General features: G+C 34.4%; 55 protein-coding genes (1 of these 55 running past the window's edge). 42 read left to right on the top strand and 13 right to left on the bottom strand.

Annotation, left to right across the window (positions count from 1 at the left end; all coding sequences use genetic code 11):
- The 5 genes from BMY18_RS18185 to BMY18_RS18165 all read left to right on the top strand — a co-directional run.
- On the top strand, positions 1–187 hold the end of the coding sequence (locus BMY18_RS18185) for an HAD-IA family hydrolase (protein ID WP_092457148.1). It extends 1,745 nt beyond the left edge of the window; the window shows 187 of its 1,932 coding nt (coding positions 1,746–1,932); the start codon falls outside the window, past its left edge; it ends in the stop codon at positions 185–187.
- Positions 184–1,158, top strand: a complete 975-nt coding sequence (locus tag BMY18_RS18180) for a hypothetical protein (protein ID WP_092457145.1) — start codon at positions 184–186, stop codon at positions 1,156–1,158. Before BMY18_RS18185 ends, BMY18_RS18180 begins: the two co-directional genes overlap by 4 nt.
- 56 nt (positions 1,159–1,214) lie before the next feature.
- Positions 1,215–1,382, top strand: a complete 168-nt coding sequence (locus BMY18_RS21730) for a sugar phosphate nucleotidyltransferase (protein ID WP_242941071.1) — start codon at positions 1,215–1,217, stop codon at positions 1,380–1,382.
- Between the two features lie 36 nt (positions 1,383–1,418).
- Positions 1,419–1,991: an acyltransferase gene (locus BMY18_RS18170; RefSeq protein WP_092457140.1), complete on the top strand. Its 573-nt coding sequence runs from the start codon at positions 1,419–1,421 to the stop codon at positions 1,989–1,991.
- A gap of 981 nt (positions 1,992–2,972) precedes the next feature.
- A complete protein-coding gene (locus BMY18_RS18165) occupies positions 2,973–4,127 on the top strand; it encodes a glycosyltransferase family 4 protein (RefSeq protein WP_242941070.1) in 1,155 nt (384 codons plus the stop codon).
- A gap of 170 nt (positions 4,128–4,297) precedes the next feature.
- Here BMY18_RS18165 and BMY18_RS18160 read toward each other — a convergent pair whose 3' ends face one another.
- A complete protein-coding gene (locus tag BMY18_RS18160) occupies positions 4,298–6,082 on the bottom strand; it encodes a methyl-accepting chemotaxis protein (protein WP_170841484.1) in 1,785 nt (594 codons plus the stop codon).
- Between the two features lie 366 nt (positions 6,083–6,448).
- On the opposite strand from BMY18_RS18160, the gene BMY18_RS18155 reads away from it, so the two are divergent.
- A complete protein-coding gene (locus BMY18_RS18155; RefSeq protein ID WP_092457135.1) occupies positions 6,449–7,120 on the top strand; it encodes a class D sortase in 672 nt (223 codons plus the stop codon).
- 70 nt (positions 7,121–7,190) lie between these two features.
- Here BMY18_RS18155 and BMY18_RS18150 read toward each other — a convergent pair whose 3' ends face one another.
- The 3 genes from BMY18_RS18150 to BMY18_RS18140 are packed head-to-tail and all read right to left on the bottom strand — an operon-like array spanning position 7,191 to position 9,315.
- Complete coding sequence (locus tag BMY18_RS18150) at positions 7,191–8,045, bottom strand: hypothetical protein (RefSeq protein ID WP_092457132.1); 855 nt, start codon at positions 8,043–8,045, stop codon at positions 7,191–7,193.
- 43 nt (positions 8,046–8,088) lie between these two features.
- Positions 8,089–8,712, bottom strand: a complete 624-nt coding sequence (locus tag BMY18_RS18145) for a class D sortase (RefSeq protein ID WP_242941069.1) — start codon at positions 8,710–8,712, stop codon at positions 8,089–8,091.
- 45 nt (positions 8,713–8,757) lie between these two features.
- Positions 8,758–9,315, bottom strand: coding sequence for a hypothetical protein (locus BMY18_RS18140; protein ID WP_092457126.1), 558 nt, complete (start codon positions 9,313–9,315; stop codon positions 8,758–8,760).
- Positions 9,316–9,889: 574 nt separating this feature from the next.
- Between BMY18_RS18140 and BMY18_RS18135 the strand changes: the two genes are divergently transcribed.
- The 18 genes from BMY18_RS18135 to ilvD all read left to right on the top strand — a co-directional run bounded on the left by BMY18_RS18135 (position 9,890) and on the right by ilvD (position 29,825).
- Positions 9,890–10,651, top strand: a complete 762-nt coding sequence (locus BMY18_RS18135) for a transporter substrate-binding domain-containing protein (protein WP_092457124.1) — start codon at positions 9,890–9,892, stop codon at positions 10,649–10,651.
- Positions 10,652–10,772: 121 nt separating this feature from the next.
- Positions 10,773–11,732 carry an amino acid ABC transporter permease gene (locus BMY18_RS21450; RefSeq protein WP_242941068.1) on the top strand — a complete coding sequence of 320 codons (960 nt, stop codon included), beginning with the start codon at positions 10,773–10,775 and terminating at the stop codon, positions 11,730–11,732.
- 18 nt (positions 11,733–11,750) lie between these two features.
- Positions 11,751–12,509 carry an amino acid ABC transporter ATP-binding protein gene (locus BMY18_RS18125; protein ID WP_092457182.1) on the top strand — a complete coding sequence of 253 codons (759 nt, stop codon included), beginning with the start codon at positions 11,751–11,753 and terminating at the stop codon, positions 12,507–12,509.
- 380 nt (positions 12,510–12,889) lie between these two features.
- Positions 12,890–13,684 carry an ABC transporter ATP-binding protein gene (locus BMY18_RS18120; RefSeq protein WP_170841488.1) on the top strand — a complete coding sequence of 265 codons (795 nt, stop codon included), beginning with the start codon at positions 12,890–12,892 and terminating at the stop codon, positions 13,682–13,684.
- Entirely contained in the window at positions 13,668–14,411 is a 744-nt protein-coding gene (locus BMY18_RS18115; RefSeq protein WP_092457119.1) for an ABC transporter permease, read from the top strand. Before BMY18_RS18120 ends, BMY18_RS18115 begins: the two co-directional genes overlap by 17 nt.
- 38 nt (positions 14,412–14,449) lie before the next feature.
- On the top strand, positions 14,450–15,292 hold the full coding sequence (locus tag BMY18_RS18110) for a MerR family transcriptional regulator (RefSeq protein WP_092457116.1): 843 nt from the start codon (positions 14,450–14,452) through the stop codon (positions 15,290–15,292).
- A gap of 225 nt (positions 15,293–15,517) precedes the next feature.
- Positions 15,518–16,237, top strand: a complete 720-nt coding sequence (locus BMY18_RS18105; protein WP_170841483.1) for a PadR family transcriptional regulator — start codon at positions 15,518–15,520, stop codon at positions 16,235–16,237.
- Between the two features lie 157 nt (positions 16,238–16,394).
- Entirely contained in the window at positions 16,395–17,147 is a 753-nt protein-coding gene (locus tag BMY18_RS18100) for an ABC transporter ATP-binding protein (RefSeq protein WP_092457109.1), read from the top strand.
- A 2-nt stretch (positions 17,148–17,149) separates the two neighbouring features.
- A complete protein-coding gene (locus BMY18_RS18095) occupies positions 17,150–17,986 on the top strand; it encodes an ABC transporter permease (protein WP_092457106.1) in 837 nt (278 codons plus the stop codon).
- Positions 17,958–18,797 (top strand): ABC transporter permease, encoded by an 840-nt coding sequence (locus tag BMY18_RS18090; RefSeq protein WP_092457104.1) that lies wholly within the window; start codon positions 17,958–17,960, stop codon positions 18,795–18,797. The genes BMY18_RS18095 and BMY18_RS18090 overlap by 29 nt, the downstream gene beginning before the upstream one ends.
- 212 nt (positions 18,798–19,009) lie before the next feature.
- Entirely contained in the window at positions 19,010–20,821 is a 1,812-nt protein-coding gene (locus BMY18_RS18085; RefSeq protein ID WP_139197330.1) for a cache domain-containing sensor histidine kinase, read from the top strand.
- 16 nt (positions 20,822–20,837) lie between these two features.
- Positions 20,838–21,593 (top strand): response regulator transcription factor, encoded by a 756-nt coding sequence (locus tag BMY18_RS18080; RefSeq protein WP_170841482.1) that lies wholly within the window; start codon positions 20,838–20,840, stop codon positions 21,591–21,593.
- Between the two features lie 250 nt (positions 21,594–21,843).
- A complete protein-coding gene (locus tag BMY18_RS18075; RefSeq protein ID WP_092457095.1) occupies positions 21,844–23,112 on the top strand; it encodes an ABC transporter substrate-binding protein in 1,269 nt (422 codons plus the stop codon).
- A gap of 167 nt (positions 23,113–23,279) precedes the next feature.
- Positions 23,280–24,179, top strand: coding sequence for a carbohydrate ABC transporter permease (locus tag BMY18_RS18070; protein WP_092457092.1), 900 nt, complete (start codon positions 23,280–23,282; stop codon positions 24,177–24,179).
- Position 24,180: 1 nt separating this feature from the next.
- Entirely contained in the window at positions 24,181–25,050 is an 870-nt protein-coding gene (locus BMY18_RS18065) for a carbohydrate ABC transporter permease (RefSeq protein WP_092457089.1), read from the top strand.
- A gap of 84 nt (positions 25,051–25,134) precedes the next feature.
- A complete protein-coding gene (gene yicI / locus BMY18_RS18060) occupies positions 25,135–27,426 on the top strand; it encodes an alpha-xylosidase (RefSeq protein ID WP_092457086.1) in 2,292 nt (763 codons plus the stop codon).
- Between the two features lie 41 nt (positions 27,427–27,467).
- The gene (locus tag BMY18_RS18055; RefSeq protein ID WP_092457083.1) at positions 27,468–27,767 is read left to right on the top strand and encodes a hypothetical protein; all 300 of its coding nucleotides are present in this window, start codon (positions 27,468–27,470) and stop codon (positions 27,765–27,767) included.
- Between the two features lie 336 nt (positions 27,768–28,103).
- Positions 28,104–29,825, top strand: coding sequence for a dihydroxy-acid dehydratase (gene ilvD, locus BMY18_RS18050; protein ID WP_092457080.1), 1,722 nt, complete (start codon positions 28,104–28,106; stop codon positions 29,823–29,825).
- Between the two features lie 114 nt (positions 29,826–29,939).
- Here ilvD and BMY18_RS18045 read toward each other — a convergent pair whose 3' ends face one another.
- The 3 genes from BMY18_RS18045 to BMY18_RS18035 all read right to left on the bottom strand — a co-directional run bounded on the left by BMY18_RS18045 (position 29,940) and on the right by BMY18_RS18035 (position 34,084).
- Positions 29,940–31,673: an NADH-dependent [FeFe] hydrogenase, group A6 gene (locus BMY18_RS18045; protein WP_408645408.1), complete on the bottom strand. Its 1,734-nt coding sequence runs from the start codon at positions 31,671–31,673 to the stop codon at positions 29,940–29,942.
- 23 nt (positions 31,674–31,696) lie between these two features.
- A complete protein-coding gene (locus BMY18_RS18040; protein WP_334292373.1) occupies positions 31,697–33,526 on the bottom strand; it encodes an NADH-quinone oxidoreductase subunit NuoF in 1,830 nt (609 codons plus the stop codon).
- Positions 33,527–33,604: 78 nt separating this feature from the next.
- Entirely contained in the window at positions 33,605–34,084 is a 480-nt protein-coding gene (locus tag BMY18_RS18035) for an NADH-quinone oxidoreductase subunit NuoE family protein (RefSeq protein WP_092457071.1), read from the bottom strand.
- 337 nt (positions 34,085–34,421) lie between these two features.
- Between BMY18_RS18035 and BMY18_RS18030 the strand changes: the two genes are divergently transcribed.
- From BMY18_RS18030 to BMY18_RS18000, 7 genes are all read left to right on the top strand, one after another.
- On the top strand, positions 34,422–34,901 hold the full coding sequence (locus tag BMY18_RS18030) for a glutathione peroxidase (RefSeq protein WP_092457068.1): 480 nt from the start codon (positions 34,422–34,424) through the stop codon (positions 34,899–34,901).
- 97 nt (positions 34,902–34,998) lie between these two features.
- A complete protein-coding gene (gene trxA, locus BMY18_RS18025) occupies positions 34,999–35,313 on the top strand; it encodes a thioredoxin (RefSeq protein ID WP_092457064.1) in 315 nt (104 codons plus the stop codon).
- 20 nt (positions 35,314–35,333) lie between these two features.
- Positions 35,334–36,236, top strand: a complete 903-nt coding sequence (gene trxB, locus BMY18_RS18020; protein WP_092457060.1) for a thioredoxin-disulfide reductase — start codon at positions 35,334–35,336, stop codon at positions 36,234–36,236.
- 39 nt (positions 36,237–36,275) lie between these two features.
- Positions 36,276–36,719, top strand: a complete 444-nt coding sequence (locus BMY18_RS18015; RefSeq protein ID WP_092457056.1) for a MarR family winged helix-turn-helix transcriptional regulator — start codon at positions 36,276–36,278, stop codon at positions 36,717–36,719.
- Positions 36,720–36,865: 146 nt separating this feature from the next.
- Positions 36,866–37,522: a cobalamin B12-binding domain-containing protein gene (locus BMY18_RS18010; protein WP_170841481.1), complete on the top strand. Its 657-nt coding sequence runs from the start codon at positions 36,866–36,868 to the stop codon at positions 37,520–37,522.
- Positions 37,519–38,685, top strand: a complete 1,167-nt coding sequence (locus tag BMY18_RS18005) for an ABC transporter permease (protein ID WP_092457048.1) — start codon at positions 37,519–37,521, stop codon at positions 38,683–38,685. The genes BMY18_RS18010 and BMY18_RS18005 overlap by 4 nt, the downstream gene beginning before the upstream one ends.
- 11 nt (positions 38,686–38,696) lie before the next feature.
- A complete protein-coding gene (locus BMY18_RS18000; RefSeq protein WP_092457043.1) occupies positions 38,697–39,383 on the top strand; it encodes an ABC transporter ATP-binding protein in 687 nt (228 codons plus the stop codon).
- Between the two features lie 113 nt (positions 39,384–39,496).
- Here BMY18_RS18000 and BMY18_RS17995 read toward each other — a convergent pair whose 3' ends face one another.
- Both BMY18_RS17995 and BMY18_RS17990 read right to left on the bottom strand, forming a co-directional pair.
- Positions 39,497–39,709, bottom strand: a complete 213-nt coding sequence (locus BMY18_RS17995; RefSeq protein ID WP_092457040.1) for a helix-turn-helix domain-containing protein — start codon at positions 39,707–39,709, stop codon at positions 39,497–39,499.
- Positions 39,710–39,796: 87 nt separating this feature from the next.
- Positions 39,797–40,333: a hypothetical protein gene (locus BMY18_RS17990; RefSeq protein WP_092457037.1), complete on the bottom strand. Its 537-nt coding sequence runs from the start codon at positions 40,331–40,333 to the stop codon at positions 39,797–39,799.
- A gap of 416 nt (positions 40,334–40,749) precedes the next feature.
- Here BMY18_RS17990 and BMY18_RS17985 point away from each other — a divergent pair, with 416 nt between their 5' ends.
- Entirely contained in the window at positions 40,750–41,865 is a 1,116-nt protein-coding gene (locus BMY18_RS17985) for a cation diffusion facilitator family transporter (RefSeq protein ID WP_092457034.1), read from the top strand.
- A 48-nt stretch (positions 41,866–41,913) separates the two neighbouring features.
- Positions 41,914–42,921, top strand: a complete 1,008-nt coding sequence (locus BMY18_RS17980; protein WP_092457031.1) for an aldo/keto reductase — start codon at positions 41,914–41,916, stop codon at positions 42,919–42,921.
- A 320-nt stretch (positions 42,922–43,241) separates the two neighbouring features.
- Here BMY18_RS17980 and BMY18_RS17975 read toward each other — a convergent pair whose 3' ends face one another.
- On the bottom strand, positions 43,242–43,472 hold the full coding sequence (locus BMY18_RS17975) for an HPr family phosphocarrier protein (protein ID WP_242941067.1): 231 nt from the start codon (positions 43,470–43,472) through the stop codon (positions 43,242–43,244).
- 297 nt (positions 43,473–43,769) lie between these two features.
- On the opposite strand from BMY18_RS17975, the gene BMY18_RS17970 reads away from it, so the two are divergent.
- The 4 genes from BMY18_RS17970 to BMY18_RS17955 all read left to right on the top strand — a co-directional run bounded on the left by BMY18_RS17970 (position 43,770) and on the right by BMY18_RS17955 (position 48,319).
- Positions 43,770–44,564 carry a zinc dependent phospholipase C family protein gene (locus tag BMY18_RS17970; RefSeq protein WP_092457028.1) on the top strand — a complete coding sequence of 265 codons (795 nt, stop codon included), beginning with the start codon at positions 43,770–43,772 and terminating at the stop codon, positions 44,562–44,564.
- An 81-nt stretch (positions 44,565–44,645) separates the two neighbouring features.
- Positions 44,646–45,923, top strand: a complete 1,278-nt coding sequence (locus BMY18_RS17965; RefSeq protein WP_092457025.1) for an MFS transporter — start codon at positions 44,646–44,648, stop codon at positions 45,921–45,923.
- A complete protein-coding gene (locus BMY18_RS17960) occupies positions 45,920–46,378 on the top strand; it encodes a universal stress protein (protein WP_092457022.1) in 459 nt (152 codons plus the stop codon). Before BMY18_RS17965 ends, BMY18_RS17960 begins: the two co-directional genes overlap by 4 nt.
- Positions 46,379–46,564: 186 nt before the next feature.
- Complete coding sequence (locus BMY18_RS17955) at positions 46,565–48,319, top strand: GGDEF domain-containing protein (protein ID WP_092457021.1); 1,755 nt, start codon at positions 46,565–46,567, stop codon at positions 48,317–48,319.
- 8 nt (positions 48,320–48,327) lie between these two features.
- On the opposite strand, the gene BMY18_RS17950 is transcribed toward BMY18_RS17955, so the two are convergent.
- A complete protein-coding gene (locus tag BMY18_RS17950) occupies positions 48,328–49,200 on the bottom strand; it encodes a LysR family transcriptional regulator (RefSeq protein WP_092457018.1) in 873 nt (290 codons plus the stop codon).
- A gap of 284 nt (positions 49,201–49,484) precedes the next feature.
- Here BMY18_RS17950 and BMY18_RS17945 point away from each other — a divergent pair, with 284 nt between their 5' ends.
- The 5 genes from BMY18_RS17945 to BMY18_RS17925 all read left to right on the top strand — a co-directional run bounded on the left by BMY18_RS17945 (position 49,485) and on the right by BMY18_RS17925 (position 55,174).
- Positions 49,485–49,868, top strand: coding sequence for a desulfoferrodoxin family protein (locus BMY18_RS17945; RefSeq protein WP_092457016.1), 384 nt, complete (start codon positions 49,485–49,487; stop codon positions 49,866–49,868).
- Positions 49,869–50,073: 205 nt separating this feature from the next.
- On the top strand, positions 50,074–51,573 hold the full coding sequence (locus tag BMY18_RS17940; protein WP_092457013.1) for a 4Fe-4S dicluster domain-containing protein: 1,500 nt from the start codon (positions 50,074–50,076) through the stop codon (positions 51,571–51,573).
- Positions 51,574–51,626: 53 nt separating this feature from the next.
- Positions 51,627–52,106: a PH domain-containing protein gene (locus BMY18_RS17935; RefSeq protein WP_092457010.1), complete on the top strand. Its 480-nt coding sequence runs from the start codon at positions 51,627–51,629 to the stop codon at positions 52,104–52,106.
- 19 nt (positions 52,107–52,125) lie between these two features.
- The gene (locus BMY18_RS17930) at positions 52,126–53,610 is read left to right on the top strand and encodes a PH domain-containing protein (RefSeq protein WP_092457006.1); all 1,485 of its coding nucleotides are present in this window, start codon (positions 52,126–52,128) and stop codon (positions 53,608–53,610) included.
- Positions 53,611–53,824: 214 nt separating this feature from the next.
- The gene (locus tag BMY18_RS17925) at positions 53,825–55,174 is read left to right on the top strand and encodes an NCS2 family permease (protein ID WP_092457003.1); all 1,350 of its coding nucleotides are present in this window, start codon (positions 53,825–53,827) and stop codon (positions 55,172–55,174) included.
- Positions 55,175–55,251: 77 nt separating this feature from the next.
- Here the strand turns inward: BMY18_RS17925 and BMY18_RS17920 are convergent, their stop codons facing one another.
- A complete protein-coding gene (locus tag BMY18_RS17920; RefSeq protein ID WP_092457000.1) occupies positions 55,252–56,844 on the bottom strand; it encodes an ABC transporter permease in 1,593 nt (530 codons plus the stop codon).
- A complete protein-coding gene (locus BMY18_RS17915) occupies positions 56,837–57,550 on the bottom strand; it encodes an ABC transporter ATP-binding protein (RefSeq protein ID WP_092456997.1) in 714 nt (237 codons plus the stop codon). The genes BMY18_RS17920 and BMY18_RS17915 overlap by 8 nt, the downstream gene beginning before the upstream one ends.
- Between the last annotated feature and the right edge of the window lie 121 nt (positions 57,551–57,671).

Here is a 57,671-nt window from a genome sequence, read left to right as displayed (position 1 = left end):
TGCAGATCCAAGTATACCATATAAAAGTAGCTATTTATTTGCTAAGAACATTCCGCATACTATTAAATGGGTACCTGGATATCTAGTTTTAAATAACAAGGGCCGAATAGCATTGATAATTTATCATTATAGGATGGAAATTAGAGAAATGCGTACCAAGCTACGTCGTGGAGGAAAAGAAAAATGATTATATGTGATTTTATTCTCAGAGTGGGTTGGAAAATATATCGAATATTTCATGGTGAGTCAAGAAAATTTTGGGATACATCTCGAGTGAAATATAAAGGACAGGAAGCTAATGATTTTGTTAGAAATGCTATTTTATCTGCTCAAAATGGATTGATGGTAACAAAATTTGGTACAATAGAATTGAATTCAATATGCTCCTGTAAACGATACGAAGAAGGATTTAAGTTTTCGGACTATTTGGATTATATGCGCGGAAAGGGATGTTTATATCCAAACAAAGCATTGATAGGCTTGTGTTCAAATGCGGGTTTTTTCCCCGCTTCAGTTGATTTAGAGTTTGAATATACAGACTTAGTTTTAGAAGACATAAAATTAATAGATATTCTCGGATCGTATGCTGAACAGGAGTGCTACCTAGAACAGGAATTAGCACACTGTAAAAAAATTGATATATATGGTTACTGTGCTCCTTTTGCATATGAGAATCCTTGGACTAGTGCGTTAAAAGGCAAAAAAGTGTTAGTTGTTCATCCATTTACTGAATCTATAAAAAAACAGTATGCTATACGAGAAAAACTCTATGAGGATCCGAATGTGCTGCCTGAATTTAAAGAATTGTATTTGGTTAAAGCAGTTCAAAGTATTGCAGGTAATGGTGAAAATACGGGGTTCGCTGATTGGTTTGAGGCCCTTCATGTAATGGAAGAAGAGATTGATAGCTATGACTATGATGTTGCTCTTATTGGATGCGGCGCGTATGGTATGTCATTTGCGGCTCATTGTAAACGAAATGGTAAAATAGCTATTCATATGGCAAGTTGGGTTCAGATGTTGTTTGGAATCTATGGTCAAAGGTGGGCAGTTGACCAGCCTGAGTATGCAGATTTTATAAATGAATATTGGACTAGGCCTCTGAAAAGTGAAAAACCTAAAAATGCTGATGTTGTAGAGAATGGTGCATATTGGTAATATACTATAAAAGGCGATTTGTTTTTACGAGGGAGGGAGAAGATGAAAAATACGGCGTGATTATAGTTGGCGGCGGTGGCAAACGCTTTTGGCCTTTATCAAGACAGAAATCTGCCAAGCAATTACTTAATCTTGGCAAAGAGTTGATGGTTGGAAGATGGGATATGATAAAACTCATCCTGAAGATGTATTCTTCATACCGTTGGGAACTGTACATGCAATAGGAGCAGGAAAACAATAAACAAGGGGGTGGTAACACTATGAAAAAACAAACTACATTAAGACAGGATCGCAGGTGCGTAAGCATAATTAGTATTTTATTAAAGACAGTATATAGAAGAAAAGGCGGCTATTGGGTAGGTGAATACCTTAGAAAAAAGAATGTTTTGTACTCTATAGGGAAGAATGTCTATTTCGGCGGAAAACTACCAAGTGATCCATTTCTAGTATCGCTTGGTGATAATGTTACGATTGCTTCGAATGTAATGATGTATACTCATGATATTTTCGGTGAGATGTTATCTAAAAGTGATGAATATCGCGACTATAATAAATGCACTTCTTATTATTCACCAATTAAGATATGTAATAATGTTGCAATAGGTGGAAATGTTACTATTATGCCTGGAGTAACAATTGGAAGCTATGTTATTGTTGCAGGTGGTAGTGTTGTAACAAAAGATATACCAAATGGTGTAATAGTCGGAGGCGCACCGGCAAAGATACTTGGGAATACCAGGGATTTTGTGATGAAGCGCTATGACGAAAATCCTAGACAATGGAGCTGGGATGATCAGTTGAGTGAATTGATTAATTATTATTGGAAAGAATAAGCTTCTAGATCAAAAGATATTCTGTGTGAGAAAAAAATGGGAGATGGGAGGAGGGGGTATGATATATAATGTTGTGGAAAAGGCTATTCGCTTAATTATTACAACACAATTAGTCTAAATAATTAATTTAAAAATAAATTTTACAACTTACTATATAGTGACAAAAAAACACAAGATGGAGGTTGTATAATCAATATTAAGAATTTGCTTCTAGTTAAAGACAACAAGAATCATATTATGAATATGATATGCATAACGCTTTTCAAGTAGTTTTTATAATAAGCTACTTAAAAATGGATTAGAGGCAAGTGATAGAGGAGGCAAGTAATCGAGGAGGCAAGTAATCGAGGAGGCAGCAACAACAACAAAGGATATATATAAGACTGCAGATGAGTTCATCGGATATAGATTAGTATCCGTTGGAACATTACTAATGATTTGGAAATATACCAAATCAAAAAACAATTAAAATTACAGATAGTGCTTTTGTGTTGATTAAAATTCTATTCACAGTAACATTTGTACACTATTAATAAAAATGAAATTTAAATGTCCTGTCTTCTTCTCATAGCAACTTCGTGGGAGGAATGGCAGTATTTTTTATATATACAAGTTTTAATCAATATACATAGAAAGTTCATTAGAAAGAGACAAGCTACGATGAATTGTAGCAGTTCTGGAATGTACTAAGAGTTGATATGAGCGTTATTGAAACAACATCCACCTATAATTGGATAGTTAATCAGTATGAGGTAAAAAACATAAGAAGGCTCAGCATTAAACCAGGACTTAATGATATATAGAATGTTAGTGATAGAAATCAGATTCATGAATTAGGGCATATTGTTAATTATGATCTTGAATATATCGATAGCTGGTCGGTTGAGTTGGATATAAGTTGATGTGTAAAACGTTGGCTGTGGCGTTTGCCAGGAGGAACTCGATTTAAAAGTTATTGGCGTAATATAGGAAGGAACATAAATGAAAATTGCTATGATTGGTCACAAAAGAATTCCATCTCGGGAGGGTGGAGTTGAAATTGTAGTAGAAGAAATTTCTAAAAGATTAGTTGAATTAGGTCATTCAGTATATGTATATAACAGGAGTGGTCATCATATTTCAGGTAAAAATTTTGATGATGATTCCAATAATCACCTAAAAGTTTATGAAGGAATTAGAATTATAATGGTACCGACAATTGATAAGAAAGGGCTGTCTGCTCTTATATACTCTGGAGTAGCTACATTTATAGCTTTGTTTGGGCATTATGATTGTATACATTTTCATGCGGAAGGTCCTTGTGCAATGATATGGCTACCTCATCTGTTTGGAATCCGTACAGTAGCCACAATTCATGGTTTAGACTGGCAGAGAGCAAAATGGAATGGATTTGCAACAAAGTATTTGAAATTTGGTGAAAAAATGGCTGCAAAATATGCAGATGAAGTGATTGTACTTTCAAATAATGTTCATAAATATTTCTTGGATACATATGGTAGAGACACAAATTTTATATCAAATGGTATCTCAAAGCCTAAAATTATAGAGGCAGGTATTATTGAAAAAAAATGGAATTTAAAAAGAAATGAATATTTCTTATTTCTTGGAAGGCTTGTTCCTGAAAAAGGACTATATTATTTGGTGGATGCTTTTAGAAATATTTCTACATTAAAAAAATTAGTAATTGCTGGGGGAAGTAGTGACACGAATGATTATATTGTTGATATTAAAAGAAAAGCAGCAGAAGACAGCAGAATAGTATTTACAGATTTTGTTCAAGGAGAAGTTTTGGAGGAATTATATAGTAATGCATATGTGTATGTACTTCCAAGTGATCTTGAGGGAATGCCAATAAGTCTTTTAGAGGCGATGAGTTATGGAAATTGCTGCTTGGTAAGCAACATTCCTGAATGTGCAGAGGTAGTTGAAGATAAGGCTGTTGTTTTTAATAAGAGTGACGTAGTTGATTTGAGTGAAAAATTAGAATATTTAGTTAACAATACCCAGATAGTAGATAGATATAAGCAAGAGGCTAGCAAGTTTATATGTGGCAGATATAATTGGGATGAGATAGTAAAACGAACAACTGAATTGTATAGAGGAGAAAGGAATCCTATTGTCGCCAAAGATGTATGAAACGTTGCATTAAATAGTTGAACAGCCACATCAATATCCGATATCAGAGAACAAATGAATACAAGCCTATAAGGCAGAATTAGAACAGAAGAAACAGAAACAAAGTGTATAAGAAATGCGACCAATAAAGTGGTCGCATCAACTTATACTGCACAAAAATCTTTCAGACTTTACAGCTTAAACATCTTTGATATAGCATCCAATTCATCAGCAAGTGCCTTTGTCCTATGGACCAATTCAGTTACTTCTGTTGTCGACATTACTACATTTGTTGTTTTTTCTGCAATATCTGTAACGCCACGTGCGGAATCTGAAATGGTTGTGTTAATACCGGAGATTGCGTCAACTATTTCATTAGATGCGCGATCTAGTACATCTGCCATTTCATTAATATCTTTCATTGATAATTCTACTGTTTTTGCATCTGAACTATACTTCATACTTACATCAACAAATCCATTATAGTCAGTCATTACTTTGCTCTCAAGAAATTCAAGTGTTGTTTTTAGACAGTCACTCATATTATCTACAGATTGGTGTATTTCGGCAACAATTTCAAGGATGCTGCTAACGGTAGTTGAAGATTGATTTGCCAATTTGCCAATTTCATCAGCAACAACTGCAAAACCTCTTCCGGATTCACCAGCTCTGGCCGCTTCAATTGAAGCATTTAGTGATAACAGACTTGTTTGTGATGCAATATCTTGAATTGTTGATGATAACACATTTATTTTATCAACGGCTTTCGATTGTTCAATTGCTTCTTCAGATTTAGTTTTTACTGAGTTGTACATTTCAACAGTTTGATTTTTAGCAGATATTGAATCTGTGTGAAGATTTTCAGCGCGAGTCATAATTTCCTTCGCTAAATTCAAACCTTCGATTGATTTTTGATTAATATTTTCGGTACCAGTTTGAATATGTACGACATTGCTATCGATTGTTTCAGCAGTTGCTGATGTTTCTTCCATACTGGCAGCTAACTCTTCTGAGGTGGCTGAGTTTTCGGTACAGGCTTCATCAATACTTCTTGTCAAACTTGTAAGGCTTTGCGCATTTACGATTAGGTCAGTTGCAGCATGCTCAATTTTGACAACCATATTTCGTAAACTATCCTGCATACGTGCCGTCATTCTACTTATTTCGCCGGTTTCATCTTTTCTTAAGCTTAATTTTTCAATTGTTTCATCCGTTGAAAAATCTAAATCAGAAGTTTTTTGAACTACCTTTGTTAATTTAGTAATAGGCCCTATAATTGATGAAGCAAAGAAATATCCAGCAATACCAAGTACTAGGATAACTGCGAACGCAGAAATCAAAGAAGTATTTACTATGGTTGTAATAGGTGAAAGGATATCTTTTTTATTAGCAGTAACAATTAAAACCCATTTTGTGTTATCTGATACAGCATAGGATGCATATTTTTCAACACCATCTGTACTTGTGTATTGACTTATATCTGATTTTTTATTCGTATTCGTCTTGATTGCACTCGTGATTTCAACAACAAGAGAATTTGTTGATACAACACCAATTCTTGAAGTATCCGGATTATATAGCATTTTCCCATCTTTATCTACTACAAAGAGGAAACTACTATCTACATTGTTTATTTTGACTTTGGATAATATCTTTGTAAGCTCATCGGAAGATAAAGTTCCACTTGATGATAATTGAACAGATTTATCAAGTAAATCCATATATGCTGTGGCTACATCATGCATATTAGACTGTATTGCAGATTCGACTGCTTTGCTGCTTCTTGGAATTGTGTTAGCCAGGATGGCTACAACGGATAAAACAACACCTAAAATGATGAGTCCGATTATTCTGGTTCGGATAGAATGGAAAATACGAACGGAATTCTTTCGATTCTTAGATCTCGTGTGTTTTGTTGCGTTTGTTTCGTTCGTAAATCCGGTGTTGGGTAGTGCATTTTTTTCATTTGTTATCATTTTGATTTGCTCCTTCGTGTATTGTATAGTATTGGTATTTGTAAAATAACCGTACCCACTCATTTTGATGGGTTTTCCTCACTCATATATGTAAATATTCTCGACCCATAGAGGTATGATAGTAAGCGATAAAACTACTAAAATATAACTTATGGAGAATAAAAAAATGTCAATATATTAACTACTTATTATAGCATGAATTTTTCACAGGAATTGTGTTTCCGATTAAAATATAAATGGTATATTATTCCGGATATTGTCCGTTTATAATACTGCCCTTATTATTCTTGTAATTCAATTAAGGTTCATGTATCATAGGGTAATGAGTGATTAAACGACATAATATCGAAAGGAGATTGATCTAATATGAAACATATTCTTTCAATATTGTTATACACGATAGTTGGGTTATGTATAATGCTAATAATTTTACCGGCAACTGTTAGAACTATGATAGTAAGTGGTAAGGGTCCAGATATATCTGTAGAGAATAATATGGATGATGAAGCAATAACACAATCATCCTATCAGATAAAGCAAGATATTGATGCTATGATACAGGCTAAGGCTGAGGCATTGGAGGCAGCGAATACGATTTCTGCTGCAACTATAACTAAGCCAATTACGGCGCAGCGGTTGGGGGAGGTGAGTATTGACAGGGTAGGAATTCAGATGAATCTATACTTTGGCGATACGACCGCTATATTATCAATTGGAGCTGGAATGTATGAGGGAAGTGCATTGCCTGGATATCCTGGCTTGAAACTGATTGCAGCACACAATGGAAAAGGCCAGTTTGGCGAATTAGGCAGTGTCGTTGTAGGAGACCTTGTTACTATAACAATGCCGTATGGAACGTACACTTATCAAGTGAAAGAGAGTAAAGTAGTCAATGCCAATGATACTACAACCTATGATTTCACGGTCAAAGACGATAAACTGATTCTATATACTTGTTATCCAATGTATTACAGTTCAGCCACAGACCAGAGGTTATTCCTGTATTGCGACAAGGTTTCAGGGGCTGTCGTGAAGTAAAGTGATATAAAAGGAAGGGACTTTTGCTCCATAGATAATTACTTATCTATTTTGCAAAAGCCCCTTCCTTTTAGTTCCTTTTCCTAATAAGTTCTCTTTTCTTGAAGAAGATAACAATCATAACCACAATTGAAATCACGAATAGTAGCACTGATATATATATAAATGTGAAAAGACTTTCCGTAATGTAATGGACTATGAAGTTATAAAAATACTCTGGTGTTACGTTAAGTCGCTTATAGGGCCCAGTAACCAAAAGAAATATTGGAAATCCGGCAGTCATAATTGACGCGGATAGTGTACTGTATGCAACAAATCTAAGCGATTTATGAATCCATTTTTGCATTTTAATTAGTAGCGATACTGCAAATGCACTTAACAGCAGTAATAAAGGTACCCCAAAATACACTAATTTTAAGAATATATTACGTAAGCTAGTATAGTATGTTATATAGGGAATGGATAAGTTATTCGCATATTCATTACCGATATCGTTAGCAAAGGTTGTAATGTTTGCTTGTTGTTCCGTTGTCACGGTCAAATTATTTCGCTTTAGATAAAGGTTAATATTAGTTACTAACCGATCTACCACTTTACTTGTATTCGGTGTATAATCTTTTTCAGCAAGATCCGCTTGAATTAAGGCTTTACCCTCTGCAGATGTCTCCTCAAGTGTGAATACATTATAAAATACTTCAGGTTTCAAACCAATAGGAATCGCCATTGACTCGGCGCTGTCTAATGTGTTGTCCATTACGGCATTGTAATAGGACGTTTTATTAATAGAATCTAAAACTACGGTTTTATTAAATGCACCAAAATATATTCCGCCTAAATAGCTTGCCATCGTAAGAAAAATTGATAGAAGCAGGGCGACTATGGTGCTAATTAAAAAGGAAGAAGTCCCTTTTTTGTGTTTGCTCATAATTTTCCTCATTTCTGCGTCTCATTGGGCGCATACTTTCCTTCTATTTGAAATCAATTACTGGTCCAGATATCCTATCACCATATACAAAATACCGATTCGCAAGAGTGCCTAGCATGTTGAAAGGATAGCATGTATACATAATCAGTTGTTCCTTCTTCTGGGCTAAGTCATAAGCTGACTTATCATCCTTAGAGGCGATTTTAGTAGAGGTAATCTTATATTTATATACTCCATAGCTGGTAGTAATCGTAACAATATCTCCAGCTACAATGTTTTTGAGCGGAAGGAAATAAGTAGTGTTATGTGCAGCTAAAAGAATTGGAAGCCCAAAACCGGGTATGCTACTACCGGTATATTGGCCAACACCACTCTTAAGGATTGTATCGGTGTCACCAAAGTATACAGGTGCATCTAATCCGGCTTTGCTACATGAAATGTGAGCGTAAAGTGTTCCACTGGTTGGCATCGTTACTTCTGAAGCTGGAATTGTTGTGCGATCTTCCTTATTGACAGGCGCTTCAAAAATAGATTTCAATTCATCGTTATCAAAGTTTGGTGCATCAGAACTGATAATCAAACTTCCATAAGATGAAATAACATCTAAAAAAGGAAGAGCAGCAACATATACAATACCATATCCAATTATAGTAAAAAATAATGGCATATATATATATGCCATTATTGTCTTGAGTTTTTTATTCAAATCTAATTAAACGTTTTCAGCAAATCTTTTTTTGCTAACAACAACGCCACAAGCAACTAAAGCCATAGCTAATACAGCGATGATTGCAATTGTTGTGTTCATGTTAACGCCTGTTGCTTTGATAACTGTAGCTGGTGTTGTTGCTGTGTCTAAAGATGCACTAAGCACTGTAGCACCTGAAGCATCAACAGCTTTGATTGAATTAGCAGTTGCATCAAAGGTAACTGTAATTCCAATTGCTTGACCAGCAGTTGAAAGATCAGCAGCGATTGTGTTCTTTTGATCTGTAGTAAGTGCTGCGAATGATGTAACACTTCCTGCTGTAGTTTTTGCAACAGCGATCTGAGCGTTAATTGAAGTAGCCTGAGCTGCTGTAACATCAGTAGCATTACCTGCTAAGTAGTTCTGAGCCTGTGTTACGTACTGCGCAGGAACACCAGCGTTAGTAAGTGTAGTGATGATACTTTGTTCATCGGCTGTCAATGTAGCAGCAAATGCTGTGAGTGACATTGACATAAGCATTACTGTAGCCAAACCACAAACTAATAATTTTTTGAGTTTCATTTTGATTATTACCTCCTATATTTATTTTTGAATCCCTTACATAATAACATATATATTTTGAGAGTCAACAAAGATGTGTCATAATATGTCAAAAAATGCCCGTTTTTGGCTTAATATACATAATTTACCAGAATATTGGACATATTTGCTCTATTAATTTGGATAATGCTATTAATTCTGCCGATTCTGTACAATACTTATATGAAATTATATACATATAAAACATTGATTATATGAAACATATATATTGCAAGCAAATAAAATATTGCGTGTATAAAACATTATTTGCATATAGAATATTGCTTGTATGAACCATTATATGCAAAAAGTATATTACCTACTCGTATAGAAATATTTTTAGTGAAATCGGACAATCTAAAACGGTAAAATTCGAATAAATTAATATAGAAAAAAGGCCGTAAAAACCGAGATAATATTCAATATAATAGTTGACAGAAAGCCTCAAAAGTGGTATAAATTATTTTATAAACAAAAAGGCAAAGACGCTTAAAATCTTTGCTTTTTTTTATTTAGAGGAAGAGCCAGAAGGACTCATTACTAGGAGGAGATTGTTATGAAAAGAAGAGTATTAAGTTTGTTTTTGATTGCAGTACTTGTATTATCAGTGGTTGGTTGTGGAAGTCCTACTACTAAAAAAGAAACATTGAAAGTCGGTATGGAGATAGGATATCCACCTTTTGAGTATTATGATGCAGATGGAACCACTGTAATCGGTGTTGACGTTGAACTTGCAAAAGCACTCGGAGAAAAAATGGGTATGGAAATTGAATTTGTAGATACAGCTTGGGAAGGTATTTTTTCTGGACTTGATAAAGGCGATTATGATTGTATCACTTCAGCTGTAACCATTACACCAGATAGACTTTTAGATTATGATTTTTCTGATTCTTATATTAAGAACTATCAATGTATCGTTACATTAAAAACTGCTACTGTGAAACCTACAAAGCCAGAAGAACTTGCCGGACTTAAAGTAGGATATCAAGAAGAGACTACCTCGGATATATTCCTAACAGATATGATTGATAATAACAAAGTGAAGTGTGAAACATCTGAATATCCTAAAGTTCTCGATGTATTCAATGATTTACAGATAGGCCGTTTGGATGCAGTTCTCTGTGATAGTACAGTTGCTTCAAGCTACCTTGGAGATGGAAGTCTATTTAAACAAACTTGGATTCAGGATTCTGCGCCAGAAGAATTCGGCGTTTGTATCAAAAAAGGGAATTCAGCGCTTACAACAAAGATCAACAGTGCGCTTGCAGAGTTAAAGAAAGACGGAACGCTAGATAAGATTCTTGCTAAGTATTTCTAAAAATTTCTAAGAACTGAAGTAAGATAATTGATTCTTATAAAGAATATACCAGATGTATTGATATCTAGTATTATTCTTGAGATAAGAAGAAAGATAAAATCGACATTATCGGAGGATTCACATGAAGCAGAAATGGAAATTAAGTAATTTTTTATATAAATACAAAGTCTGGTTCATAGTTATTGCTGCACTTATCGTTGTATGCATTCCGTTGGCACTGACAACACCCAAAATTGATGCCTTTACAGCTCAGGTCCCAACAGAATTCACCCAACTTGAGGCGAAAATGGAATCTGTGGTTTTCAAAAATGGCGGAATAATGAGCACTTATATCGCGACAAAGCAAATCGACAGTAGAAATGTTAAGAGAATCACTTATTTAGGTGTAGCCGGTCATATTTTCCCTGCTGATGGCGGAATACCAGAATTCGTTGCAAACTCTATCAGCTGGTTTCCTGCCCTTATGGCTGGAACAAAAATCACCGTCCTACTGACGTTGTTTTCAGTGACAACTGGAATTTTTCTTTCGATTTTCTTGGCACTTGGAAAAATGTCCAAGATTAAGCCAATCAGTTGGTTTTGTAGGGGATACATATTTTTCTTTCGTGGAACGCCACTATTGATGCAATTATATTTTGTATGGTTTGGTCTTCCACTTATATTCCCGGCTCTGACTATCTCTGACAGTTTCCTCGCGGCATGGATCACCTTCAGTTTGAATGGTGGTGCATACTGTGCAGAAATCATAAGAGCTGCAATCGAGTCAATTGATAAAGGGCAATTCGAAGCTTCTAAAGCGATCGGTTTGAACTACAGTCAGACAATGGTAAAGGTTATTATCCCACAGACATATAGAAGGCTTATTCCTCCGCTTGCAAATGAATTCATAATGGTGCTCAAAGATGCAGCACTAACATCAATCATTGCACTAAAGGATTTATCAAAAGTGACTAGTTCAATTATGTCATCAACGGGAGAAGTTACGGTATTTATATTAGCAGCGGCTATATACTTGGCTATTACTGCTATATTTTCAAAGGTTTTTGTGTTTTTGGAAAAGAAATTTTCTATATATGAATAGGAGGGTTACGCTATGTTTATGATAAAAACCGAAGATTTGTGTAAGGATTTCGGAGAATTGAAGGTTTTAAAGAACTGTAGCCTTTCTGTTGAACAAGGAGAGGTGGTATGTCTGATTGGACCATCCGGTGCAGGAAAATCCACATTTCTTCGTTCCCTAAATCATCTCGAGACTATTACGAGTGGTAAGATTTGGGTAGAAGATGTTCTTTTAGATGACAGAATCAACAGTGTGAATCAAATAAAGATGACAGCGAAGGAAAGACAGAAATCTCTGCTAGAAATGGGAATGGTATTTCAGCGTTTTAACTTATTTCCACATCTTACAGTGTTTGAGAATGTCATGCTTGCTCCAGTAGAAGTAAGAAAAATGAAGAAAAGTGAAGCGGAAGTTATTGTAAGAAATCTTCTAGAGAAGGTAGGTCTTAGTGATAAGGCAGATACATATCCATCCAAGCTTTCAGGCGGTCAACAGCAGCGTGTAGCAATTGCACGAGCACTCGCGATGCAACCGAAGATGATGCTTTTTGATGAACCAACCTCTGCACTTGATCCTGAATTAGTAGGTGAAGTTCTTCAGGTTATGAAAGATTTGGCAGAAGAAGGCATGACCATGATCGTTGTAACCCATGAGATGGGATTTGCAAAAGAAGTAGCGGACAGAGTTGTGTTTATGTATGAAGGCACTATATTAGAAGTGGACACGCCGGAAGTGATCTTTACGAATCCGAATAATGTAAGGACGAAAGCGTTTTTGAATTCTGTACTGAATGTATAGGGTACAAAGTTGTTATCTGGACCGTAAGGTAAGGTATTGTTATTAAATTGATTGTCATATCTTGTTGTTATGTTGGTATGAAGATGAAACATATAGGAAGAGAACCACTACAAAACTAACTGGCTAGTTAGTTTTGTAGTGGCTCTCTTTTTGTAGGTTTAGACATCAAAACTTGTATCCCATTATATAAAACAAAAAAGTCATCCGGGATGTATTGACTCTAACCCTACAGGAGGCTGTAAGCTACAATTGTAAACAAAATCAATCGAGCGAATCAGACGAGAAAATTAGATAGGAGAGTATCTGTAATGGGAAAAAAGCATGGAAAAGAGATTGAAGATGACAAGGAGAGTAGCATTGGAAATTGTATAGGAAGTAATATTAAAATCAGCATCGAAATTAGCCATCTCACAAAATGTTACAAAGGAAAACCAGCTGTAAATGATTTGTCTTTCAGCATCTCAAAAGGTGAAGTATTTGGACTACTTGGACATAACGGTGCGGGGAAATCAACAACAATTGACTGCATACTTGGGCTAAAGAAATTTGACGGCGGATGTATCAGTGTCCTTGGAATGGATCCCGTAAAAAAGAGGAAAGAACTTTTTCAGAAGGTAGGAGTTCAGTTGCAGGAATCGAGATATCAGGATAATCTAAAGGTCGGAGAGCTGTGCGAAGAAATGGCAGCACTATATGACAATCCAGCTGATTATAACAAACTGCTAGAGAAATTTAAGCTTACTTCGTTTAAGAAAAGGCAGATTTCAGGACTATCAGGCGGTGAAAAGCAGAAACTTTCTGTTTTGTTAGCGCTGATACCGGATCCGGAAGTCGTATTTTTGGATGAGCTGACGACCGGGCTTGATACTGCAGCTAGGCGAGAAGTCTGGAAACAATTGAGATATCTGAAGGAAAAGAAGACGACAATATTTCTTACGTCACATTATATGGACGAAGTTGAGGCACTTTGTGACAGAGTCTGCATAATGAAAGAGGGGAAAGACATAGCAAGTGGAACCGTTGAGGAATTAATCAAAAACAGTCCATATGAAAGACTTGAGGAAGCCTATCTTTGGTACATGGGTGAAGAGGCAGAACATGAAGAGGCAGAACATGAAGAGGCAGGACATGAAGATGAAGAACATGAGGAGGCACAACATGAAGCGATTTTTTAAATTATTAAAAATAGAAGGTATTTTGACAATAAGGTCAATAGACGGGATATTGTTTGGTATATGTATGCCGGTAGGTGTAATTCTTTTGATTGGAATGATTAGCGGGTCAAAACCTGCATTTGACGGTGCGGACTACACGTTGTTAGAAAGTTCATTTGGTGCACTGATTACAGTTGGAATATGCGCAACTGCTTTTATGGGGATTCCACTTACAATTTCTGACTACAGGGACAAGAAGATCCTGAAACATTTTTTTGTGACGCCAGTACGTCCGGATATGTTATTATTGGTACATGGAGTAATCAATATGATGATCTCAATTGTGTCAGCGATATGTGTATATCTGACCGTGAAACTGTTTTTTGGATATGAGATGCGAGGCTCAATATTAGGATTTATCCTGTCATATTTTCTAGTTATGGTATCCATGTTTAGCCTTGGGATGCTGATTGCAAGTGTCTGCAAAAATGTAAAGATAGCAAATGTTGTTTGCAGTGCAGTCTATTTTCCAATGGTGTTTTTGTCAGGCGCAACAATTCCTTATGAAATATTTCCAGTGCCATTGCAGCAGGTTTCCAATATTTTGCCGTTAACACAAGGAATCAAGCTATTGAAGGGATACTCGCTCGGGCTACAGCAGGGAAACCTCATTGTGCCGCTTGTGGTTATGCTAGTTGCTATTGTAGTAGGCCTGGGAGTATCGGTAAAAACCTTTCGGTGGGAATAAGCATATAAGAATAGATAGGAATGGAAGAGGTGTTTGCCATGAAAGAGATATATAAATGTGAAAAAAAAGAAGATACGATTCTGTACAAGATAGGGATGTTTTCGCAGATGAACCGTGTCACAATAAAGGCGCTCAGACATTATGATGATTTAGGATTGCTAAAACCGGCGGATATAGATAAATTTACAGGGTACAGATATTACACGTCGCAGCAGCTTCCGATTCTTCATCAGATACTTGCCCTTCGTCAGATGGGATTTTCACTGGAGGAAATCAAGATGGTTCAAAGTGGTAAATCGGAAATGGAATTGCTTCAAAAAAGGAAGTGCGAACTCATAAAGAAAATTGCAGAAGAAACAATGAAATTATCTCAGGTGGAATGCTATCTGCTGCAAAATGACCAGGATATGGACTACCATATTATTTTAAAAGAGCTTCCAGAAGTAATTGTCGCATCGCTAAGAACGGTGATCCCAGATTATGATGCACTATTTGCAATCGTGCCACCAATGGGGGCAGAAATGGAACGGCTAGGATGCATATGTGCGGTTCCGCAATACTGTTTTACCTTGTATCATGATGGTGAATATAAGGAAGAAAATATCGACGTAGAAGTATGCGAAGCAGTGACTGAGAAAAAGCAGGATTCTGATATGTTAACATTTCAGACAATAGAAAAAGTAGAAACGGCAGCCTGTGTGCTACACAAAGGTTCCTATAGCGGATTTCCAAAAGCATATGCATCCGTATTAAGATGGGCAGAGGATAATGGCTTTGAGATTATAGATAATCCAAGAGAGTCATACATTGACGGCGTATGGAACAAAGATTTGGAGGCGGAGTGGCTGTCTGAAATACAATTTCCGGTGAGAAAGGTTTAGTAGTGTAATTCAGTAGTAAAGCTCATATTAAAAAATATCATATATTGTTCATAGTATAAAAAATCATATATAGTTCAAGCATAAAAAATCATATAGTTCATAATATAAAAAATCATATTGACAATACCCAACGTTGAATATATAATATACTCAACGTTGGGTATGCCTTTTGCCTTGCGAGATTATATAGCAAATAATATGAAAAACAGAGAGGGAAGCCAACTTATGATACGAGGATTGATTCTTTATTACCTGAATATAAAACCAACGCATGGATATGAGATTCAGCGCTTCATACAACTGTCAGAAGTTGATAAATGGGCCAAAATACAGTCAGGTTCAATATACTATGCACTTTCAAAACTGGAAAAGGAAAAGAATATTGCTGTTTTGAAGGAAGAAAGTACCGGTTCAAGAATAAGAAAAATATTTATGATAACCGAATTGGGAAAGAAAACACTTCAAGAAGAAATGCAGGAAGCGCTTGCAGAACCAATTGCAAATGTCGGATCAATGAAGTTTATTATAGCACCAATAATAAGTACACTACCAAAAGAAGAGATGATAACAATTCTTCTAAAACACATCAGTGAATTAAAGGAGCAGAAGGAATACTGGGAGATATGGAAGAAAGTCAAAGCTGGCGAGAAGGATCCAAAACTGGTTCAGTTAAGTTTTAAGATGGCTATAGATTCCATTAATAACCAGATAATGTGGCATGAGGAGTTACTTGATAACCTTGATGAAAATATCCTGGAAAGCAGTTTGATGAGAGGTATCATTGAGACATTTGACGCAGACAGATATGAGGTCCAAGTAAAGGTTCCGTTGGTAGAGCAACGTGTGGAATTTGCGAGTGGTTTCAAAGAGGCAATGAAAAAGGATCCCAAAATGGCGATTGATAGGCTCAATCGGGTTATTGAAGAACTGAAAACTCAGCTTTAACATTCAAAAAATAGAAACTATGGCAATAATACAGCCAGTATTTCATATAAGAGAAGCACAATCGTGTTTCTCTTAATTTTAAAGCTATATATCCAAGGTTGGATATATAAACTATCAATATAATATTGATATCAAAAGAAAGGTAAAGGATTCGTTTATGGGCAGATTATTAGAGGTAAAGCAACTTGTCAAGAGTTATGAGGGGAAAAAGGTAGTGGATAATATGAGTTTCAATGTAGATGAAGGTGAAATATTGGGATTTTTAGGACCAAATGGAGCAGGAAAAAGTACAACAATACGAATGATTACTGGAATTGAATCAAATGGTAGTGGCACTGTATTATTTATTGGGAAAAACATAAATACATGCATGAAGGATTACCAGCATTCAATAGGTGTTGTTCCACAAGAAATTGCACTTTATAATGATCTAAGCGCATATGACAATGTTAAATTTTTCTGTTCCTTATATGGTTATCAAAAAAGCGAATTAGAAGAAAGAACAAAAGAAGCGCTGGGATTTGTAGGACTTTGGGACAGACGAAAAGAGAGACCGGGAAAATTTTCGGGCGGTATGAAAAGAAGGCTAAATATTGCATGCTCAATCGCACATTCACCAAAACTTCTTATTATGGATGAGCCAACGGTCGGAATTGATCCACAGTCTAGAAATAATATAATGGAGGCAATTAAAATTCTTAACAGTAGAGGGACAACAATCATATATGTTTCTCATTACATGGAAGAGATAGAAAGCTTGTGTAGCCGCGTGGTGATTGCTGATAAAGGGCATGTAATTGAAGACATGGATAAAGTGGAACTTAAGAGAAAATATAAGATTCAGGGACAGAACAGTCTAGAAGAAATATTTTTACATATAACAGGGACACAGTTAAGAGATGAGGTGTAGGTGTGAATAGAGATAGGAAAGATAATAAAAGGGGTATGAAAGATAATAAAAAATCAAAAAGTAACAGAAAGATGACAGGATTTCAGGCACTGCTCAAACTTAACATTAAGAGAAGAGCAACTGACGGTTTTGCAGTTGGATACAACATCGTATTCCCATTTTTGATTATATTACTACTTGGTGTATTATGCAGAAATCAATTCAGAGGTGAGATTACAAGCTATCAGTATTACACGCTTGTTTCAATCCCCTTCTGTACAGCAATGGCAATCGTGACAGCCGCCTATGCAGGAAAGGATGACGCATATGCAAAGACTGCGCAAAGAGTTATGGTAGCACCGATATCCGTAGAAACAATCGTGTTATGTAAAATAATTTCGTGCACCTTAGTTTTGACATTTTGTAGTATGTTTGTACTAATTATTGCAGGAGTACTTTGGAGATTAAAAATATTTAGCAGTATTACGGAGTTACTTTTTTTGTACACAGCCTTGTCATTTATGATAAGTGCGGTAGGAACTTATATTGGGCTTGGAATGAAAAACTTTCTTGCAATTAAAAATGTAATGACAGTACCAATTGGAATATTTGCAATTGTTGCAGGTACATTTTTCCCTATTGGAACAGTTAGTGCTAGAATGCAATTTCTGATGAATCTGTCACCGCTGACATGGATTAATAGGAGTGTTTTTCTTGCCCTATATGATAGTGATTCATATCTACTATGGCTTGTGACTGGGGTCTTAATAACTGTCGGAGCTGTATTGACAAAGATTTCAATTATGACTTTTAATAAGGAGGAGTATATCAATGGAGATTTACCTGGTTATGAAAAATAATTTAAAAAGGAATCTTTTTAAGAAAAGTACATACATCATAATGTTTCTCCTTCCAATTATGATTGCTGTTATTGGAATGATAACAAGTGGGATATCCCAAAGCTCAATTCGTGTTGGTATAATTGCAGATGAGGTTGTATTTCGTGATGTTCAAGCACGTTTAGACAAGTATGAAAATATAGATTATGAGCCGGCTGATGTTCGAACAATACATACAGATAGAATCATGAATAAGTATCACTTTGTCTTGAATTACTTGGACAAATCGGATAGCGAGGGTATTTTAAATGAAATAGAAAATCTCGCAGCAAGTGGTCTAGACAAGAATGCCAACAAGTTATCGCAGACACAAAGAATGGTGTCAATGCTTATGACTGTTTATATGATTATCGCAGCAGTATATGCAACAAAAATCATAAGCGATAAAAATAACGGAACATTTCAAAGATTTGCATATTCAGGAAATAGTAGAAAAAAATATGCATTTGGATATGTCATTTCAACAGGGCTTATCGTATTGGTGCAGATTACAGTCGCATTTGTGATATTAAAAACATTTGATAAGGAGTTCGCACTTACAATGTTCAAATCAGCAGAAATCATTGCTACAATCACGATGATTACTACAGTGTATGGAGTTACAATTGCATTTCGAAGTAAAAAAGATATGAATGCGAATATTTGTGCTTCCTCAATTGCGGTAATTATGTCATTACTTGGTGGAACATTTGTATCAGTATCAGAAATGCCATCTTTCCTGCAAATACTCAGTATTATAAACCCAATCAGGTGGATTATTTGGCTTGTTTGAGAGTGCTTTATTTTATGCCCAAAATTCATTTAAGGAATTCTTGCTCATTAATACAATTACTGCTAATTTTAAAAAACCTACATGGATTTCTATATTCTTCCAGAAGAATACCAGTTGCTTATTAGTGAATAAATTTATATAATATATGCAAATCCATATTATACAACAAGCGGTTTCAAAGAGGAGATTATTTGTTTAAAGGATATTTTAAGATGAAAACACATATGCGTAGAGCGATACATTATTATAAAAGTCATATTTGGTGTACATTACTGTCAATATTTGTATTGTTGGTTTTTTCCTTGATGTCTGCCGTTAAAGTTTATACCGAGAAAGAGTATCTGAATTATTTGACAGATAAAACAATGGAACAGGAAAATACGATTTTGAATTTTGTTTCTATGAATTTAGAATATGCATTAAATGATATTATTGAAGTGGGAAGCAAAGCAGCAACAAACAATACAGTTTATATGTTATCAAAACAAATCTATAATGGAGAATCGACAGAGTTAACAGAGTTGAATTTAGAGACGGAGCTAAACAATTATACACATAGTTCACAATGGATTGAAGGTGTATGTATCAGTTCGGATGGACTTGTACTAAGTCAATACGATCGCATGCAGAAAACGACTAGGATATGGAATGATAATGGGGATACAGCACTGACGGGTTTGTATGAGAAGATGAAAGTCATTAAGGCAAATAATATAGTCCCCAAAGTCATCATTTCGCTAGAACCTAAAACCTTTCCGGGGCAACGAGATATTGGATTAATGCATATAAGCGTCCCAATATCCCAGACAACTAAGGAAAATGAACATTTAATGATGATAACTGTCTCGATTCGCACTGAATTATGGAACCAATATTTTTCCCAAATATATGAAAGCTATAAAAATGTAGTAACTGGCTATTTAGTAGATAGCAATGGAACAATTATTTATCATAACGAAACTGAGTGGATAGGGAAAACGCAAAAAGAATATTTGGATTCGCTAAAGAGCAAGAATATCACAACGTTACAAAGTGGAATTGGAAAGCAAGACTTGGTAGTTAATATTGATATTGATAAAGCGCAGTTATTGAAACAGGTAAAGACGATTTATAATGGTAGTTTTATCGTTTTTATGGTAATGGTCGTTCTACTAGTATTGTTACTATTCATTTCAATACAGAAATCACTTATTAAGCCAATTCAAATTATAATAAAATCAATCAACCGTACTAGAGTTGGAAAAGAACATAAAAAGATTAATGTTTATGGTAATAATGAAGTATGGCAAGTAGCCCAATCATTTAATCAGATGATGAAATCACTAGATGAAAGTTATAAAATCATTGACATCGAAAACCAGGATAAAATGACAGCTTTAAAAATGCAAAGAAATGCGGAAAGAGAGGCGCTGGAATCTCAAATCAATGCGCATTTCATATGTAATACCATTAATGTGATTAATTATGAAGCCATGGATGTTGGAGACCATAAGGTATCCGTATTGTTGAAAAAGCTTTCCAATATTTTGCGATATTCATTTGACCAGAGACACCAAAATGTGTATTTATCACAGGAGATAGCATGGTTGGAACAGTATTTGTTTTTGCAAAAAACTAGATTTGAAGATTTATTTGAGTACAAAATAGATTTTCCAGATATACTTCAAGAATGGTCATTCAGAAAATTGATGCTTCAGCCTTTTGTGGAAAATGCTATTATTCACGGATTTGAAGGACGAAGATCAGGCGGTATGATTCAGATATCAGGACAATTATTAAATGAAGATATGATTCAAATTACAATAGAAGATAACGGATGTGGCATGGACGCACAGACGGAATCAAACGTTAGAAATGCAATCAATAATCCATATGGTAAACAAAGTGGAAGCATGGGTATATCAAATGTAGTTGCAAGAATCAGGTCATATTATGGTGAAAACACATATGTTCAGATGGAAAATGAAGAAGGAAAAGGTTGCAAATTTATTATACAATTGCCAAAACAAGAAATTAGCGATTGATTTGGAGGAAAATAATATGCGAATTATTATTGTTGAAGATGAAGCAAGGGCGCTTAGAGGATTGCGTAATTTAATAGAGTCCATTGACGAAAAGTATGAAGTAATAGCATCCGCTCAAGATGGTCAAAAAGCACTAGAGTTAATTATATCATTAAAGCCTGATATTGTTTTTACAGATATAAAAATGCCGTTTATGAATGGCATGGAATTGATTGAGGCTGTAAGAAAGTATGGCCTCAATACAAGATTTGTAATTACAACTGCTTTTGCAGAATTTGAATATGCAAAAAAGGCGATTACACTTGGAGTTACACAGTATTTGTTAAAGCCTGTCACATACGACGAAATGGAACAAGTGTTAGAACAATTGGAGTCTAGTATGAATCGCAGCAGACAGCCACTTATGAAATCAGAAATATCAACGAATAAATTTCCCAATGCACATTATTTAATTCAAAAAGCAATTGCTTTAGTGGAAGTTAGTTTTGCAACAAAATTAAACCAAGAAGATATGGCAACACAGCTAGGGATGACGCCAGAATACTTCAGTTATTTGTTTCATAAAGAAACTGGAATTAAGTTTTCGGATTATTTGAGAGATTATAGAATTGATGTTTCAAAAAAAATATTAGCTGAACACAATATGAAAGTAAATGATGTGGCATATGCGGTTGGGTATTCAGATGTCAAATATTTTGCTAAGATTTTTAGGAAAGTAGTTGGTGATACACCGGCAGAATATATAAAAAAAATCGAGGAAGAGGAGCGCTAGTTGCTTCTCTTTCTTTGGTTAAAAAGTCATTGATTAAGATAAAATAAATAAGTTATTAACAATATCTTAAAATAATCTAAAATATTAAAATATTGCACTAAAATAATACATTAAAATTAAAATAATGCCTAAAAATAGTATTCCATATCTTAAGTTTGTTTCTTTCTTAATAATTCAAAAAAAGATACAATTACTATTGTAAAAAACAGTTACTTAACGGAATGAGGACAAATATGAAGGAGGAAAACAAATGAATAAGAAATTTAAAAAAATTGTAGCATTGGTTTTGATTTCTGTACTATCACTTTCATTACTTGGAGGATGCGGTAGTGTAGCATCAACAAAAGAAAATGCAACTACAGGTGAAAAAACAAAAGTTCAATTATGGCATTACTTCAGCGCTACGAATCAAGAAGTTCTTGAAAAAATGATTACAGGATTTAACGCATCACAAGACAAGGTAGAAGTTATTCCAACATATATAGCAAGAGCAGATTTAATGAAACAATATACAATGGGTGCAATTTCAGGAGAACTTCCTGACATCGGAATGGTAGACAGCCCTGATATGGCTTCTTTTATCCAAATGGGTGTATTCCAAGATATTACAGACCTTACAACAAAATGGGGCGAATTAGATAATTTCTATAAGGGACCACTTGATAGCTGTACATCTGATGGCAAAATATATGGGTTGCCACAGAATACAAACTGTCTAGCTATTTACTATAACCTTGATTTATTTAAAAAAGCCGGTTTAACAGAAGCTGATGTTCCAAAAACTTGGGATGAATTGTATACAGTTTCTAAAAAATTAACAACAGCTGGTACTTATGGATTTGCATTCTGCGCAAAAGGAACTGAAGAAGGAACATTTTCATATATTCCATGGTTATATTCAGCAGGAGCAGATATTAAAACACTTTCTTCCACAAAAGCAATCTCATCCATGAAGTTTTTAACAAAATTAGTGCAAGAAGGGATTGTTAGTAAAGAAGTAGTGAACTGGGGACAAACAGAAGTAAGAGATGCTTTTATTGCTGGTAAAGCAGCTATTATGCAAAACGGTTCATGGCAGATAACAACATTAAATAAGCTTTCAACAGAGGGTACGTTAGGTTTCGAATATGGCTGCGCTTATTTGCCAAAAGATCAAATGAATGCATCTGTAATTGGCGGAGAAAACTTTGGTATATGTTCAGATAAAAACAAAGAAGCTTCTTTTGAATTCTTCAAATATATGATGGGCAAAGATGGAAATGCTGAATTTAATTTTGCAGCTGGAAAATTCCCAACAAGATCTGACTCAATGGCAACGCAGGCTATTTGGACAACAGACAAAAACTATAAAGTATTTACAGAATCAATGAAATTTGCAGTGACACGTGGGCCACACGCAGAATGGCCAGTTATTTCAGAAGGACTCTATACTGCATTGCAAGCATCACTTTTAGGAGAAAAAACACCAGAACAGGCAATGAAAGATGCAGCGACTAAGGCAGCGACTGTATTAAAATAAATAAAAATGATGTAAATAAATCGATATAAATAAATCGATATAAATAAAACGATGTAAATAAAAAAATATAAACAGGTATACAAAAGTATTTGATGATTATTTTAAGGGGGATATTATCTAACGGTAATATCCCCATCTTAAAAAAGAGAAAGGAATGTTGGAGGAATATGAAGAAAAAGAGCATATTTAAAAATAATAAATATACAGGTTTGTGGTTTATATTGCCGGCTTTAATATATATGGTTGTTATGATTGGTTATCCACTAGTTTACAATTTGATATTAAGCATGAAGAATCTAGATGTTAAGACATTTAAAGGAAACACTGCAGTTTTTATTGGATTTGACAATTATAAAGTATTGTTCGCGGATCCAGTATTTATTAAATCCTTGATCAATACATTACTATACACAGTAGTTTGTTTGGTAATACAGTTTACGATAGGTTTTATATTTGCAATTTTTTTCAGCAAGAAGTTTAAGTTTTCAGGTTTTATCAGAGGTCTTTTACTAGTTGCTTACATGATGCCAATGTCAGTAACCGCTTTACTTGGAAGGAATATGTTTGGCGTTTCCGAAGGCATCATTAATGATTTACTGCTAAATCTTCATTTGATCAAAGAGCCAATTAGCTGGCTAGTAAGCAGTAAAACTGCTATATGGGCTGTGATTTTCACGAATTGTTGGGTAGGGATTCCATTTAATATGTTGTTGCTTACAACAGGGTTGTCAAATATTTCTGAAGATATTTATGAAAGTGCTTCAATTGATGGTGCAAATGGATTACAGAAACTTTTCTATATGACAATTCCATTGCTCAAATCATCCATTTTATCAGTATTAATGCTTGGACTGATTTACACATTTAAAGTATTTGATCTTGTATACATAATGACAAGCGGAGGACCAAATAACGCTACAGAAGTGCTTGCAACCTATTCCTATAAACTTTCATTTGGTCAGTACAAGTTTTCGATGGGTTCGGCAGCATCAGTCGTACTATTTCTATGTTTGTTTATAGTAGGGTTGTTTTATTTAAGATTGACAATGAATGAGGAGGCAAATTAATATGGTAGCTAAAAAAGTAAAAGAAAAAATAGTTCAAAATTCACCTAACGCAGTATTGAAATTTTCCATTAAATCAGTAGTTGCGATATTAATTGCAATGGTATTTTTATTTCCGATATATTGGCTTGTAGTTACATCATTAAAAACAGATGTAGAAATAATGGGTAAGACTTTAACATATTTCCCAAAATTGATTAGTTTTGATGCTTGGAAGGAACAATTTCAAGATAAAGCATTTTTGATTTCGCTTAGAAATAGTGTGATTATTGCATCGTTAGCAATGACGATATCTTTAACAGTAGGAATACCGGCGTCTTATGCTATGGGAAGATTTAATATACCAGGGAAAAAATTGATCTTATTAACTTTTTTAATAACACAGATGATGCCTTCTTCATTATTACTTACACCTTTGTATCTGATTTTTGCAAAAGTAAATTTATTAAATTCATTTTTGGCACCAGCAATGGCTGTGGCATCTGGTTCAATTCCATTTATTATTATTACACTTAGACCATATTTTATGAACCTGTCAAAGACATTGGATGATGCGGCACGGATTGATGGATGCAATGCATTTACTTCGTTTTTGTTTATCATGCTTCCAACGGTTAAGACTGGCGTAATCACAGTGCTAACAATAAGCTTCCTTCAGGGATGGAATGATTTGGTATATTCAATGACATTTAATACAAGTGCATATATGAGACCATTGACAGCTAATATTTACAAGTTTATGGATAAATATGGCATGAGATGGAACTGTATCATGGCGTATGGTTTGGTGCTTGTAATCCCAGTTGTATTGGCATTTATATTCCTACAAAAATATATTGTGGGCGGAATGACAGCAGGAGCTGTAAAAGAATAAAATTCAAATTAAAGACTTGCAAGAATGCTTTGCAATTGTATGTGATAATTTAAGTATTAAAAAGTACAAGAAAGGAGATATAAAATGAAGTTTACAAACGGTTTTTGGAGAGTTCGAGAGAGTTTTGAGCCTGCATTTGCAGTAGAATTTGAGGATGCAGATTATACGAAAGATAAATTGACAGTTTACGCTACAACAAAACATATTGAAAATAGAGGCAATACGCTTAATACACCATTGTTGACAATTACCATAACAAGCCCAATGGAAAATGTGATTAAGGTATCCGCTGTTCATTTTAAAGGAGCATATAACAAAGGACCATTTTTTGAAGTGGCAAAACAGGAGGGCGATTTTGTATCTATCACGGAAAATTCTGATACCATAAAATATACATCAGGACATTCAAGCGTGATCATTTATAAAGCCCAAAATGCTTGGAAAATGGAATTTGTTGATGATATAACAGGCGAAGTGCTGACAGAATCGAGCTACCGCAATCTGGCATACATGAAAGAGAAGGAGACTGGTTCAAATTATATGGTTGAACAGCTTGCACTTGATGTTGGAGAGTATATATATGGTTTGGGAGAAAGATATACACCATTTGTCAAAAATGGACAAACTGTGGAGATATGGAACGAGGATGGTGGTACAGCATCAGAACAAACCTACAAAAATATTCCGTTTTACATTACGAATAAAGGCTATGGAATATTTGTGGATCATCCTGGAGATGTACATTTTGAAGTGGGAAGCGAAAAAGTAGAGAGAGTACAATTTAGTGTAAAAACGGAACAGCTTGATTATTATTTCTTAAATGGAGGATCGCCTAAGGATACTGTTAAACTCTATACGGATATGACAGGTAAACCGGCACTTCCACCTTCTTGGTCATTTGGGCTCTGGTTAACGACATCATTTACTACAAGCTATGACGAAGAGACAGTAACTGGATTGATTCAAGGAATGGCAGATAGGGATATTCCACTTCATACCTTCCATTTTGACTGCTTCTGGATGAAGGGTTATGAATGGTGTAATTTCAAATGGGATCCAGATACGTTCCCAGATCCAGAGGGAATGCTAAAAAGATATAAGGCAAGAGGCCTTCATATCTGTGTATGGATCAATAGCTATATTGGCCAGAAATCATGCATGTTTGATGAGGGTTTAGAAAACGGATATTTTGTAAAAAACATAGATGGCTCAGTATGGCAGTGTGATAGGTGGCAGGCTGGAATGGCTTTGGTTGATTTTACGAATCCTGCAGCATGTGAATGGTATCAAAGTAAGTTAGCGGCATTGATAGATATGGGTGTTGACTGTTTTAAGACTGACTTTGGTGAAAGAATACCAGTAACAGGCGTTCAGTATTATGATGGTTCCGATACTATAAAAATGCATAATTATTATACTTATCTCTATAATAAAACGGTATTTGAAATAGTCGAGAAAAAGCTTGGAAAAGATAAAGCTTTGGTATTTGCAAGATCGACAGCAGCCGGCGGCCAGAAATTCCCGGTTCATTGGGGCGGCGATTGTACTGCAACCTATTCTTCGATGGCCGAAGACTTAAGAGGTGGATTATCGCTGGCACTCAGTGGATATGGGTTCTGGAGTCATGACATAGGTGGCTTTGAATTAACTGCATCTGCGGATGTATACAAGCGTTGGTGTGCATTTGGACTTTTGAGTTCACACAGTAGACTGCATGGTTCTAGTTCTTATCGTGTACCTTGGTTGTTTGATGATGAGGCAAGTGATGTACTTAGAAAATTCGTAAAGTTAAAATGTTCATTTATGCCTTATATTTATAGACAGGCAATCATTGCACATGAAGAAGGACTACCGATACTTCGTCCAATGTTCATGGAATTTCCAGAGGAACTCGCATGTGAAACGATAGATAAACAATATATGTTTGGTGAATCATTGCTTGTAGCACCTATATTTAAAAGCAGTGGTGAAGTATCATACTTCCTTCCCAAAGGATCCTGGACGAATTACCTAAATGGTCAAATCATCGAGGGCGGAAGATGGATTACAGAAACCCATGACTACTTTTCATTGCCACTTATGGTTAAGGAGAATGCTATATTAGCAGTTGGAGCCTGTGATAACAAACCTGATTATGATTATCCAGATGGAGTAACCTTCAAATTATTTGCGATTACAAAAGATGCATATACAGAATGCATTGTTACGGATGCTGATGGAAAAACAGCGATGAAAGCTACTTTAGAACGTAAAGAAAATCTTGTGGTATTTGAAGTTCAAGGTGGAAATGAGAAATGGACAGTTCAGGCGGTTAATTATCCGGATGCAGTGGTTACAAGAGAAGGTAGGAAGGTGATCTTTGAGATTCATGGGTGAAATGTGTTTTCAATAAGTGAAAAAAGGGGATTCGGAAGGTGATGAGTGAATATCCATTTTTAATTATGCATTTATCTTGCCTTTCCTTCAAGCAGCATGTTTTTTTGCAAGCCTCAGGGATGATGAAAATGCTCACTTCGTTTGCTTTTTCATCTGAGTCTTGGAAAAAACATAAGCGCTGCTTTCAGACGGTCTGCGATAAATGTATAATTAAAAATGAATATTCACGGGTTACTTTTTTGGAACGACTTTTGGCGGTTATGAATGCTAATATTGAAAAAATGAAACACGGGGAATCACGGCGGAAAAGAAAGAAACGTGGTGAAACACAGTGGTTATGAATGGAATTAAACAAATGAATTACAGAAGATACGAATAAATTAAGATGAAACATGGTGAAACATTGTAAATAATGATAAAATATAGTAAATATGTTAAAGTAGTAAATAACTTTAAATATGGATGTATAATTGTAATTAGAAATAACTATAAATATTGAATATATAATTGTGAATTAGATATAACTGTAAACATGAATATATCAAGGTGAACATTTTAAGTTAGAAAAGATAGGTAGAAAAAATAGTTAGAAAAGAAAGTTAGAAAAGATAGGTAGAAAAAGATAGGTAGAAAAAAATAGGTAGAAAAGATAGGCAGAATAGAGACGAGGTAGAAACATGGAATTAAATAGTCAGAAGATACGCGCAATCGCACCAGAAATGGATCCACTTCGTATGGGAATGGGTTGGAAAGAAAGTGATTTGGGAAAACCGCAGATCATCGTGGAGAGTACATTTGGTGATAGCCATCCAGGAAGTGCACATCTGATGGAATTTGTTAACGAGGCCGTAGCGGCAATCAATGAAAATGGTGGGAAAGCGGCCAGATATTTTGCAACGGATATATGTGATGGTATGGCTCAAGGACATGATGGCATCAATTATTCATTGGTGTCTAGAGATACAATTGCCAATCTTATTGAAATACATGCAAAGGCGACAACATTTGACGCGGGTGTATTCATTGCAAGCTGTGATAAAGGTGTTCCTGCGCAGTTGATGGCAATTGGAAGAATTAACATTCCTTCCATTATTGTAACCGGAGGTGTTATGGATGCCGGCCCTGATTTGCTAACATTAGAGCAGATTGGAAAATACAGTGCAATGTGTAAAAGAGGTGAAATCACCGAAGAACAGTTGACTTACTATAAGCACAACGCATGTCCATCTTGTGGTTCCTGTTCATTTATGGGTACCGCATCCACAATGCAAATCATGGCAGAGGCATTGGGATTGATGTTGCCAGGAAGCGCTTTAATGCCCGCAACCTGCAAGGATTTAGAAGATGTTGCATTTCGGGCTGGCGCACAGGCTGTTAAATTGGCTACAATGGGGCTAAAGCCAAGTGATATCGTTACCATGAAATCATTTGAAAATGCAATTCTGGTCCATGCAGCAATTTCTGGCTCAACGAATTCTCTACTTCATATTCCAGCGATTGCGCATGAATTTGGACTTGAAATAGATGCGGATACATTTGATAGGATGCACAGAGGCGCTCATTACCTATTAAATATTCGCCCATCAGGTGAATGGCCTGCACAGTATTTCTATTATGCAGGCGGCGTGCCAAGAATTATGGAAGAAATAAAAGATATGCTTCATCTGGACGTTATGACTGTGACAGGTAAGACCTTGGGTGAAAATCTCGAAGATTTAAGAAATAGCGATTATTATGATAACTGTGACAAATATCTTGATCAAGTTGGCAGAAAAAGAACGGATATTATTCGTAATTTTGATAATGCATTTGGCACAAATGGTTCCATTGCAATTCTAAAAGGAAATCTAGCGCCGGAAGGTTCCGTGGTTAAACATACAGCAGTTCCGAAAGAGATGTTTCAGGCAATACTTAGAGCAAGGCCATTTGACTCAGAAGAAGAAGCGCTTGCAGCAGTACTAAGTAAGGCCATTAAGCCGGGCGACGCAGTAATAATTCGCTATGAAGGACCAAAAGGTAGCGGAATGCCTGAAATGTTCTACACGACAGAAGCAATAGCCTCAGATGAAGAATTGAGCAAGTCAATTGCGCTGATTACAGATGGCAGATTTTCAGGGGCATCAAAAGGCCCAGCGATTGGACATGTTTCTCCTGAAGCGGCAAATGGAGGTCCAATTGCACTAGTTGAGGAAGATGATTTGATAGAAATTGACATAGAAAAAAGAATCCTTCAATTGGTTGGTGTCAAAGGAAATAGAGTATCGAAAAAAGAGATGAACCAGATATTAGAAGAACGTAAAAAAAACTGGCACGAAAAGCCGGAAAAATACAAATCTGGGGTATTGAAATTATTTTCCAGACATGCTGTATCACCTATGAAGGGCGGATACATGGACTAGGTAAAAGTGATAAATTTTAAATTATACATTATAAAAGGCCGGCAGTTGATAATTCAACTACCGGCCTTGAAATTTTTTATAGCACCTATATTTAATATATCAGATACCACATGTTTAGCATTGCTTACAAGAATAGTGCGTGTGCAACAACTTGTGTGCAATATCACTGTTAGGGTGATCCAAGAATTTATCATAAAGTTCGATAATAGCTGGATTTTCATGGGATTTTCGAAGTGTTTTGCTACGGTCTTCCTCATAAAGCGCATTGGCTCTTGTTTTAAGAATGTCATAATCTCCATGCATATAAGGCTGACCACCTCCGTCGATACATCCACCAGGACAGGCCATGATTTCAATAATATGATAATTTGCTTCACCGGATCTTATTTTATTTAAGAGCTTTCTGGCATTGCCCAGTCCACTTGCAATTGCGGCTTTCACTTCCATATCCTTGATCTGAATGGTTGCTTCACGGATTCCGTCCATACCACGAATCATAGAAAATTCTACATTGTCGAGAGGTTCCTCTGTAATCCATTCATATGCAGTACGAAGTGCGGCTTCCATAACACCACCGGTAACTCCGAATAGTACAGCTGCACCAGTTGATTCTCCGAGGAAATCGTCAAATTCTTCATCCGCAAGAGAATGAAAGGCAATACCCGCTTCTTTGATCATCTTGGCAAGTTCTCTTGTACTGATAACAATATCTACTTCATTGTCCATTTCTTCTCTGGCAGCTTCATATTTCTTTGCTAGACAAGGCATAACAGATACTACAATCATATTTTTTGGATCAATATTCATTTTTTTTGCATAGTAGCTCTTTGCAATTGCTCCAAACATTTGCTGTGGAGATTTACAGCTAGAAGGAACATCAAGTAAATCTGTAAATTCATGTTCGAAGAAATTAATCCATCCTGGACAACAGCTAGTTAGCATTGGGAGCCTTCCGCCATTTTTAATACGATCCATTAATTCAGCAGCTTCTTCCATAATGGTTAAATCTGCGGCAAAGTCCGTATCAAATACTTTGTCAAAGCCGAGGGAGCGAAGTGCAGCGACCATTTTCCCTGTGACTGCTTTTCCACTATGATCTTCAAAGGCTTCACCTAAAGCGGCGCGTACAGCAGGAGCTGTTTGGACAATGACAAATTTTTCATCATTGTTAATGGCACTCCAAACTTTTTCCGTATTATTAACTTCTGTTAAAGCTCCAGTTGGACAAACAGATACACACTGACCACAGAAGGTACAGTTGGTATCAACCATTGGCATGCCAAAGGCTGGGGAAATGATCGTATTAAAACCTCTGTTGATTGGTGATAATACAGATACGGTCTGTATTTTGCTACAGACTGTAACACATCTTCTACATAGGATACATTTATCCAAATTCCTCTCAATTGAAGAGCTGGAGAAATCTTTTGGGAAGGTAGACATAGCACCTTTGTACTTCATTTCTCTAATACCCATATCAGCCGCGAGTTTTTGTAGTTCACAAAAGGTATTCTTTTCACATAACAGACAATCCTGAGGGTGATCGGATAATAGGAGTTCTACAACGGTTCTTCTGGATGTGATAGCCTTGATAGAACTGGTTTTTACAACCATTCCTTCAGTAATTATAGTATTACATGCAGGAGCAAGATTTCTTCTGCCTTCTACTTCAACTACACATACTCGACAAGAACCGGGATTATGCTCTACTCCATTGTGAAGATTCATATGACATAATGTTGGAATAAAAATATTCAATAATTTTGCAGCTTCGAGAATCGTAGTGCCTTCTTCAACCTGCAGTTTTTTATCATTTATTGTAATGGTAATTAAACTCAAAATTTTCACCTCTTTCTTGAAATATGATTACATCAGATTTTGCTGATTGCATTCACTGGACAACTGGAGTAGCAGGCACCACATTTGATGCATTTATCTTGATGTATAAAGTGTATTCCTTTTACGTTACCTGAAATACAAGAAACTGGACAGCTTCTAGCACACTTGGTACACCCAATACATTTATCTGTGATTTCAAAGCGTATCAGCTTCTTACATACACCGGCAGGACATCTGTGATCTCTTACATGTGCAACATATTCATCCCAGAAATACTTCATAGTGCTAAGTACAGGGTTAGGAGCAGTTTGACCTAGGCCACACAAAGAGGTATCTTTAATAATCTGACCCAGAGACTTCAAGGTTGCGAGATCTTGTTCTGTACCTTCTCCGTCTGTGATCTTTGTTAATATTTCAAGAAGTCGTTTGGTACCAACTCTACAAGGCGTACATTTGCCACAAGATTCTTCTACAGTAAATTGTAGGTAGAATTTTGCGATATCAACCATACAGTTGTCCTCATCCATTACAATCATACCGCCAGATCCCATCATAGAACCGATTGCAGTCAAAGATTCATAATCAATTGAAAGGTCAAGATTTTCAGCAGTAATACAGCCACCAGATGGACCTCCGGTTTGAACCGCTTTGAATTTTCGGCCATTTTTAATTCCACCACCAATATCATAGATGATTTCACGTAATGTAGTTCCCATTGGAACTTCAACTAGGCCTACGTTGTTGATTTTACCAGCAAGTGCAAATACTTTAGTTCCTTTAGAACCAGCAGTTCCGATGGAGCTGTACCATTTTGCACCGTTAATGATAATTGCAGGTATATTTGCAAAGGTTTCGACGTTGTTTACACTAGTAGGCTTGCCCCAGAGACCGCTTTCGGCAGGGAAAGGTGGTTTGTTCGTTGGTTCGCCACGTTTTCCTTCGATGGAATGAATTAATGCTGTTTCTTCACCGCAAACAAAAGCGCCGGCACCATATTTTAACTCGATATCAAAACTGAAATCGGTACCAAGAATGTTATCACCCAGAAGGCCTAGTTCTTTGGCCTGTTTCAATGCGATTTTGATACGGTTTACTGCGAGTGGATATTCTGCACGAATATATATAAATCCTTTGGAAGCACCAATGGAATATCCTGCGATGGCCATAGCTTCTAGTACACTGTTTGGATCGCCTTCTAGAATGGAACGATCCATAAAAGCGCCTGGATCTCCTTCATCAGCGTTGCAAATTATATACTTTTGATCCGCTTCATAGGATTTTGCAGAAGCCCATTTTTTGCCTGTTGGGAAACCGCCGCCACCTCTTCCACGAAGTCCAGATTCAATCATGACTTTGATCACTTCATCAGGAGTCATCTGGATGATTGCCTGTGCTAAAGCAAGGTATCCTTTAACACCGATGTATTCCGTAATATCTTCTGGATTAATAAATCCACAGTTTCGGAGTGCGATTCTATGTTGTTTTTTATAGAAGGACATTTCATCCTGTCTTTTTACTTTTCCTTTGACGGAAGGCTCTTCATATAGAAGTCGTTGTACGGATCTGCCATTTAATAAATGTTCGGATACAAGTTCCTGTGCATCATCTGGCGTAACCTGGATATAGAAGGTGTTATCAGGATTGATATGAACAATTGGACCTTTTTCACAAAATCCGAAGCAACCGGTTACCGATACTACAACTTCATCAGACAGTCCTGCTTTTTCAATCTCTTTTCGAAGATTTTCAATGATTTTAGGGCTATCAGATGATTGACATCCGGTTCCCCCACATACAGTAATATGGCGCTTGCATCTTTTGTTTTCCGCTTCTAATTCTTCTTCACGCGAAGGTGTTCTCATTTTTAATTTTTTAGAATAATCTTGAAATAAATTTTGTAGTTCTTCGTAAGAATTGATCCTATTCAATACTGCGCCCCCCTATTCATTATATTCATCTAAGGTTTTAACAACCATTTGTTTTGTGAAATGACCATATACTCTGTCATTTACAGTTACTACAGGAGCAAGACCACACGCTCCAACACATCGTAAGACCTGAAGGGTGTACTTTCCATCAGGCGTTGTCTCGCCAACTTTAATTCCTAGTTTTCGTTCAAATTCATCTAGAATGTCGGCGGAACCTTTTACAAAACAAGCTGTTCCCATACAAACATTAATTACATGTTTTCCAGTAGGCGTTTCTGTGAAATAGGAGTAAAAAGTGACGACTCCATTTACTTCTGAAACAGGCTGGTTTAGTTTCTTTGCAACAAATCTTTGTACGTCTTCCGGTAAATAACCGAAAATTTCCTGAGCTTTGTGAAGAACCGCGATAAGCGAGCTGGTTTTGTCAGGGATTTCATTGATGAATTCTTCAAGTTCTGCGTATTGCGGGTCTCTCTGTTGATTAGAACACATGAAATGGTACCTCCTTTTATTTTGGTTTGGATTATCATTATTATATCATGATTGTCTAAAGTTTAACAAGGAAATAATTGTGTAAATATTAGGAAATTAAGTATGATATCTATTGCTACTATGTTATGGAAAACAGGAAGTTTTATGAGTCATTTTAGCCTTATTAGAAAATTTATAAACTATTTTACAAAGAGCATAGAAAAACAAAGATTTACTTGACAAACTTAAAAGAAATGTGTAATATTATATTAAAGATTGCACACAATTTAATATAACACAATCAAACAGAGAACAATTAAATATGCGTATTCCTTAAAGAAAGAGAGAGGTAATGTAGATGAATATTTATGATTTAGAATTAAAAGGTTTAAAAGGTAAAATAATACCAATGAAAGAATATGAAGGAAAAGTTCTTTTGATAGTAAACACTGCAACTGGTTGTGGATTTACACCACAATATGAAGGATTACAAAAGTTATATGACAAGTATCAAGATAAAGGTTTTGAAATTTTAGATTTCCCATGTAATCAGTTTGGTCACCAGGCTCCTGGAAATGATGAAGAAATACATGACTTTTGTCAATTAAGATACAAGACAAGTTTTCCTAGGTTTACAAAAATTGATGTAAATGGTAAAAATGCAGACCCTCTATTTAAATATTTGAAGAAAAATAGTGAATCAACATTAGGAACAACAATTAAATGGAACTTTACAAAATTTTTAGTGGATAGAGAAGGAAATGTAGTTAAAAGATATGCGCCAACAACGGAACCAATTGATATTGATGCAAAAATAGCAGAACTTTTACAAAAATAAATCACGTTAAAAAAACTAGGTATGCGTATTGTTAATGTCAAGCTTGGCAAGCCATTGCAGAATGAGACATTAAAAGATACGCGGAAATGAGGAAAATATGGCTGCAATAGAATTAACATTAGAGAATGTTGATAAAGAAGTGTTAAATGAAAAAGGGATAGTAATCGTTGATTTTTGGGCAACTTGGTGTGGTCCATGTAAGATTCTTTTACCAATATTTGAAAGTCTATCGTCGGAGATAGAAGAAGTGAAGATTTGTCAAGTAAATGTAGATGAACAGACTGAATTAGTAGAACAATTTGATGTTATGACAGTTCCAACACTTATGATATTTAAGGATGGAAAAGTAGTAAGTACATCGGTAGGTAAAAAGACAAAAGCAGATATTCTAGAAATGTTGAAAAATATATAAGAAAGTTATGAGGTGCACAGATGTATGATATTATTATAATCGGTGCGGGAACTGCTGGTCTATCAGCAGCAATTTATGGGGTTCGCGCAGGGAAGAGTGTTTTAATACTGGAAGCTGATTCTTATGGCGGTCAGATTATTAATACCCCGGAAATCGAAAATTACCCAGCAATAAAGCATATATCTGGATATGATTTCGCGACCAATCTGTATGAGCAGGCAATAGAACTTGGTGCTGAAATTAGGATCGAAAAAGTTCTTGAAATCAAGTCTGAAGATCACGGCAAGAAGGTTATCACAGATTCTAATCAATATGAAGCAAAAAGCATTATTTTAGCAACGGGTGCAAAAAGTAGAACACTTGGTTTAGAAAGAGAAAAAGAATTGGTTGGGCGTGGCATTTCCTATTGTGCAACATGTGATGGAGGATTTTTCAAAGGGAAAGAAGTGGCAATTAACGGAGGCGGAAGTACAGCCTTAGAGGAAGCATTATATCTATCCTCATTTTGTGCCAAAGTTTATTTGATTCATAGAAGAGATTCTTTTCGTGGTGAAGATAGATTATTGCATTCATTACAAGAAAAACAGAATGTTGAATTTGTTTTAAATTCAGTTATTAAAGAATTGATAGCAGATAATAAGATAAAAGGAATTATAGTTAAAAACATAGAAACAGGTACAGAGTTAACGATTCCTATCAGTGGACTTTTTATAGCAATTGGGCAAACACCAGAGAATGGAATTTTTGCTAATTTGATAAATCTAGATAAGAGCGGATATATTAGTGCAACGGAAGATTGTAAAACCAATATAAAAGGAATATTCGTTGCAGGTGATACCAGAACAAAACGTATCAGGCAATTAACGACAGCAGCAGCTGATGGAGCAGTTGCTGCATTAGCGGCAAGCGAATATATTGGTTAAAAATAAGAGCGAAATTCAATAGAAAGGGAGTGATAAAAAATGAGTGATAATATATATGAAGCCTTAAAACTTGAAAATCAATTATGCTTTCCGTTATATGCATGTTCAAAAGAAATCGTAAAAAGATACAAACCGTTCTTAGAGGAAATCGATTTGACTTATACCCAATATATTACAATGATGGTAATGTGGGAACAAAAAGAAATCAATGTAAAAACGTTAGGTGAATATCTTTATTTGGATTCAGGAACACTGACACCGCTTCTTAAAAAATTAGAGGCGAAGGAATATATCAGTAGGCATCGTTCAAAAGTAGATGAGCGTAATTTGATTATTACAATTACTGAAAAGGGAGAGGAATTGAAGAATAAGGCAGTTCATATTCCCCAGGCAGTAGGTGAGTGTCTTTCAATTTCATTAGATGAGTTATCCTTACTGCATAAAATATTAAATAAATTATTATATCAGGTTACAAGTTTATAAATATAATGCTTGATAAACCAAATTGATTTTCAAAAAGTAGGGAAATGTGTGATTTCATCATTCAGAATCAAGTTTATGCCTGAGTCTCAAACTTGAAAGTCGCAAACTTGGAAGGCGCATAAAGATGCGCAGAAACGGGGATGAGTATGAAGAAAATGTACGAGGATTTTTTATCTTTTTTAGAAGAGGAAAATAAAGAAGAAGCGCTTTCATATGCATTGAAATTACTCGAAAACAAGGAAGTTGATGTGATTGAGTTATATGAAAATATTTTAACACCAGCACTTGAGAAAATGGAGTGTAGGTTAGCGGATAAAAATATTTGTATTTGGAAAGAACATGTTAGAACTGCAATTGTAAGATCAATCGTAGAATGTTGCTATCCTTATGTAATGGAGAAAAAGAAGGAATTAAATTATTCAGCAGGTGGAACGGCAGTTGTACTTTGTCCACCAGAGGAATATCACGATTTGGGAGCCAGGATGGTTGCTGATTTTTTTACAATTAGTGGTTACAAATCAATTTTTGTGGGAAGTAATACACCATATAATGATTTTAAAAATGCGATAGATACCATTCATCCTAATTTAATCGCAATTAGTGTTAGTAATTACTATAATCTTGTATGTACAAAAAAGATAATAGAAGATTTGAGAAAAGCAAATCATAATTCCCTAAAAATAATTGTAGGCGGCTATGCATTTGATTCAAGTACAGAAAATTATAAGCTGGTTGGAGCAGATTATTATGCGGATTCTTATTTAGATATTCAAAAAATCGCCAGAAATGAGGTAGAAAAATGAGGCTGGGTTATAAAATAGCAAAACGATTTTTAAAATCAAATCTCGGTCAGACTTTTTTTATTATTTTGGGAATAGCAATTGGCGTTTCCGTACAAATTTTTATAGGTTCTTTAATTCAGGGACTTCAAAAAAGCTTGATTGATAAGACAATTGGAAATTCACCACAGATTACAATCACATCGCTCACAGATGATAAAAGAATTCTAGATTATGATAAAATGATTGCAGACATTAAAACAGTTGACAGCAGTATTGATAAAGTTTCCATTGCAAGTGATAATGCAGCTTTTTTAGAATATGGTAGTAATTCACAGTCATTACTTGTTAGAGGCTTTAATATTGAAGATGCAAATAAAATATATAATTTCATAGATCGATTAAAAGAAGGTACTTACCCCCAAAAGGAAAACGAAATTATACTTGGGATAGACTTAAAAGACGAGTATGGTATGAAATTAAATGATACAGTAAAGATTACCACGCCAAATCAGAAAATCATGAATTGTAAGGTGGTTGGATTTTATGATCTTAATGTAGCAAGTGTTAACAAAAGTTGGGCTATTACAACTTTAGAAACTTCTCAAAATATGTTTGATACAAACAATAGTGTCACCTCAATTGAAATTCAAGTAAATTCGAATAGTACGTTTATAGCAGATCAAATAGGGGTGAAAATATCTGACAAACTAAATAATAGTTCCATTAAAGTGGACAACTGGAAGGCACAAAATGCACAACTTCTTAGTGGTTTGCAAGGCCAAAGTATATCTAGTATTATGATACAGGTATTTGTTTTGATATCAGTAGTCCTTGGAATCGCAAGTGTATTAGCGATTACGGTTATGCAAAAATCAAGGCAAATTGGTATTTTGAAAGCAATGGGAATTAGGAATTCTACAACTAGTTATATTTTCTTATTTGAAGGGTTGATATTGGGATTCTTTGGTGCAGTGTTGGGTATTGCATTTGGTTTAGGGTTATCCTTTGCATTTACAAAATTCGCAATAGGTCCGGATGGTGCACCTGTTGTTGCCCTATATATAAGTTATCCATTTATTGCAGGATCAGGCTTAATTGCGATTGCGTCATCTCTTTTGGCAGCATTTATTCCGGCTATCAGGTCATCGAAACTCAATCCAATCGATATTATTAGGAATAACTAGGAGGGAATATTATGAGCAATATGTTAGAAATAAAAGGTATCAATAAAATATATGGGGAAGACATTAAGACACAAGTATTGTATGACATCAATTTATCATTTGAACAGGGATCTTTTAATTCCATTATTGGACAATCAGGAAGTGGAAAAAGTACGATTCTTAATATTATGGGAACTTTGGATAAAGCAACTTCTGGAGAAGTTATAATTGATGGAAAAAATGTAAAAAATATGTCAAATAATCAACTTGCAGCGTTAAGAAATAGTACAATTGGATTTGTATTTCAATTTCATTATCTGCTTCCCGAATTTACGGCACTTGAAAATGTGTTAATGCCTTATGAGATTCAACATGGTAAGGTTACGAAAGAGATTGTGAAGAAGGCAGAGGATTATCTGAAACTTGTAGGGTTGGAAGATGTTAAAAATAATTTGTCCACAAAGTTATCTGGAGGACAGCAACAGCGAACGGCTATTGCAAGAGCGCTAATTAATAATCCCAAACTTATTTTAGCAGATGAACCAACAGGAAATTTGGATTCTGATTCCACGGAAACAATTTATGAACTTTTGCGAAATATCAATCAGGAATTTGGAACAACATTTATTATAATTACACATGATAAGCGAATTGCAGAAAAAACAGATAGAATCATTGAAATAAAAGATGGAAAAATTAATATGGATATTAAAAAGTGATGTGTAAAAAATTGAAATAACTAAATTAAGTGCAGTAAATAAATTGCAACACAAACGAGGAGCGTCACAAAATAACGAATCAGTTATTTTGTCACGCTCCTTTTTTTTCTTGATTATTTATCATTACGCTGATATTCCAAAATATCACCAGGCTGACAATCTAGCACATCACATATCGCCTCTAATGTGGAGAATCGAATTGCACTGATTTTACCGGTTTTTATCTTCGACAAATTCACATTGCTTACACCAACTTTTTCACTCAATTCATTAAGACTCATTTTGCGGTCAGCCATTACTCGATCCATTCTTAATATAATGCCCATATTTATCCTCATTTCTGCACTGCTTGTAAAAGATTTTAATCTTTGATTCAATAGTTCTTATATTGCTGGTTCTTATATTACTCGTTCTTATAGTATCTCATCAGACTCTTGCTGTAATGCACATCCATATTCAAAAACAAGTGCAATACAGTAGAACATCAATGCGCCTACTATTCCAACCATATTAAAACTAATTGATATTGAAAGTGCAGAAGTTTCAGAATCAAGTAATGATATAATCAAATACAAAATTGCGACACGTTTAATTCTCTTTACATGTTTCATTTCAAACGGTGAACCATCTTTACTTATATCTTTGAAAATATTTTGCGCTTGTAAAAATAAATTGGCCATTAAAGCCATTCCGATTATTCCAATGACACTGGTGACTATCAACTGTTTAAAATCCATATCCTTAAAGCTAGCATCGGTAAACGGACTGCGTAAAATAACATCGCCTTTTAGAATGAGAAGATCTATATTTCCGAAAAATAATACGTAGATCAGTCCACAAACTGAAATACCAATACCGATATAACAAAAAATGCGTGCAAATTTTAAAATAATAGATAGGGCTTTACTCATGGACTTGATCTTTTGTGTGATTGTGTTTGATGTGTTCATAATAAATAGTCTCCTTTGACTTTAGCGTGATTTACAGTTACTTTTTTTAACTCATTATGTTTCCCGGGGTTCATTTCTATATCCATAAGATATCATATGATTTTATGATTGTCAACATATATTTAACGATAAACATTAAATATTACTCTTTTACTATTAATATTAATCTTTCTCTACTCACATGTAACACGAGGTGCCACTTTGTAAATTGAAAAGCCATCTTTGTAACTGACAACGAAATATTTGTAAACAAAATGCAACTTTTGTATCCGAAATGCCTGTTTTGTAAACGAGATGCAACATTTGTAACCAAAATGCAGTTTGATTTTTAGCTTTTAATGAAGTATTATAATAAATATATTTGTTGGTGTTTTTGATGAAGATGGAACAGAAAACAATGGCGGAGGATAGCATATATGAATCAAATAATGTCACAACGTGAAAAACAAATTATAAAAACTAGCTTTATAGGTGTAGGTACCAATATACTACTCACAATATTTAAAGCCGTTATTGGAATTGCTTCAAATTCAGTTGCCATCTTATTGGATGCAGTTAATAATTTGAGTGATGCTTTATCGTCTGTGCTCACAATAATTGGAACAAAACTCGCATCAAAGCCAGCAAATAAAAAACACCCTTATGGTTATGGGCGTATAGAATATATAACCGCTATAAGCGTAGCAGTTATTGTTCTAACGGCAGGAATTAGCTCGTTTATTTCTTCGTGGAAGAGAATCTTTGACTTCCAAAAAGTTAGTTATTCCTCAATAACAATGATTATTGTTGTGGTTGCAGTAATTGCAAAATTTATTCTTGGAAATTATTTTAAAAAAGTGGGAGAAAGGGTAAATTCAAAGGCATTACTGGCATCTGGAGCGGATGCATCTTTTGATGCTCTGATTTCGATTACAACGCTGCTTTCTATTATTATATCAATTATTTGGAAAGTGACATTAGATGGATATATCGGCTTGATTATTGCAATGGTTATAATAAAAGCAGGAATTGAAATGGTGATAGAGTCTTTTAATGAAATACTAGGTCAGAGGCCGGATGGCACATTGACAAAATCCATTAAGGAAGATATTAGAAATTATGATGGTATTAAAGGGGCTTATGACTTGATATTAAATAGTTACGGCCCGGTTAATATGATTGGATCCATACACATAGAAGTAGATGAAAATACTTCGGCAAAACAGATATATATTTTAACCAGAAGAATTCAAACTTATATTATGGAGAAATATGGTATATTTTTAACGGTTGGTATTTATATTGTAAATTCCGACGAAAAGACCCTTGCAATAGCTGATGACATAAAAAAAATTGTGATGTCATATAATAAATTTTTAGAGATACATGCATTGTATATAGCGGAAGATAGAAAACTTATCACTTTTGATGTAGTGATAGATCTTTCAGCAGATAAAGAGGAAGAGAAGTCTGTTGATATAGAAAAAGAATTACAAAAAAAATATTCTGACTACACTTTTTTGATTAGATATGATACAGATTTTAGTGATTGATATTATCAGAAAAGTATTTTGGATAGCTTATAAGAAAGGAATATGAATATGACACGAGTAACATTAGGTAAGACAGGAATTATTGTAAATAAAAATGGATTTGGTGCACTTCCAATTCAACGAATTAGTATGGAAGAGGCAAAGCTCTTGTTAAGAAAAGCATATGATAGCGGTATTAATTTCTTTGATACTGCAAGATTTTATACAGATAGTGAAGAAAAGATAGGTTATGCTTTAAGTGATGTACGTGATGAAATCTATATCGCATCTAAAACAATGTGCTCAAATACGCAGGAATTTTGGGAGCAATTACATACATCGCTAAAAATGTTAAAAACGGACTATCTGGATATTTTTCAGTTTCATAATCCAAGCTTTTGCCCAAAACCAGGAGATGGTACAGGGTTGTATGAAGCAATGCTTGAAGCAAAGGAAAAAGGGATGATTCGCCATATAGGAATTACGAATCATAGACTTCATGTTGCATTGGAGGCAGCAGAATCTCATTTGTACGAAACAATCCAATTTCCATTTAGCTATTTGGCAACAGAGGCTGAAATCGGTCTTGTAAAAAAGTGTGAAGAAAATGGTATTGGATTTATTGCAATGAAAGCCTTATCAGGTGGGTTAATTACAAATGCATCTGTGGCATATGCGTATTTGGCACAATTCGATAATGTAGTTCCAATCTGGGGTGTACAAAAAGAGATGGAGCTTGATGAATTTATTTCTTATATAGAAAATCCCCCTATTCTAAATGAAGAATTGTTGGCTATCATTGCACATGATAAAGAGGAATTGGGTGGGGAATTTTGCAGAGGTTGTGGCTATTGTTTACCATGTCCTGCAAATATCGAAATTCCTACAGCAGCAAGAATGTCTTTGATGATCAGGAGAGCCCCCGCTTCGGTGTACCTGAGTGAAGAGTGGCAAGTAAAGATGAAAAAGATTGAGGATTGTATCCATTGTAACAATTGTAAAAATCATTGTCCATATGGATTAGATACGCCAGAGCTATTGAAGAAAAATTGGATTGATTATCAAAATTTAATTTAAGATTACAATACTCTAAAAGAATTCTTATAATGAAAAAGAGTTTAAATATTAAATATAAGTTTCGCAAAAAGGGCCGATGCATTAATCGGCCCTTTATTGCGTTCTAAAATAGAGAATCATAACAATAATGGAAACTGTATCTTTTAACGAAAGTAGGAAATGAATCCGATTTGCAGTTGAGTGAAATCTACAATATGAAGAGAAATCAAAACAAGAATGATATAGAAGTAACGATTGTATTTATATACGATTTATCACAATATTTAAGTATGTAATGCAAACGTGTCTACAAGTGTGTAACTAAAAAAAGTAAACTTGAGCTAACATGAAACAGCTTCAAATTTACTAAGCATTTGCTTGATTTGTTCTTCACTTTTACTTCCGTAAAATTCCACTTTAAGTGGTTTTGATAAATCTAAACTAAAAACTCCTAGAATTGATTTTGCATTTACGACATATCTACCGGATACTAAATCAATATTGTCATCATATTTAGATACGATATTCACAAAATCGTTAATCTTTTTAATAGAATTTAAATCTACATGCATCTACTTCACCTCCCTATTTTTTTTTGTTTAATACCTTTTAACTTTAACATTACAATGTAAAAGATGTAATCGTCAAACGGTAAACATTATGTAAACTTCTTGTAAACACCATTTTCATAACCGATAGATAGCGAATCGATAACGAATCGATAACGAATCGATAACGAATCGATAACGAATCGATAACCAATAGATATTGTCGTATAAACTTTTACCAATATTTAACACGATTATACCCGTAAATTTTACATAGAAAATTTATAATAGGCATAGAACAATTAGAAGGGAGAGTGAAATATGCCATCAACATACGCACACTATTTATTTGGTAAAGAAGTGTACAAAAATCTTGGAGATAATGTAAAAAATATGATTAATCAAAATAAGGAGCTGTATTTGATTGGATTGCACGGCCCAGATATTTTGTTTTATTACAAACCATTGCAGAGCAATTCAATAAATAAGGTCGGATATGGTATGCACGAAAAAATCGCAAGTGAATTTTTCGAAAAATCTAACTATATCATTGGTAATTCCTATAGCGATGATGGGAAAAAGGCTTACATATTAGGCTTTATCTGCCATTACATGCTAGATAGCGAGTGTCATAAATACATAGGTGAAAAGATTCAGTCGAGCGGAGTGTCACACGCAGAAATTGAAGTCGAGTTTGATCGATATCTATTAGTTCTAGACGGCAAAAATCCTATCAAATCCAAGTTGACCAACCATATTATTGCCAACAGACAAATTGCAAAATGTATATCAAGTTTTTACGATGATATATCAGGAAAAGATGTATTAAAGGCTTTGAGGTCCATGAAACGGTTTAATAATTTGCTAGTTGCTCCTGGAAAATTGAAACGAAAAATCATCGTAAAATTTATGAAAAAGACAGGGAATTATGAAGAAATGCATGGTCTTATGGTAAATTATAGTCCCAATCCAGAATGTATGGATAGCTGCCAAGAATTACATACTCGTTTTACAAATGCTGTTTTACCAACGGCACTACTTATAAAAGAATATTTTGGTAATTTTAATAATACAAGTGTGAAATTGAATAAACGATTTGAAAGAAATTTCGAGTAACTCATTGATCGTATGTCCCTGATTTAAAGTGGTGCTAAATAATGCGAATTACATTCGCTTACCAGATTGGAGAATGTGTATATGAAAGAAAGTAGACTTACCAAAGAGGAAAAACACTGGATTATGTATGATATTGGAAATTCAGCATTTGTATTACTGGTATCAACAATTATCCCGATTTATTTTAAAAATATGGCTACAAAAGGTGGGATATCAGCATCAGATTCAACCGCATTTTATAGTTACGCAATTTCAATATCTACAATAATAGTTGCATTACTTGGACCGTTTTTAGGAACAGTGGCCGATAATAAAGGTTTTAAAAAGCCGTTATTTACATTCTTTATGATGATGGGCGTTATCGGATGTGCAAGTCTATCCATCCCTAAGATTTGGATCGTATTTCTTGTTGTTTTTGTAATTGCGAAAGTTGGATTTTCTGCGAGCTTGATTTTTTATGATTCAATGCTAATTGATATTTCAACGAATGATCGGATGGATAATGTATCTTCGCAAGGCTATGCATGGGGATATATTGGAAGTTGTATTCCATTTATAGTTAGTCTTTTGCTAGTAATGTTTTCAACTAAAATTGGTATCAGTACTTCAGTAGCAATGACTTTAGCATTTCTTTTAAATGCAATATGGTGGTTGGTAGTAACCATACCGCTTCTTAGAAATTACAAGCAGAACTATTATGTGGAGAAATCAAAAACTCCTCTAAAGGATAGCTTTCGTAGGTTGCAAAAAATATGGGGCGAACTTAAGAATAACAGAAAAGTATTAATCTTTCTAATTGCATTTTTCTTCTATATAGATGGTGTCTATACGATTATTGAAATGGCAACATCATATGGAAAAGACGTAGGAATTACGGATAATAGCATGTTGTTTGCACTATTGTTGACACAAATTGTGGCATTTCCTTGCGCTATTATATTTGGACGGCTTTCTCGAAAAATTGAGGCAGATAAGCTGATTAAGATTTGTATTGCAGCATATTTTTTCATAGCAGTTTTTGCACTTCAACTTGACACCGCATGGAAATTTTGGATGCTTGCTGTATTAGTTGCAGTTTTTCAGGGTGCGATTCAGGCATTATCAAGATCTTATTTTGCAAAATTAATTCCGAAAGATAAAGCAAGTGAGTACTTTGGAATATTTGATATCTTTGGTAAGGGCGCTTCATTTGTTGGAACGACTTTAATGGGAATTTCAACACAGATATTCGACAGCTCTAAGGCAGGTATTGTAGTTATATCTGTTATGTTTGTGATTGGATATTTTGTTTTCCAAATGCAGTACAGGAAGCGTAAAGAAGGGGATTTTACCCTATCTCCAACGGAGGAATATCTATGAAATTACTAGTCCCAGTCGATGGTTCGTCTAGATCAATCAACACAGTGAAAAAATCAATAAAAATAGCAAAGGAATATGATTATTCAATTAAACTGATTATGGTAATTGATCCACATGATATAACGAACCAAAAAAGATATAGTAAAAGATGGCATCAAGTAGATGGCTCTATCATATCAGGAAAAAATGAAATAACAGAAAGCCTTGAGGTAAGAGCTATGTACATGTTAAATGAAATAGTTGAAAGCTTAAGGATATATGATATCGATATCGAGAAAGAAGTATTAATTGGAAAGCTTGTCACGAAGATTTTAGAAGCAGCTGAAAAAGAAAATTTTGACTTGATTGTAATGGACAATAGAGGGATGTCAAAGTTTAAGTGGTTATTTTCTTGCTTAGCCATTAATAAAGTACTTTCAAAATCTCCATGTCCAGTATTAGTGGTTTCACAGTAAAAGTAGCACCACATTGAAGAGTGAATATTCAATGTGGTGTTACTTTTATTTTACTTTTTATTTTACTTTTTATTTACATATTCTGTATTATAGAATTTACATGTAAGAGATAAAATCATAAGAACTTGTATTTTAAAAGGCTACATAATAACGCAAATTACATTCGAAGTTTAGATCGGAGCAAACATGATAACAGTTTCCAAAAAAGCACAAGAGCAATTTTTGACAATATTAAAAGAAAAGAGAATTAGTCCAGTATATCAACCGATTGTTTCACTTGAGGATGGAGAAATATATGGGTATGAAGGTTTAAGCAGAATTGATTTGGTAGGCTGTGAATTTAATACAGAAGAAATGTTCTTGATTTCTGAAAAACTAAATAAAGTATGGGAATTAGAAGAGTTATGTAGAATAAAAACGTTACAAAATGCAGTTGAGAAACCTGAGTGGAAAAAATTATTCATCAATGTTGATCCTAAGGTGATTCGAGATGAGAAATTTAGAAATGGAATTACAGTCAAATACTTGAAAATGTATGGCTTGACGCCGAAAGATATTGTTTTTGAAATAACTGAGCGAAGTTCGATAGGAGATGCGGAAGCCTTCGAAAAAACTGTTCAGCATTACAAAAGTCAGGATTATCAAATTGCAATTGACGATTTTGGAAGTGGGTATGCAGGCCTTCGAAGAGTTTGTGCACTTTCAACAAACTATTTAAAAATTGATATGGCAATTGTAAGGGATATTAATAAAGATGATACGAAAAGAACTTTGGTAGAAAGCTTTGTTTTATTCTGTGAAAATGCAAATATTAAATTAATTGCAGAAGGAATTGAAACAAAAGAAGAATTACAAACACTAATTGAATTAGGTGTCACTTATGGACAAGGCTACTATCTAGGAATGCCAAACGCAACAATAATAGATATTTCTTACGAAATAAAGGAACTAATTAAAAGTATGAAATTAGAATCTAATAAATATCTATATAAGCCATCATTTTTTGGAAATGTAGGTTCTATTTGTACACCGAAGTACGTTACACCACCAGATACGCTAGGATTTGCATTGTTTGAATATATTGAATGTAGTCCTGAAATCTCAGAAATTTGTGTTATTGATAGTGAAAAAAGAGTTTTAGGAATATTATCAAAAACAAAATTCTTGGAAAAATTCAGTGGACGCTTTGGATACAGCCTTTTTGCTAGAAAAACAGCAAAAGAGTTAGTAGATAAAGATTCTTTAGTAGTAGATGCTATGACTTCGATTGAAAAAGTGTCGAAAATGGCGTTGGCGCGTCCAATCAATAGTCTATATGACTCTGTTGTTGTTACTCAAAACGATTGCTACATTGGAATCGTCACCGTTAAAGATCTTCTTGAAACCGCTATTTCTATTCAGGTCAGTAGAGCTGTTGAGGCGAATCCATTGACGAAACTTCCTGGAAATACGGCTATAGAAGAATTGATAAATAGTTGTATAAATTCAAGCAAGAATTTTGGATTCATATATTTGGACTTGGATAATTTCAAAGCATATAATGACGCATATGGCTTTACAAATGGAGACCTGATGATTAATACCACAGCAGATTGCATGAAGGAATGTTGCTTGAAAGAAGAATTCATAGGGCACATAGGTGGAGATGATTTCGTTATAATCACGGACTACTGGGATGTAGAAGAACTATGCCAATCTATTATTGATAAGTTTCAAGATAAAATCAATATATTATATACGAAATCAGATTTAGATAGGGGCTATATTCAATCAAAAAACAGAAATGGATCCGAAGAAACCTTCCCAATGGCTACGTTATCAATTGCAGCAGTTACGAATAAATATAAAAATTATGAAAAATTAGATGAGTTCTCCAAAGATCTAGCGAATGTTAAAAAAAGATGTAAACAAACAAAGGGTAATGTTATATTTTGTGCATAACAAAACAGTTATGACGTGCAGCATAATTTTATGAACGCTAATGCTGCACCTGTCAGGTATTTGTTTTTGTGATAGATAATATGGTACTGGCGGTTAAATTCAAGACCATTTACACTTAATTTTTTGACTTGATTTCGCGTTATTGCTTCCTGTACAATCTGTTGTGGAAGAATAGAAATACCAATTCCTTTTGAAACACCATGAATGATCGCTTCGCTACTAGAACTTTCCCATATTGGGTTAAGTGAAATGTTATGCAATAGTAGTATGGATTCTGCAAGTTCACGCGTCCCACTATTTCTTTCCCTCATAAGAAAAGCCTGTGTAGATAAATCATTAATAGACACAGTCTCTTTTTTTAGAAGAGGATTTTCTAAATCACAAATCACAATCAGCTCATCTTTTATAAACTCCTTCGAAATAATATTATCTGAGTGAATAACGCCTTCAATAAGTGCAAAGTCTAATTGATTATCTAAAACCATCTGTTCAATAATATCTGAACTGTCTATGGTTACAAATGTCGTAATGTCAGGGTATTTCAATGAAAAGCGCATGATGTAATCTGGAATAAAATGAGTGCCAATGGTAATACTAGCACCAATCTTAATTGTCCCCATAGAATCTGAATTTTTAATGGTTGCTTCTAATTCTTCGAAGAGAGCATTAATGTGAAGAGCATAATTGTAAACATGTTTACCAGCTTCTGTTAAATATAGTTTCTTTGATATCCGGTCAAAAAGTGGAATGTTATAATAGTCTTCAAGTTCTTTAATGGCATTACTTACAGCTGGCTGTGAAATATATAGCTTTCTTGCGGCTAAGGTAATGCTGTTTTCTTTACATACAGATACAAATATTTTCATGTGTCTTAAAGTCATAGTGCCCTCCTCATTATATGTTCTTATTTTTATTTATATTTTATATTTCTCAATTTGGTTGATTTAACTGCTTAACCTACCTGGAAATCATATATACATAACTAAAAGGTTATATATATAATTACATAATAGAATTTTACTTATGAAATTGCAAGTACTATAATTCACGTACTATAATGAATTCAGTTTAAATTTTCGAATTGATTGAATAAAATCAATATTAGTGTTAAACTAAGCATGTGATAAAAATTATTTTATTACATAACTATAAGGAGGATATGACAATGAAAAAAGAACCTAAATTTTATATTTGCAAACATTGTGGAAATGTAGTTACGTTTATTAAAGAATCAGGGGCACCACTTACATGTTGTGGAGATCTCATGTCTGAAATTATTCCTAATGCAGTTGAAGCATCAACTGAGAAGCATCTTCCGGTTGTAACAATTAATGGTAATACAGTATCAGTAGTTGTAGGTAGTGTAGAACATCCAATGTTACCAGAACATTTTATCCAATGGATTTATTTAGAAACTGAAAAAGGATTTCAGATGAAGTATTTAACACCTGGAGAAAAACCGGAAGCAGTATTTGAATTAAGCTCAGATACAGTAATTGCAGTTTATGAATATTGTAACTTACATGGCTTATGGAAAACAAAAATTTAATATAATTTGACGATAATGGAACAATTTAATAAGTGTAAGTAATCTTTGGTCCTCTAAGCATATTTCTTGCTTAGAGGACTTTAATGTTGAAGTAATTGATAGATATTTTGTTTAAAGTGAAATAGACAGTAAATTATTATCCATAATAGATATATAAATTATAATAGTACTGATATATTGGTACTTAACTAAAAGGAGGAATAAAATGAGAGGCATTCATACATCTGTAACTGATATTCGTCGAAAAGTATTTACTGAGGTGGCTCGACTTGCATATGAAGGCGGAGATTTTTCGAGAATTGAAGAACTACCTTTTAAAATAATACCGGGTGAATTAGCTTCATACCGTGAAAGCATTTTTTTGGAAAGAGCAATTGTAGGGGAACGTTTACGCTTGTCAATTGGACTTCCTTTGCGTACAATTAGCGAAAATTCACCCATTTCTCAAGGAATCAATAAAAGCGCGATTTCTGAAAAATATTACGATGCACCATTGGTTAACATAATCAAATTCGCCTGCAATGCATGTCCTGATAAATTCGTTGTTAGTGACGGTTGTCAAGGTTGCTTGGCTCATCCTTGCGTGGAAGTTTGCCCCAAAGGAGCTGTTAGTATTATTCATGGTAAATCATTTATTGACCAAGAAAAATGTATTAAGTGTGGAAAATGCAGAAATGCATGTCAGTATAGTGCGATTTTAAAAATGGAACGTCCTTGTGCAAAAGCATGTGGTGTAGATGCAATTAGTTCAGATGAGTTTGGACGTGCAGAAATCGATTATGATAAATGTGTATCATGTGGGATGTGCATTGTAAATTGTCCATTTGGTGCTATTTCTGACAAAGGACAGATCTTTCAACTAATCCATGCAATTAAAGGTGGGGAAAAAGTATATGCCGCAGTTGCACCTGCGTTTGTGAGTCAGTTTGGAAAAAATATAACTCCTGCAAAATTAAAAGCAGCAATGAAGTTATTAGGGTTTGAAGATGTAATTGAGGTTGCCACTGGCGCTGATTTGTGTACGATTGAAGAAGCCAAAGATTTTTTGGAAAAAGTTCCGGCAGAGCAACCATTTATGGGAACTTCTTGTTGTCCTTCATGGTCAGTTATGGCGAAAAAGTTTTTCCCTGAGTTTGAATCTTATATCTCAATGACACTAACACCGATGGTATTGACAGGACGTTTAATTAAGAAGGAACATCCTGATTGTAAAGTGGTATTTATTGGTCCTTGTTGTGCAAAAAAACTGGAAGCTAGTCGTAAATCAGTTCGAAGTGATATTGATTTCGTTCTTACTTTTGAAGAAATAATGGGAATGTTTGAAGCGAAAGAGATTGATTTAAAAAAAATCAAAGAGGAAAGCCCATTGACAGGTGCGAGCGCATCAGGCCGTGGATTTGCTACAAGTGGTGGTGTTGCGCAGGCTGTTGTAGACTGCATTAAGATAACAAATCCGGAAATAGAAGTAAAAACAGTCGCGGCGCAAGGATTAGCCGATTGTAGAAAAATGTTGATGCTTGCGAAAGCCGGAAAGTATAATGGTTATCTACTCGAGGGAATGGGATGCCCTGGTGGTTGCGTAGGTGGTGCAGGAACAATGCAGCCGGTAACAACAGCTACAAATGCAATCAATAATTATAAGAAAAGTTCAGCGAAGCAATGTCCTTTAGATAATGATTTATTAATTGATGAAAATGAATTATAATAGGAACAGATGAACAACAAATGCAAATGAATATGAGAGGGAGACAGTAATATATGAATTATGAAAAATTAGATAAGAATGCTATTTTATCATGGAGAATAAGGAGGGGTATAAGTTTTATATTTTTATTGATCATAGTAGTGGTGGGTCTTTTAATTATGAATAATGTAGGCCTAGATAATAAATATAAGAACTATATATATATAGCAACTGGATTACTATTAATATATAAGTTGATAGGAATTGTTATATATCCAATCATTGAATATAAACAATGGCGTTATGCAATAACGGAAGATAAGGTAGAAATTCGCCATGGAATATTTTTCGTAACAACAACAGTAATACCAATTATTCGTGTACAACATATTACCATATCAAGAGGTCCAATTTATCGTAAACTAGGTTTATCTTCTGTGAAAATATTTCTCGCAAGTGGAAGCTTTGATATAGAAGGATTACTAGAAAACACTGCAACTGTCATATCAGAAAGTCTCAAATCAAGCGTAATGGAACGTCTGAATAAGGAATAAGAATGGGAGAAAGCGAATTATGAAATTTGGACCAACAAGGGGAAATATTCTTCTAATATTTGAGCATTTTGTAAAAGACTTTGGGCTGGTGTTGCTTTTGCTACTGGTAACAATTTGGAAAGGCCCTGAAATTGTGTTTGAAAATATGCAATTCGTAGTATTGGTTTTTATTAATCCGATTGCAGTACTTGTGAAATATTTATTTACAAAGTACAGTATTGATGACGAAAAAATGATAATAAATTCTGGCCTTTTTGTGAAAAAGACGATGGAGATTCCATTGAAAGCAATGACTACGGTAGATTTGTCTCAGAATCTATTATTTCAGATATTTCAGGTATATAAAATAAAGGCAGATAATTCAAGTCAGACAAATGATACGGCAAAGCAGGCAGAAGTTGTTTTGGCGTTAAAAAAAGAAGAAGCGTTCTTTGTCAAAGGGTTATTGGAATCAAAAGGAGATTTAAAAGAGCAAGAAGAGATAATAAATCAGAAGGATGAAGTTTTACAACCAGTGATTACATGCACAGCTACTGATTTTATTTTGTTAGGTGTTTTGCAGTCGAAATTATTATATATCATTACTACATTTTCTGCAGTATTTGGTGGTGGTACCTATATCTTTTCGATTTTATTTGAGGAAGTAGATCCATCTGCATTGATTGAAAAGGTAATGTCCATGTTTTCACCAGCAGAAGGCATTGCAATACTTGTACTAGTGGTGTATATCCTTGGAGCCATATCCTCCGCAATTGTAACTGTCTTTCGTTATTTTAATTATACAGTAAAGAATAGAAAGGACGCGTTGATTGTAGAGTTTGGACTTTTTACGAAGAAAAGCTATACTTTGAAAAAAGAAAAAATAAGTGGCGTTACAATTAAGCAATCTATATTGATGCGGGTCTTTGGATATTGTACAGTTGAAGTATTTATTATTGGATACGGCGATAGCAGTGAAGGTAATAATAAGGAACTGTCAATTCTTTACCCTATCGCAAAATTAAATCAAGTGAATCATATATTAAATGAGATTTTACCGGATATGAGTTTTGAACGCAATTATCATAAAGCTGAAAAAAAATCGCTCAGATATTTTTTCTACTGCACAAGATTGTTCTTTGTGATTGGAATTATAGTAGGCATAAGTATAGAAAGTACGATACTCCATATAAGTACGAGTGCTTATATATTTGAAGTGATTGGTGCGTGTGTTGCCTTATTAATAATCACAATAATTAGTGTATTTTTGGAGTATTTAAATTCTGGAATCTATGCCAATACAAAAGTGGTTTCTATTTGTAGCGGAATTTTAGCAAAAAAGATGACATTTATAAAAACGAATCAAATTGAGAGCGTATCCCAAAGTACAAACACATGGAAAAAGAAGAGAGGTTTTACAACGATTAAACTTGGATTTCTTGCACCGATGCGCGTGTCAAACATCAAAGCAAAAAATGTTGCATATAAACAATTCGAGGAAGTCAATCGTGTTTTGATTCTTTAAATAATAACGTGTAATATATATATTAATACATAAAATTTGTTTATAATTATTATCAATTAATTATATTAAGTTTTTATGGAAATTTTATGAAGTTTCGTGTATAATTCAAAAGGTGGACAACCTAATATAGTCAAAAATATTAGTAAGTTCCATATATTAAATTCGTATATATCCGGAAAAACGGATAAAATATAAATAGGAGGTTTTTAAAATCATGTTTAAACTAAAGGAAAATGGTACAAATGTATCTACCGAGATTATTGCCGGTTTAACAACGTTTTTTGCAATGGCGTACATAATTGCGGTCAACCCAACTATACTTAGTCAAACAGGGATGCAATGGGGAGCAGTATTTTTGGCAACCATCATATCTGCAGTAATTGGTACATTGGTTATGGGACTTGTTGCTAATGTTCCTTATGCACAAGCGCCTGGTATGGGCTTGAATGCATTTTTTGTATACACTGTATGTTTTGGATTCGGATTCACATGGCAACAAGCATTATCTATGGTATTTATCTGTGGTTTATTTAACATTCTAATTACTGTAACTAAAATCCGTAAGTATATTATCAAAGCAATTCCACGTAGCCTTCAGCATGCCATTAGTGGTGGTATTGGTATCTTTATTGCTTACATTGGTTTAGTAGATGGCGGAATCGTTAAATTAGGTGCAGTTCCAAGTCTTGCTTATTTAAATACAAAACCAATTTTTGTATTTTTGATTGGACTTGTTTTAGTTGTTATTCTATTAATATTAAAAGTAAAAGGTGCAATTTTGATTAGTATCGCAGTTGCTACACTGATCAGCATTCCTTTGGGTGTTTCTCCAGTGAAAGATCCTATCAACTTTTTAGATGCTTGCAAAGCGCTTCCATCAACATTCGGCGTAATTTTTACAAGTGCAGGTTTAGGCTCATTATTTGCTGATTCTTCAAAAATCATTATTGTATTAACTACTATTTTCGCCTTTAGTTTATCAGATACATTTGATACAATTGGTACATTTATTGGAACTGGACGTCGTTCAGGTATCTTTAGTGAAGAAGATGAAAAAACTATGGAAAAAAGTTCTGGATTTAAATCAAAGATGGACAAGGCTTTATTTGCAGATGCAACAGCTACTTCAATCGGAGCTATTTTGGGTACATCGAATACAACTACATACGTTGAAAGCGCAGCTGGTATTGCAGCAGGCGGACGTACTGGATTAACGAGTGTTGTTGTTGCAATCTGTTTTGCACTTAGTGCATTTTTTGCATCTTTTGTAAGTGCTATTCCTATGGCAGCTACAGCCCCAGTACTTGTAATCGTTGGTGTTATGATGATGTCATCATTTAAAGAAATTGAATGGGATGATTTAGCAGAAGCTATTCCAGCATTCTTTGCAGGCGTATTCATGGCATTATGTTATAGTATTTCTTATGGTATTGGTGCAGGATTCATATTCTACTGTATCGTAAAGGTTTGTAAGAAAGAAGCAAAAGAGATTACTCCAATTTTATGGGTTTGTACAATCGCATTTATATTAAACTTTATTGCACAAGCATATTTTGCAGTTTAATAATCAGTCAATATTAAAAAGGAATGCCTTTATGGCATTCCTTTTTTTAGACTATATGATATGTATTTGATATACTATTAATTTTCTTGAATCATTTTCAAATTCATAGTATTGTTTTTAGCGTAGAGCAAATCAGTTATTACAAATATAATAATTGTCATTACCAGAGTGATTATATTGGCTGATACTGATTTAAACCAGAAAACTAAAATGATAGGGATTGCAAAACTTAGCATTCCTATTAACATAGCAATTAAGGTGGCTCCACTTTGTTTTATTACATAAGCTTCATTATCCCAATTAAATGACGGCATATTGGCATTAATGGTAATACCAAGCACCGATACATATAAGACATATATAATTGGTGTTATATATAAGAGTAGGCAGCGAAAGATATCAAAAGGAAGTGCAAATGCCAATAAAGTGGATGAAAGCAGTGTAGAAGGGATAGCTAGAGTGAGATTCACTAAAATTTTACTATCAAATACTTTTTTTGTATCCACGGGGAGGGATGTAACTATCCACCATTGCTTTCCTTCTAATGAAATAGAAGAAACGGTTGTAGACATGATGCAGGCCATTGTGCTTATAATAAGTGGTGCAATAGTAATTAATATATTTTTAAGACCTGGAATGTGCAATGTGATTTCTAATTTATCAGGATTAATAAATAAAATTGAAGCTGACATCACTATCATCAATATATATCCTATTCCGGTATTCATAATATATAATGCCGAGGATAGGTATCTCCTTACTTCCTTTTTATAAAGAGCTTTAAGAGGGGAATCAGTCTTAAATTCTGTTAAAACGTAGTTGCTTTTAGTAACATGTGATGTTAGAGCACTGTTGATGCTAACGTATTTCCATGAAACAATTGCTACAAAAATCACAAATAAAACAACAGAGAATGCGATAAATTCCAAGAAGGCTAATATATTACCGTGTACAATTGCGGATGTATATAAAGGTGAAATTGGATATATTTTATTTATTTGTTTAGTCATAGTCACAGATATGTCAGAAATCACAACCTGATCAACATTACTAGCACCCATGGAAAGTAAGAGCGCACCGAAGGTGGCAATTAATGAAATAACTACAGTAAAGAGAGTTTTGTGTTTCATTCTAGAAGAGATGGCAGTAATTATTACTCCAAAAGTTGTGGCTATAGTCATTGGTATTAAAGGAATGAATAATATACTAATCATGATCATTAGAAAAAAATTTACACTAACGGATGTAAAAGTCGAATAAATAATAGCACTTGGTAATATGGTAATAACTGCAAAGATTAGATTACTTATATACATTGTCAAAAAGCGACTTATAACAATGGTGCTTGCCTTTAAGGGTAATGTGATCAATTGTTCATAATCCTTTGCACCAAACATGATTGAGCTAGCCTTAAATATAGTAAAAAGCATAGTAACTACGCTTGTTACTGCAAGAATATAAGCAGGAACCAGATCAGTCATACCGACTAAACAAATTGAATACGCGAGAGCACCAACATATGCGACTAGGCCGATACCTATGATTATAAAACAACATAATAATAAAATAGCATTGGTTTTCTTTTTCTTATCCTTCGTATATCTAAGTTCATTGAGGTTATAAAGATGAAGTAATTGTATGTAAAATAATTTTATGCAATTTTTAAGCATGTTCAGATACCTCCATAAATACTTCTTCAAGTGAACTGTCTTTTGTTATATCCTCTGTCTTTCCAGTAGCAATTAATTTACCATTTTTGATAATAGCTATTTTAGTGCAAAGCTTTTCTGCAACATCAAGTACATGAGTGGAGAAAAAAATTGCACTTCCATTTTTGCACAAATCATGCATTATATTCTTAAGAATAATAGATGCCTTCGGGTCGAGACCCACGAAAGGTTCGTCTAGTACTAGAAGTTTTGGCATATGAATAAGTGATGAAATAAGAGCCAACTTCTGTTTCATGCCATGTGAATACGAAGAAATTAAATCTCCTAGGTTACTGGTGATTTCAAAATCATCTGAATACTTTCTGATACGTTCTTGTCTTAATTTTTTCTCTACTTTAAATATATCTCCAATAAAATTTAGATATTGTATGCCAGTTAAATGGTCATATAAATCTGGATTATCAGGTATATATGCTGTAATAGATTTACATAAGATAGGTTCTTTCTTAACAGAATGCCCATCAATAGTTATTTCACCATAATCAAAATCCATAATACCGACAACTGCCTTAATGGTAGTCGTTTTACCTGCTCCATTAGGCCCAATGAATCCGTATATATCACCGGATTCTATTTCTAGACTCAAGTCTGAAACAGCAACTTTTCCACCTTTGTAAGTTTTTGTTAAATTTTTTATTGATAACATATCTAGCCATCCTCCATTTAATATATATAACTTCTCGGAATCTCCAGCCCTTATTCTATAAGGGTTTCAACTCCTATATTTTAAAAATCACCCACTTTTTTATCGAAAACGCTTGACAAAT

It is taken from the genome of [Clostridium] fimetarium (genome assembly GCF_900111235.1).
GTDB classification, from domain to species: Bacteria; Bacillota; Clostridia; order Lachnospirales; family Lachnospiraceae; genus Clostridium_N; species Clostridium_N fimetarium.
Note: the sequence above shows the minus strand (reverse complement) of the source record. Positions and strands in the feature narration are given on the sequence as shown.

Bases quoted from the DNA above. Each gene is read 5' to 3' on its own strand.
- BMY18_RS18125 (WP_092457182.1), top strand. From the start codon at position 11,751: ATGATAAAAACCGAAGATTTGTGTAAGGATTTCGGAGAATTGAAGGTT.
- BMY18_RS17995 (WP_092457040.1), bottom strand. From the start codon at position 39,709: ATGGGCATTATATTAAGAATGGATCGAGTAATGGCTGACCGCAAAATG.
- BMY18_RS18135 (WP_092457124.1), top strand. From the start codon at position 9,890: ATGAAAAGAAGAGTATTAAGTTTGTTTTTGATTGCAGTACTTGTATTA.
- BMY18_RS18140 (WP_092457126.1), bottom strand. From the start codon at position 9,315: ATGAAACTCAAAAAATTATTAGTTTGTGGTTTGGCTACAGTAATGCTT.
- BMY18_RS18150 (WP_092457132.1), bottom strand. From the start codon at position 8,045: ATGAGCAAACACAAAAAAGGGACTTCTTCCTTTTTAATTAGCACCATA.
- BMY18_RS18040 (WP_334292373.1), bottom strand. From the start codon at position 33,526: ATGAGAACACCTTCGCGTGAAGAAGAATTAGAAGCGGAAAACAAAAGA.
- trxA (WP_092457064.1), top strand. From the start codon at position 34,999: ATGGCTGCAATAGAATTAACATTAGAGAATGTTGATAAAGAAGTGTTA.
- BMY18_RS17985 (WP_092457034.1), top strand. From the start codon at position 40,750: ATGAATCAAATAATGTCACAACGTGAAAAACAAATTATAAAAACTAGC.
- BMY18_RS21450 (WP_242941068.1), top strand. From the start codon at position 10,773: ATGAAGCAGAAATGGAAATTAAGTAATTTTTTATATAAATACAAAGTC.
- BMY18_RS18085 (WP_139197330.1), top strand. From the start codon at position 19,010: ATGAAAACACATATGCGTAGAGCGATACATTATTATAAAAGTCATATT.
- BMY18_RS18145 (WP_242941069.1), bottom strand. From the start codon at position 8,712: ATGCCATTATTTTTTACTATAATTGGATATGGTATTGTATATGTTGCT.
- BMY18_RS17945 (WP_092457016.1), top strand. From the start codon at position 49,485: ATGAAAAAAGAACCTAAATTTTATATTTGCAAACATTGTGGAAATGTA.
- BMY18_RS18030 (WP_092457068.1), top strand. From the start codon at position 34,422: ATGAATATTTATGATTTAGAATTAAAAGGTTTAAAAGGTAAAATAATA.
- BMY18_RS18100 (WP_092457109.1), top strand. From the start codon at position 16,395: ATGGGCAGATTATTAGAGGTAAAGCAACTTGTCAAGAGTTATGAGGGG.
- BMY18_RS17935 (WP_092457010.1), top strand. From the start codon at position 51,627: ATGAATTATGAAAAATTAGATAAGAATGCTATTTTATCATGGAGAATA.
- BMY18_RS17925 (WP_092457003.1), top strand. From the start codon at position 53,825: ATGTTTAAACTAAAGGAAAATGGTACAAATGTATCTACCGAGATTATT.
- BMY18_RS18075 (WP_092457095.1), top strand. From the start codon at position 21,844: ATGAATAAGAAATTTAAAAAAATTGTAGCATTGGTTTTGATTTCTGTA.
- BMY18_RS18005 (WP_092457048.1), top strand. From the start codon at position 37,519: ATGAGGCTGGGTTATAAAATAGCAAAACGATTTTTAAAATCAAATCTC.
- BMY18_RS18015 (WP_092457056.1), top strand. From the start codon at position 36,276: ATGAGTGATAATATATATGAAGCCTTAAAACTTGAAAATCAATTATGC.
- BMY18_RS17940 (WP_092457013.1), top strand. From the start codon at position 50,074: ATGAGAGGCATTCATACATCTGTAACTGATATTCGTCGAAAAGTATTT.
- BMY18_RS18160 (WP_170841484.1), bottom strand. From the start codon at position 6,082: ATGATAACAAATGAAAAAAATGCACTACCCAACACCGGATTTACGAAC.
- BMY18_RS18000 (WP_092457043.1), top strand. From the start codon at position 38,697: ATGAGCAATATGTTAGAAATAAAAGGTATCAATAAAATATATGGGGAA.
- yicI (WP_092457086.1), top strand. From the start codon at position 25,135: ATGAAGTTTACAAACGGTTTTTGGAGAGTTCGAGAGAGTTTTGAGCCT.
- BMY18_RS18115 (WP_092457119.1), top strand. From the start codon at position 13,668: ATGAAGCGATTTTTTAAATTATTAAAAATAGAAGGTATTTTGACAATA.
- BMY18_RS17930 (WP_092457006.1), top strand. From the start codon at position 52,126: ATGAAATTTGGACCAACAAGGGGAAATATTCTTCTAATATTTGAGCAT.
- BMY18_RS18010 (WP_170841481.1), top strand. From the start codon at position 36,866: ATGAAGAAAATGTACGAGGATTTTTTATCTTTTTTAGAAGAGGAAAAT.
- BMY18_RS18105 (WP_170841483.1), top strand. From the start codon at position 15,518: ATGATACGAGGATTGATTCTTTATTACCTGAATATAAAACCAACGCAT.
- BMY18_RS18090 (WP_092457104.1), top strand. From the start codon at position 17,958: ATGGAGATTTACCTGGTTATGAAAAATAATTTAAAAAGGAATCTTTTT.
- BMY18_RS18065 (WP_092457089.1), top strand. From the start codon at position 24,181: ATGGTAGCTAAAAAAGTAAAAGAAAAAATAGTTCAAAATTCACCTAAC.
- BMY18_RS18110 (WP_092457116.1), top strand. From the start codon at position 14,450: ATGAAAGAGATATATAAATGTGAAAAAAAAGAAGATACGATTCTGTAC.
- BMY18_RS18165 (WP_242941070.1), top strand. From the start codon at position 2,973: ATGAAAATTGCTATGATTGGTCACAAAAGAATTCCATCTCGGGAGGGT.
- BMY18_RS18180 (WP_092457145.1), top strand. From the start codon at position 184: ATGATTATATGTGATTTTATTCTCAGAGTGGGTTGGAAAATATATCGA.
- BMY18_RS17980 (WP_092457031.1), top strand. From the start codon at position 41,914: ATGACACGAGTAACATTAGGTAAGACAGGAATTATTGTAAATAAAAAT.
- BMY18_RS17950 (WP_092457018.1), bottom strand. From the start codon at position 49,200: ATGACTTTAAGACACATGAAAATATTTGTATCTGTATGTAAAGAAAAC.
- BMY18_RS18070 (WP_092457092.1), top strand. From the start codon at position 23,280: ATGAAGAAAAAGAGCATATTTAAAAATAATAAATATACAGGTTTGTGG.
- trxB (WP_092457060.1), top strand. From the start codon at position 35,334: ATGTATGATATTATTATAATCGGTGCGGGAACTGCTGGTCTATCAGCA.
- ilvD (WP_092457080.1), top strand. From the start codon at position 28,104: ATGGAATTAAATAGTCAGAAGATACGCGCAATCGCACCAGAAATGGAT.
- BMY18_RS18155 (WP_092457135.1), top strand. From the start codon at position 6,449: ATGAAACATATTCTTTCAATATTGTTATACACGATAGTTGGGTTATGT.
- BMY18_RS18055 (WP_092457083.1), top strand. From the start codon at position 27,468: ATGAGTGAATATCCATTTTTAATTATGCATTTATCTTGCCTTTCCTTC.
- BMY18_RS18080 (WP_170841482.1), top strand. From the start codon at position 20,838: ATGCGAATTATTATTGTTGAAGATGAAGCAAGGGCGCTTAGAGGATTG.
- BMY18_RS18035 (WP_092457071.1), bottom strand. From the start codon at position 34,084: ATGTGTTCTAATCAACAGAGAGACCCGCAATACGCAGAACTTGAAGAA.
- BMY18_RS17990 (WP_092457037.1), bottom strand. From the start codon at position 40,333: ATGAACACATCAAACACAATCACACAAAAGATCAAGTCCATGAGTAAA.
- BMY18_RS17965 (WP_092457025.1), top strand. From the start codon at position 44,646: ATGAAAGAAAGTAGACTTACCAAAGAGGAAAAACACTGGATTATGTAT.
- BMY18_RS17955 (WP_092457021.1), top strand. From the start codon at position 46,565: ATGATAACAGTTTCCAAAAAAGCACAAGAGCAATTTTTGACAATATTA.
- BMY18_RS17970 (WP_092457028.1), top strand. From the start codon at position 43,770: ATGCCATCAACATACGCACACTATTTATTTGGTAAAGAAGTGTACAAA.
- BMY18_RS17915 (WP_092456997.1), bottom strand. From the start codon at position 57,550: ATGTTATCAATAAAAAATTTAACAAAAACTTACAAAGGTGGAAAAGTT.
- BMY18_RS17975 (WP_242941067.1), bottom strand. From the start codon at position 43,472: ATGCATGTAGATTTAAATTCTATTAAAAAGATTAACGATTTTGTGAAT.
- BMY18_RS17960 (WP_092457022.1), top strand. From the start codon at position 45,920: ATGAAATTACTAGTCCCAGTCGATGGTTCGTCTAGATCAATCAACACA.
- BMY18_RS18170 (WP_092457140.1), top strand. From the start codon at position 1,419: ATGAAAAAACAAACTACATTAAGACAGGATCGCAGGTGCGTAAGCATA.
- BMY18_RS17920 (WP_092457000.1), bottom strand. From the start codon at position 56,844: ATGCTTAAAAATTGCATAAAATTATTTTACATACAATTACTTCATCTT.